Genomic DNA, 56,539 nt, shown 5'->3' on the forward strand with positions numbered 1-56,539 from the left:
CGATCAAGACGACCGAGACCAAGGCCAAGCGCCTGCGTCCGCTCGCCGAGCGCCTCATCACGTTCGCCAAGCGCGGCGACCTGCACGCTCGTCGCCGGGTGCTGTCGGTCATCGGTGACAAGGAAGTCGTGCACGTCCTGTTCACCGAGATCGCTCCGCTCGTCGCCGAGCGTGAGGGCGGCTACACCCGCATCACGAAGGTCGGCAACCGTAAGGGCGACAACGCTCCGATGGCCGTGATCGAGCTCGTCCTCGAGCCCGTCACGCCGAAGAAGAAGGCTGCGAAGCCCGCCGCGAAGGCTGAGGCCCCCAAGGCCGAGGAGAAGCCCGCGGAGGAGGCTCCCGTCGAGGAGGCTCCCGAGGCCCCGGCTGAGGAGGCGCCGGCCGAGGAGGCCGCTGCCGAGGAGAAGGCCGAGTAAGACTCGTATCCACGGAGAAGCCCGCCGCCCCGATGGGGAGGCGGGCTTCTCCGTCTGCCGGCGTCCCGTTCTGCGGGTGATGTCCCGTTCTGCGGACGTATCCGGCCGTTCTGTCCGGGATTCGGGGTGTTGTCCGGGATTCGGGCGGGGACGAGGCCCGGGCCGGGGTCGGGTCCCGGGGACGGGTCAGATCCCGGACGGTGTCCCGATCCGCGGACGTATCCGGCCGATCTGTCCGGGATCCGGGGTGTTGTCCGGGATTCGGGACGGGGACGGGACGAGGCGCGGTCTGCGGGTGGTGTCCCGTTCTGCGGGTGGTGTCCCGTTCTGCGGGTGGTGTCCCGTTCTGCGGACGTATCCGGCCGTTCTGTCCGGGATGCGGGGTGTTGTCCGGGATTCGGGACGGGGTCGGGGCGGGGACGAGGCCCGGGCCGGGGTCGGGTCCCGGGGACGGGTCAGATCCCGGACGGTGTCCCGATCCGCGGACGTATCCGGCCGATCCGTCCGGGAATCGGCACGTCGTCCGCGAATCGGGCGGGGTCGGGATGAGGCCCGATCGGCGGGCGGTGTCCCGGTCTGCGGGTGGTGTCCCGTTCCGCGGACGTATCCGGCCGTTCTGTCCGGGATCCGGGGTGTTGTCCGGGATTCGGGACGGGGTCGGGGCGGGGACGAGGCCCGGGCCGGGGTCGGGTCCCGGGGACGGGTCAGATCCCGGACGGTGTCCCGATCCGCGGACGTATCCGGCCGATCCGTCCGGGAATCGGCACGTCGTCCGCGAATCGGGACACGGATAAGGATCAGACGGGTTCAGACCCGGGCGCGGAGGTCCTTGCGCAGGATCTTGCCGGAACTCGACTTCGGGATCTGATCGATGAACTCCACGATGCGCACCTTCTCGTGCGGGGCGACCTTCGACGCCACGAAGGCCATCACGTCGTCGGCCGTGAGGTCCGCGCCGGGCTGCACCACCACGTAGGCCTTCGGCACCTCCTGGCCGTCCTCGTCGTTGGCGCCGATGACGGCGGAGTCCGCGATCTGCGGGTGCTCCAGCAGCACGGCCTCGAGCACCGCCGGGGCCACCTGGTAGCCCTTGTACTTGATGAGCTCCTTGAGCCGGTCGACGATACGGAAGATCCCCTCGGGGGTGACGGTGGCGATGTCGCCGGTGTGCAGCCAGCCGTCGGCGTCGAGCATGTCGGCGGTCGCATCCGGCCGGTTGAGGTAGCCGAGCATGACCTGGGGGCCGCGCACCCACAGCTCGCCGGGTGCGCTCGGGCCCCCCGTGGGAGCCTCGACGTCGAGGCCGGTGTCGGGATCGACGAGGCGCGCCTCGGTGTTGGGCACCAGCGGGCCGATCGACGACTTGTCGATGTCCGTCCGTTCGGCGGGGATGAGGTTGACCGCGGGACTGGTCTCCGTCATCCCGTAGCCCTGGACGACCTCGCATCCGAGGCGGGCGGCGACAGCCGAGGCGAGCGCGCCGTCGAGCGGCGCTGCCCCCGAGAACACCACGCGTACGGCCGAGAGGTCGTACTGGTCGACGATCGGATGCTTCGCCAGCGCGACCGCGATCGGCGGGGCCACGAAGACCCAGGTCGTGCGGTGCTCGGCGATGATGCGCAGGAACTCGGGTAGGTCGAAGCGGGGCATCGTGACCAGGCCCGCGCGCTGGCGGAGGGCGAAGTTCAGCAGCACCGTCATGCCGTAGATGTGGAAGAACGGGAGCACTGCCAGCACGCGGTCGTCCGGGCCGACGGTGAGCACGGGACGGCACTGTGCCACGTTCGAGACGAGGTTGTGATGCGTGATCATCACGCCCTTGGGGCGGCCGGTGGTGCCTGAGGAGTAGGGCAGCACGGCGACGTGGGTGCGGGGGTCGAAGGTCACCTCGGGAGCGGCGTGGCCCTCGGCGAGCAGGTCGCGGAGGCCGAGGTGGCCCTCGGCGCCGTCGAGCACGACGATCCGCTCGTCGGGGATCCCGCGGATCGCGGCGGCCGCCTTCGCGCCGGCGAGCAGCGGCGAGACCGTGAAGAGCCAGTCGGCGCCGGCGTCCTCGAGCTGGTTCGCGATCTCCTCGCCAGTGTAGAGCGCGTTGATCGTGGTGGCCGTCGCGCCTGCGCGCAGGATGCCGTGGAATACCGTGGCGAAGGCGGGGACGTTCGGGCAGAGCATCCCGATGGTGCTGCCGACGCCGAGGCCGCGGGCGGCGAGGGCGCCGGCGAGCAGCTGGATCTGCTGCACCAGCTGGCGATAGGTCGTCTCCGCGCCCGACATGCCGTCGACGATGGCGACGGAGTCCAGGGCCGACTCGTCGAGATCGCCGAAGAGGTAGTCGTAGATCGAGACGTCGGGGATCTCGATCTCGGGGTAGAGGCTTCGGAACATGGGATCTCCTTCGATCTGTGGCGCAGCACGGGCGTCGGGCAGCATCGCCTCGATGTTCCTCAGTGTCGCACAGTCTGAGACGGAGTCCCAGGAATATCTCCGCACCTCGCAGGTGGCATATCGTCGGGGCGTGAACGCACGACGGGAGCAGGAGCCGGAGACCGGACGAGGTCTCCGCATCGCGCGCGTCCTGTGGCTCGCCGGATACGTTCTCGCGCTGTGCGCGGTGCTCGTCGCCGCGGTGCAGATCGACCCGCCGTCGCGGAAGAACAGGTTCGCGGATGCGGAGGCGTCGATCGTCATCGGCCTCGTGGCAGGCGCCGTCGCCGTCGTGCTGCTGGTCCTCCTGCAGATGCCGCCTCGTCTCCGGCCGCGGACGCTGCCGGCCGCGGCCCTCTCCGGATGGCTGATCTGGGCCCTCGCCGCGGGGTTGACGGGATACCGGGTGCTCGTCCGGGCCGGCGATGCGCGGGGCTTCTCCGACGTGATGCTCGAACCTCTCCTCGGCCTGCAGGTCGTACAGCTGGTGCTGCTCGGCCTCCTCGCCGGGCGCCTCGAACGCCGCCGTCGCGGGGCGCTGCGCGACGGCGACATCTCTGCGAGGATCTGAGCCGCATGGACGGGTCCGGACGCGGGGCTAGGCTGGAGCGGTGAAGGACGACAAGCCGATCACCCGGACGCCCCGCGCCTACCTCGGCTTCATCGCGATCGGCCTGATCGCCGGACTCCTCTCCGGTCTCTTCGGTGTCGGAGGCGGCACCGTGATCGTCCCGCTGCTCGTGCTCCTGCTGCGTTTCGATCAGCGCCTCGCGGCGGGCACCTCCCTCGCGGCGATCGTGCCGACGGCAGCGGTCGGCGTGATCTCGTACGCGATGTCGGGGTCGGTCGCGTGGGTCCCCGCGCTCATCCTCGCCGCCGGTGCGGTGGTCGGGGCGCAGATCGGGACGCGCCTGCTGCCGAAGGTGCCCCAGCACGTGCTGCTGTGGATCTTCGTCGGCTTCATCGTCGTGGTCATCGTGACGCTGTTCGTGATCGTGCCCTCGCGCGACGCCCACCTCGAGCTCACCTGGCTCACGGGCGCGATCCTCGTGGTGATCGGCGTCTTCACGGGCGTCCTCGCCGGGCTCATCGGTGTCGGCGGGGGAGTGGTGGTCGTCCCGGCCCTCATGCTCGGGATGGGCGTGAGCGACCTCGTCGCCAAGGGCACCTCGCTGCTGATGATGATCCCCACCGCGGTGTCCGGCACCATCGGCAACCTCCGGCACCGCAACGTCGATCTCACCGCCGCGGCCATCATCGGCGTCTCCGCGTGCACGATGACCGCACTCGGCGCCTGGCTCGCGCGTCTCATCGACCCCTTCGTCGGCAACGTGCTCTTCGCCGCCTACCTCGTGTTCATCGCGGTCCAGCTCGCGGTGAAGGCGCTGCGGATGCGCCGCGCCTGAGGTTCTCCCGGCCGACGGCGGCCCCGGATGCGGCGCCGTGCTGGATAGGATCGAGGGGTGGCAGTGAACCCTGATCTGGTCGGGCGCGCGTTCGCGCCGACCGCCCCGTATCTCGTCGGCCGGGAGAAGGTGCGCGAGTTCGCGCGCGCCGTGTTCGCCGACGCCCCCCTGCACACCGACGTCGAGGCCGCTCGGGCCCTCGGATACGCCGACGTGGTCGCACCGCCGACCTTCGCCATGGTGGTCCAGGACCTCACGCTCCAGCAGCTGCTGGGTCTCCCCGACTCGGGCATCGTGTTGTCCCGCACGATCCACGCCGAGCAGAGGTTCCAGTACACGCGGCCGATCGTGGCGGGCGACGAGCTGACCGCGCAGCTGCAGGTCACCGGCGTCCGCACACTCGGCGGCAACGCGATGATCACCAGCGAGGCCGAGATCCGCGACGCCTCCGGAGAGCACGTCGTCACCGCGACCAGCGTGCTGCTGGTCGGAGAGGGGGAGTGATGACGTTCGCCGTCGGAGACGTGGTCGCCGAGCGCACCGTGCACCTGACCCGCGAGTCGCTGGTGCGCTACGCCGGGGCATCCGGAGACTTCAACCCCATCCACTACCGCGACGACGTCGCCGCGCAGGTGGGCCTCCCCGGAGTGCTCGCGCACGGGATGCTGACCATGGGCATCGCGTCGTCGGTCGTCGTCGCCGCGCTGGGTGACGTCGCGCGCATCGTCGACTACGGCGTGCGCTTCACGAAGCCGGTCGTCGTCGACCCCGTCGCGGGAGCCGACGTGACCGTGGTCGCGACCGTCGGTGCGATCGCCGACGACGTCGCCCGCATCGATCTGAAGGTGACGCACGGCGAGACGACCGTGCTCGCCAAGGCGCAGCTGCGCGTCGCGCTCTGATGGCGCAGGCAGGCATGACAGAGATCACCCCGATCCCGCTCGCGCAGCTGACGACGCTCCGCACCGGCGCCGCCCCTGCGCGCATGCTGGACGCCTCGACCCGCGACGAGCTCGTGAGCGCGCTGCGCGACGTCTGGGCGACCGGCGACGAATGGTTCGTGCTCGGCGGAGGGTCGAACCTCTTCGTCGGAGACGAGCCCTTCGAGGGAGCAGTGATCCGGGTGCTCTCGAACGGCGTCGAAGAGCTGCCCTCGCCGCATGCCGGGCGGGTTCGGCTGCGCGCCCAGGCCGGACACGACTGGGACGCCCTGGTCGCCTACGCGGTCGAGCGCGGCTACGCGGGGATCGAGGCGATGAGCGGCATCCCCGGCACGGTCGGCGCCGCCCCCGTGCAGAACGTCGGCGCGTACGGGCAGGAGATCCAGGAGACCCTCGTCGAGGTCGAGCTGATCGACGAGTCGACGGGCGACGTGCAGACCGTGCCCGCCGCCGAGCTGGGCCTCGGCTTCCGCACGTCCGTGCTCAAGCATCACTACGGCTCCGTGCCGGAGCGCCGGGCGGTGATCCTCAGCGTCACCCTCGATCTCGCCGTCGCCGGCGACGGCACGCGCGTCGTGCGCGGCGAGCAGCTGCGTCGGGCCCTGGGCCTCGAGTCGGACGCCCCGGTGCCGCTCGCGTGGGTGCGGGAGAGGATCCTCGAGACCCGCGCCGCCAAGGGGATGCTGCTGAACCCGGACGACCCGGACACCTACAGCGCCGGATCGTTCTTCCAGAACGCGATCGTCCCGGAACAGGTCGCCCGAGCGCTGCCCCCGGAGTGTCCACGGTGGCCCGTCCAGCCCGACCTGGATGCCGTCACGGTCATCCCCCTCGACGGGTACGGAGGTATCGTGCCGCCGATGGCCGAGCGCTCCGGCGACGTGAAGGTCAGTGCCGCATGGCTGATCGAGCACTCCGGCATCCGCAAGGGGTTCAAGCTCCCGCAGTCCCGGGCCGGGGTCTCGACGAAGCACGCCCTCGCCCTCACCAACCGGGGGCGGGCCACCGCGGGGGAGGTCGCCGAGCTGGCGCGCTTCATCCGCAGCCGCGTGCACGCCGAGTTCGGGCTGCTGCTCCAGCCGGAGCCGGTGCTCGTCGACGTGGAGCTCTAGCCCGGGGCGGCGTACACTCGCCGCATGTCCGGACTCGTCCCGTATCTCCTGTTCCCCGGTGTCGCCCGCGAGGCGCTGTCCCTCTATCGCGAGGTCTTCGGCGGGGAGGTGCGGATGTTCACCTACGCCCAGGCCGGCAGAACGGACGGCCCGGCGGACGCGGTCGCGCACGGGATGCTCGTGCAGGGCCCGGTCGAGCTCGCGGGGGCCGACGCCGCGGACGGCGAGGAGTCCGTGCGGATGGCGGGGATGTTTCTCTCGCTGCTCGGCACCGCGGATCCGGAGACGCTGGCCCGCTGGTTCGCCGCGCTCGCCGAGGGGGGACGTGTGATCGATCCGCTGCAGAAGCGCCCGTGGGGAGACCACGACGGCACGCTCGTCGACCGGTACGGGGTGCGCTGGCTCATCGGCCACGAGGGCTGAGCCCGGCCCCTTCCCGCTGGGTGGTCAGTTTCGGCAGGTTTTCGGCGCAAAACCTGCCGAAACTGACCACCCAGCGGGAAACGCGGGCGCGGGGCGGCCCGCCGGGGGAACTAGGCGAAGAGGCGCTGCAGGCGCTGGACGCCCTCCAGCAGGGCCTCGTCGCCGAGGGCGTACGAGAGGCGCAGGTATCCGGACGGACCGAAGGCCTCGCCCGGGACGACGGCGACCTGCGCCTGGTCGAGGATGAGGTCGGCGAGCTCGAGAGAGGTCGTCGGCGTCACACCGCCCCAGGTGCGGCCGAGGAGGCCCTGCACGTCGGGATAGACGTAGAACGCGCCGTGCGGGTTCGGCACGACGAGCCCGTCGATCCTGGACAGCTCCGCGACGATCAGGCGCCGGCGACGGTCGAAGGCCTGGCGCATCTGCTCGGCCTCGTCCTGCGGGCCGTTGAGGGCCGCGATCGCCGCGCGCTGGGCGATGTTGTTCACGTTGCTGCACAGGTGCGACTGGAGGTTCGCGGCCACCTTGATCGCGTCCGCGGGGCCGACCATCCACCCGAGGCGCCATCCGGTCATCGCATAGGTCTTCGCGACGCCGTTGACCAGGATCGTCTGCCCCGCAGCCTCCGGCGACGCCTGCACGATCGAGGTGGCGGTGACCCCGTCGTAGGTGAGGTTCTGGTAGATCTCGTCGCTGATGATCCAGATGCCGTGCTCGACGGCCCACTCGCCGATGGCCCGCGTCTCGTCGGCGGTGTACACCGAGCCGGTGGGGTTGGAGGGGGACACGAAGACGAGCGCGGTGGTGCGCGGGGTGCGCGCGGCCTCGAGCTGCTCGACGGTGACCTTGTAGTCCTGGTCGGCGCCCGCGAACACCTCGACCGGGACGCCGTCGGCGAGGCGGATCGCCTCCGGGTACGTGGTCCAGTACGGCGCGGGCAGCAGCACCTCGTCGCCCGGGTTCACCACGGCCTGGAACGCCTGGTACACGGACTGCTTCCCGCCGTTGGTGACGAGCACCTGCGAGGGGTCGACCTCGAGGCCCGAGTCGCGGAGCGTCTTCGCGGCGATGGCCTCGCGCATGGCCGGGAGACCGGCGGCGGGCGTGTAGCGGAAGTTCGCCGGGTCGGTGAGCGCCTCGGCCGCGGCGTCCACGATGAACTGCGGAGTGGCGAAATCGGGCTCGCCCGCCGCATAGGAGATCACGGGCTTGCCCTCGGCCTTGAGGGCCTTGGCCTTGGCGTCGACCTTGAGCGTGGCGGACTCGGCGATGGCGGAGAGCTTGCGGGAGAGGGGTGCGCGTTCGGTCACGCTTAGATGCTACTCGCGCCCGGGCGCGCCCACGGCTCGTCGCGCAGCGTGATCTCCTCGGTCATGTCGCGCAGGAAGCGGATGACCACGTCGCGCTCCTCACGGGTGAGGCGCGCTGCCGCGTAGAAGCGCTTGGACTGCTGGCGCCCCACGGTCTCCATCGCCGCCCGGTGGGTCTCGGGCGTGATCGTGATGGCGAGCGCCCGGCGGTCGGTGGGGTGCGCGGCGCGGACCACGTGCCCGTCGCGCTCGAGCCGGTCGAGGAGCTTGGTGGTGGAGGCGGTGGAGATGCCGAGGTGCTGGGCGATCGCGCCAGGGGTGGCGATCGCGTCGCGGTGCGCGCACACGATGAGGTAGTGCAGCGCCCGCATGTCGGTGTCGCCCAGGCGCATGTACTTGCGGGAGGCTTCGCCGAGGCGCTGCTCGGCCTCGCGGAGGCGTCCGATCGCGGTCATGAGATCGGTGATCTGCCGCAGGTCCTCCGGCGGGATCCCTGCGCGCTCGATGAGGGTGTGGCCGGGGTCGTTGGCGTCGACCTCGTAGATCGCCTCGTCGGCGATCCCGTCGCGTGCCGGAGGCCCGGCGGCGGCGTCGCCGGGTGCCTCGGGGCCGTGACTCTGCATGGGGTCATGCTACTCGCCGGCAATTATCACGCTTGGCAATTTACTAGCTTAGCTAGCATAATTAGGGAGACGTCTGGAGGAGACATGCCCCGCACCGCCCCCGCGGAGACCCGCACCCGCCCCGGACACCGCTCCGGGGTGCGGATCCTGGTCCCCGCCGTGCTCATCCTCGCCTGGCTCGTCGGCGCCTCGCTGGGCGGTCCGCTGTTCGGCAAGATCGACGAGGTGTCCTCGAACGACCGCACCGCGTATCTGCCGGAGTCCGCGGACGCCACGAAGGTGCAGAAGATGCTCGGCGAGTTCAACGACAGCGAGGACGTCCCGGCGATCGCCGTCTTCGTGTCGGAGAGCAGGCTCGGCGCCGATGACCTGAAGGCCATCGGCGACGCGGTCTCCTCGGCGACCGCGGTCGACGGCGTGGCGGACGGGGTGTCGCCGGCGCTGCCCTCCGACGACGGGAAGGCCGCTCAGGCGTTCATCCCGATCCGCAGCGGGGCCGACCTCGGCGACGCGGTGTCGGCCCTGAGCGCTCATCTGACGCAGGCCCTGCCGTCCGGCGTCTCTGTGCTCATCACCGGCCCGGCCGGGTTCAGCGCCGACCTCGTCGCCGGCTTCGCGGGCATCGACGGCCTGCTGCTGGGCGTCGCGCTGCTCGCGGTGCTCGTGATCCTCGTGCTCGTCTACCGATCGCTCCTGCTGCCCTTCGTCGTGCTCTCCACCAGCCTGTTCGCGCTGTGCGTCGCGCTGCTCGTGGTGTGGTGGATGGCGAAGGGCGGGATCCTGCTGCTCAGCGGGCAGACGCAGGGCATCCTCTTCATCCTGGTGATCGGGGCGGCGACCGACTACGCCCTGCTCCTGGTCGCGCGATTCCGCGAGGAGCTTCGCTCCACCCGCGACAAGGGCGCCGCGCTCGCGGCGGCGTGGAAGGGCGCCTTCGAGCCGATCGTCGCCTCCGGGGGTACCGTCATCGCGGGGCTCCTCTGCCTGCTGCTCAGCGACCTCAAGTCGAACAGCACGCTCGGTCCCGTGGCCGCGATCGGGATCGTCTTCGCGATGCTCGCCGCGCTCACCCTGCTCCCGGCACTGCTGCTGCTCTTCGGTCGCGCCGTCTTCTGGCCGCAGCGCCCGGTCTACGAGCCCGAGGCGGTCGCGGCGGAGGGCGGGATGCCGGCGTCCGGGCTGTGGGCGCGGCTCGCGGAGGCCGTGCGACGGCGTCCGCGCGTGATCTGGCTGGCGACCGCGGCGGTGCTGCTCGTCGCTGCCGTCGGGATCGTACGGCTCGAGGCATCCGGCGTCCCGCAGTCCGACCTCGTGCTCGGCGCGTCCGAGGCGCGGGACGGCCAGACGGCCCTCGGCGAGCACTTCCCCGGCGGTTCGGGCAGTCCCGCCTATGTCGTCGTTCCGGAGGCGGCGATGCAGGAGGTCGCCGACGTGCTGCGCGCGCATGACGGGGTGTCGGCCGTCTCGGTGACGGCCTCCGGCTCGCCGAGCGGGTCGGCGCCGGTCACCGCCGACGGGATCCAGGCGGTCGGCGCGCCGGGGACGCCGCCCCCGGACCCCACGGTCGTCGACGGCGACGTGCTGCTGCAGGCGACGCTCACCGACGCGGCCGACTCCGATGCGGCCGAGCGGACCGTGCGCGACCTCCGGGCGGGGCTCGACGGCAAGGATGCGCTCGTGGGCGGAGTCACCGCCACCGCGATCGACACCGACGACGCGTCGATCCACGACAGGAACCTCATCATCCCCGTCGTGCTCGGCGTGATCCTGCTGATCCTCATGCTGCTGCTGCGCTCGATCCTCGCGCCGATGCTCCTCATCCTCACCACCGTGCTGTCGTTCGGCGCGGCGATGGGGGTCTCGGCGCTCGTGTTCGACGGAGTCTTCCGCTTCCCGGGCGCTGACCCCGCCGTGCCGCTCTACGGCTTCGTCTTCCTGGTGGCGCTCGGCATCGACTACAACATCTTCCTCATGACGCGCGTGCGCGAGGAGTCGAAGGCGCACGGGACGAGGGAGGGCGTGCTGCGGGGGCTGGCCGTGACCGGAGGGGTCATCACCTCGGCAGGGCTCGTGCTGGCCGCCACCTTCGCGGCCCTGTCGGTGATCCCGATCCTGTTCCTGGTGCAGCTGGCCTTCATCGTGGCCTTCGGCGTGCTGCTGGACACCTTCGTGGTGCGCACCCTGCTCGTCCCGGCGCTCGCCTACGACATCGGCCCGCGGATCTGGTGGCCGTCGAAGCTCGGACGCCGGCGGGAGGAGAGCCGGCGGGGCTGAGGCCTGGCGGCGGGCGCGTGTCGGGAGCCCGCACGGATCGCATCCGCGGCGACGGATGGCATCCGGTGTGAACGTGCCGCGGGTGCGGAACATCGCCGGGGATGCCGAACGTCCGTGGGTCAGCGCTCGACGAGCACGCCGTCCTCGTCCGCGTAGAGCCGGGCCCCGGGGCGGAACACGACGCCGCCGAAGGAGAGCTCGACGTCGAGGTCTCCGGCCCCGGTCTTGGCGCTCTTGCGGGGGTTGGTGCCGAGCGCCTTCACCCCGAGCGGCATCCCGCCGAGGGCGACGCTGTCGCGCACGCAGCCGTGGATCACCACGCCGACCCAGCCGTTGTCGACGGCGCTCTGCGCGATCATGTCGCCCATGAGCGCCGTCCCGAACGATCCGTCGCCGTCGACCACGAGCACCGCCCCGTCGCCCGGTGTGGCGAGCAGATCTTTCAGCAGGAGGTTGTCCTGGAAGCATCGCACCGTGCGGATCGGGCCCTCGAACGTGGTCGTCCCGCCGAAGGAGCGGAGCTGGATCGGCAGGGACTGCAGGGCGTCGCCGTGGTCGTCGTAGAGGTCTGCGGTGCTGGTCATGCTCTCTCCTTCGGGGGATCGCGTGGTCAGTTTCGGCAGGAATCCCGGGGAAAACCTGCCGAAACTGACCACGCGGCGGGTCATGCCTCGGCGAGGTGCTTCGAGTATGCCCCGAGCGTGAGGAACGCGGGGAAGGTCTCGCGCAGGGAGACCTCGCGGAACACGTCCGCGGCCTCCTCGAAGCGATCGCCCTCGAAGCGGTCCGACTCGCCGAGCACCTCGACGATCAGCCCCTCCACGTAGTCGGCGGTGATCGGGGTGCCGTCCTCGGTCGTGCGATCCTGCTGGATCCACTGCCACACCTGGGAGCGGGAGATCTCGGCGGTCGCGGCATCCTCCATGAGGTTGTCGATCGCCACGGCGCCCTGCCCGCGCAGCCAGGCTTCGATGTAGCGGATGCCGACCGACACGTTGTCGCGCACGCCCCGGGCGGTGATCGGGCGGCCGATGTGCAGATCGATCAGCTGCGCCGCGGTGACCTCGACGTCGTCCCGGCGGCGGTCGAGCTGGTTCGGACGGTCGCCGAGCACCGCGTCGAACTCCGCCTGGGCGGCGGGGATCAGATCGGGGTGCGCCACCCAGGTGCCGTCGAAGCCGTCGCCCGCCTCGCGCTTCTTGTCGGCCGAGACCTTCTCGAGCGCCCGCTCCGTGACCTCCGGATCACGGCGGTTCGGGATGAAGGCGCTCATGCCGCCGATCGCGTAGGCGCCTCGCCGGTGGCAGGTCTGCACGAGCAGCTCGGTGTAGGCCCGCATGAACGGCACCGTCATCGTCACCTCGCTGCGGTCGGGCAGCACGAACCGGGCGCCGCGGCCGCGGTAGGTCTTGATGATCGAGAAGATGTAGTCCCAGCGCCCGGCGTTCAGACCCGCGCAGTGGTCCCGCAGCTCGTAGAGGATCTCGTCCATCTCGAACGCCGCCGGGAGCGTCTCGATCAGCACCGTCGCGCGGATGGTGCCGTGGGGGATGCCGAGGAAGTCCTCGCTGAACGTGAACACGTCGTCCCAGAGCCGCGCCTCCTCGCTCGACTCCAGCTTCGCGATGTAGAAGTACGGGCCGCGCCCGGCGTCGATCAGTGCCTGGGCGTTGTGGAAGAAGTACAGCCCGAAGTCGACCAGCGAGCCGGACGCGGCCATCTCCCGGCCGGTGCGATCGATGAACGAGATGTGCTTCTCGATCAGGTGCCAGCCGCGCGGCCGCATCACGATCGTGGGCGTGTGCTCCGCCGTGACGCGGTACTCCTTGCCCGCCTCGTTCGTGTACGTCAGCTCGCCGCGGATCGCGTCGCGGAGCGACAGCTGCCCGCCGATGACGTTGGCCCAGGTGGGGCTCGTCGCATCCTCCTGGTCGGCGAGCCACACGCGGGCGCCGGAGTTCAGCGCGTTGATCGTCATCTTCGGATCGGTCGGCCCGGTGATCTCGACGCGGCGGTCCTCCAGGCCGGGGCCGGCGCCGGCGACGCGCCAGTCGGCGTCCTCGCGGATGTGCGCGGTGTCGCCGCGGAACGACGGGTCGTGGCCGTTGCCGATCTCGAAGCGGCGTCGCATCCGGTCGGCGAGCCGGTCGTGCCGGCGTGCGGCGAAGCGGTGGTGCAGCTCGGTGAGGAAGGCGACGGCCTCGGGGGTGAGGATCTCGTCGAAGCGGTCGTGTCCGGGTCCGGTGATCTCGATCGCGGGGCCCTGGCGGGTGGAAGCGGTGATGGTCATGATCGTGGTCCTTCGTGGAATGGGCGTTTCGTCTCGCTCCGCTCGCTCGACGACCGGTGCCGGGTCGAGCGAGCGACGCGGAGGTCAGTGGAACTGCGCGGCCTCGGTGGAGCCCGCGAGGGCGAGGGTCGCGCTGTCGGGGTTGAGCGCGGTGGAGATGACGTCGAAGTAGCCGGTGCCCGCCTCGCGCTGGTGCTTGGTGGCGGTGTACCCGTCGGCTTCGGCGGCGAACTCGGCCTCCTGCAGCTCTACGTAGGCGCTCATGGCGCGCTCCGAGTAGCCGCGGGCGAGGTCGAACATCGAGTAGTTCAGGGCGTGGAAGCCGGCGAGCGTGATGAACTGGAACTTGTAGCCCAGGTCGGCCAGCTCCTGCTGGAACGTCGCGATCTCGGCGTCCGACAGGTGCCGCTTCCAGTTGAAGCTCGGCGAGCAGTTGTAGGCGAGGAGCTTGCCCGGGAACTGCGCGTGGACCGCGGCGGCGAACTCGCGGGCGAGCTCGATGTCGGGCTCCCCGGTCTCCACCCAGATCAGGTCGGCGTAGGGCGCGAAGGCCAGGCCGCGGCTGATGACCGACTCGATGCCGGCGCGGATGCGGTAGAAGCCTTCGCTGGTCCGCTCACCGGTGGTGAATCGCTGGTCGCGCTCGTCGACGTCGCTGGTGAGGAGGTCGGCGGCCAGCGCATCGGTGCGGGCGATGATCACCGTCGGGACCCCGGCGACGTCGGCCGCGAGGCGGGCCGCGTTCAGCGTGCGGATGTGCTGCTGCGTGGGGACGAGCACCTTGCCGCCGAGGTGGCCGCACTTCTTCTCGCTCGCCAGCTGGTCCTCCCAGTGGATGCCGGCGGCGCCGGCCTGGATGAGCGACTGCGCGAGCTCGTAGGCGTTGAGCGGTCCGCCGAAGCCGGCCTCGGCGTCGGCGACGATCGGGGCGAGCCAGTCCTGGGTGACCTCGCCCTCCGCGTGCTCGAGGCCGTCCTGGCGGAGCAGCGCGTTGTTGATGCGGCGCACCACCGCGGGGACCGAGTTCGCGGGGTAGAGCGACTGGTCGGGGTAGGTCTGCCCGGCGAGGTTGCCGTCGGCGGCGACCTGCCAGCCGGAGAGGTAGATGGCCTTCAGCCCGGCGCGCACCTGCTGCACGGCCTGCCCGCCGGTGTAGGCGCCGAGAGCCCGCACGTAGTCCTCGGTGTGGAGCAGGTTCCACAGGTTCTCCGCGCCGCGGCGGGCGAGCGTCGAGTCCTCGCGGACCGAACCGCGGATGCGGATGACGTCCTCGGCCGAGTAGGTGCGCTCGATGCCGTCCCAGCGCGGGTCGGTGTCCCAGATCTCCTGCAGCTCGGCGGCGGTCTGGGTCTGGTCCCCGGCGCGGAGGCCGGCGGGGCGGGGTGCGGTGTTCGTCATGGCATCTCCTTCGGTGCGGTCGCGGTGTTCCCGAGGGGGAGTCGCGGGGTCTTGTCTCCACTTTCGGTGAAGTTCAGGCGCCTGAATGACCAATCAACGTGTGAAATTCAATCGAATTTCTGCTTTTGTGAGAGAATCGGCGGCATGCCTCGCATCGACGCCGCAGAAGAGACCGACGCCCTCACGATCGGCCGTCGCGTCCGTCAGTTGCGCACCGCCGCCGGACTCACGCTCGAGGAGCTCGCCGCGACGATCGGTCGCGCCCCCAGCCAACTGTCCATGATCGAGACGGGCAAGCGCGAGCCGAAGCTCACGCTGCTGCAGGCCATCGCGCGCGCCCTGGGGACGAGCATCGACGCACTGCTCGAAGGCGAACCCCTCGACGCGCGCAGCACGATGGAGATCGCGCTGGAGCGCGCCATGAAGGGGCAGACCTTCCGCACGCTCGGGATCGACGCGTTCCGCATCGGCCGTACGGTGCCCGACGAGGCGCTCGCCGCGATGCTCGCCCTGCACGGAGAGATCGAGAGGCTGCGCGACGAACGCGCCGCGACGCCCGAGGAGGCGCGGCGCGCGAACGTGGAGCTGCGCCATCTCATGCGCACGCAGGACAACTACTTCGAGGACCTCGAGAGGGAGGCGGCCGGGCTGCTGTCCGCGGTCGGTCATCCCGGCGGCCCGCTCACGCAGCGCACCGCCTCCGAGATCGCGGCGCACCTGGGCTTCACCCTGCACTACGCGCCGGACCTGCCGCAGACCACCCGCAGCGTGGCCGACCTCGCGAACGGGCGGCTCTACCTGTCCAGCCGGGTGCCCGCCAAGGGCGACGCCCGCACCGCGGTGCTCCAGGCGCTGTCGAGCCGCATCCTCGGTCACGCGGAGCCCCGGAGCTACGCGGAGTTCCTGCGCCAGCGGGTGGAGACGAACTATCTCACGGGGGCCCTTCTCATGCCGGAGGCGCATGTCGTGCCGGTGCTGCAGGACGCGAAGGCGCGGCGGGCGATCTCGATCGAGGACCTCCGCGACGCCTACTCGGTGTCGTACGAGACCGCGGCGCACCGCTTCACCAACCTGGCCACCCGGCACCTCGGCATCCCGGTGCACTTCCTGAAGGTGCACGAGTCGGGCACCATCACCAAGGCCTATGAGAACGACGACGTCAACTTCCCGACCGACCGGCTCGGCTCGATCGAGGGGCAGATGTGCTGCCGTCGCTGGACCAGCCGCGAGGTGTTCGAGGTGGAGGACCGTTTCAACCCGTACTACCAGTACACCGACACGGGCAACGGCACCTACTGGTGCACGGCGCGCGTGGAGGCGTCGAGCGAGGGGCTGCACTCGGTCAGCGTGGGGGTGCGCTTCGACGACACCCGCTGGTTCGTGGGGCGGGACACCCCGAACCGCGGGGTGTCGAAGCACTCGGTCGAGGCGTGCTGCCGCCGCGCGCCCGCCGAACTGGAGGAGCGCTGGAGGGAGCGGTCCTGGCCGAACGTCCGCACGCCCCGCACGCTGCTCGCGACGCTGCCGACGGGGGCGTTCCCCGGTGTCGACACCACCGACGTGTACGAGTTCCTCGAGGCGCACGCCCCTCGCTGAGCCGGGCGCCGCAGGGGGGATGCGCCGAGCGGCGCCGCCCCCGCAGAGACGACGCCGCTCGGCGAGGGCGTCAGGCGCGGCGTGCGCGGTGACGCGCGAGCAGCAGACCTGCCGCGAGCAGGGCGAGCGCGAGGGCGAGCGTGCCGCCGACCGCGGCGCCGGTCGTGGCGAGGTTGCCCCCGCCTCCGCCGCCGATCCCGCCGCCCGCCGGCTCCGTGGAGCTCGGTGTGGGGGTGGGGGTGGGGTCGACGGGCGCGCCGTCGGCGACCGTGAAGGTCGCGGTGAGCGCCTTCCCGGTCTGCTCCCCGGTGAGCGAGACCCGGTAGGTCCCCGGCTCCGTCGGCGCCGTGAGTTTCAGCGCGACACCGCCGTCGATGACGTCGGTGCGCGTGATCTCGAGCCCGTCGGCCTTCGCCTTCGTGGCGTCGACCGCGCCCGCGACCTGGCGGTCGCCCGCGAGGCCGGTGACGGTGACGGGCAGGGATCCGCCGGGCGCGACCTTCGCCGGCACCTGGATCGCGGCGCCCGACGAGAGCTTCTTCAGGTCGCGGTCGAGCGTGAGCGCATTCGCGATGGTGAAGAAGTTGTCGGTCTGGTCGGTGAGGCCGATCACGTTGGCCGCGCCGGGGCCGTAGCCCGCGATCCGCACCTGCGAGCCGGTGTGCTGCTGCGAGCCGCCGGCCGCCGCCGTGCCGTACGAGACCTTCATCGTCGAGCCCTCGGGAGTGCGCAGCGCGATCGACAGGGAGGTCGGCGGGGTGTCGTCCACGATCTGCGACGTGTGCGCGTGGTCGGCGGTGACGATCACCAGGGTGTTGCCGTCCTTCTTCGCGAAGTCGAGCGCCGCCTTCACAGCCTCGTCGAGGTCGATGGTCTCGCCGATCTGCCCGCAGGCGTCCGCGGCGTGGTCCTGCTTGTCGATCGAGGCCCCCTCGACCTGGAGGAAGAAGCCCTTGTCGCCCGTGTTCAGCAGGTCGATCGACTTCTTGGTGAGCGCGGCGAGCGACAGCTGCGAGGACAGCCGGTCGGGGTTGTCGGTGCAGGTCACCGGCGCCGCATCCGCGCCGCCGACCGTCGCGGTCGTCGGAGCGAAGCGCGTCGGGAAGTTGCCCGGGGTGAAGGTGCCGAGCACGGGCTTCGACTGGTCCGCCGCGGTCACGCCGGCGAGGTCTCCGGCGCTGCGCACCACCTGGTAGCCGCGGTCGGTCGCCTGATCGAACAGCGACTCGCCGTTCCACGGACCGGCCTTGGCGGACTGCGCGAACGACGCCGATCCGCCGCCCAGGGTGAGGTCGGCGCGAGTGTCGATGATCTGCTCGCTGATCGAGCCGCGTCCGCCCTTCTCCAGCAGGTCGGCGCCGCACTGCGAGGTCGACTCCGGGCCGTAGCACTTGCGCCCGGCGACATGGGCGGCCTGCACCGCCGGCGTCGCGTCCTGGATCTCCGCGGTGGAGACGTTGCCGGTCTTCAGCCCGTTCGCCTTGGCGAGCTCGAGGAGCGTGTCGTGCAGGGCGCCCGTGATGTCGACCGAGATCGCGCCGTCGTAGGACTTGGTGCCGGTGGCCCAGGCCGTGCCGGTCGCGGCGGAGTCGGGCACGTAGTCGACGGTGCCGTCCTTGTGGAGCGAGTAGGTGGTGTACGAGCCGGTGATCGGCAGGGCGTCGATGCCGGGGAAGCGTCCGCCCGCGCCGTGCGCGTAGTTGCGGGCGACGGTGATCTCCGAGTCGCCCATGCCGTCGCCGATCAGCAGGATGACGTTCTTGGCGGGGCCGTCGACGATCGCGTCGCGGATCTCCGCGGTGCGGTCGCCGTCGTTGCGGGTGGCGCCGCCGGGGGCGGACGGATCGCCGGCCGCCTGGGCGGCCGGGGCGAGAAGCAGCGAGGCCGCGACCACGCTGCCTGCGGTGAGGGCGATCGCCGTGCGGCGGCGCCCGATGGACTGGATCATGCGCTGTCTGTTCCTCTTCGGTGAGCGGATGCCGGATGCCCGGGACGACGCGCGAACGGCGATCGCCGGACCGCTCAAGCCCAGCAGTCGCAGGGGTACGCCGGGTGTCCGCGGGGCGACGATCCGGTGAACCCGCGTCCGGGGCGGAGGGTCAGACCGCGTTCCATCGCAGGCGCGGGGGCTCGCCCTCGAGCTGCGTGCGGACGGCATCCGCATCCTCGACCGGGAACATCGTGACCAGCAGCGGAGCGGTGCCGGCGGCGGGGGAGAGCGCATAGGCGAGGGCGTGTGCGGCTCCGCGGCGCGGGCCGATCGCCACGGCGGCGACGCGTTCCTCCACGAGACCGCTCCAGGTCGCCTCCGCGTTCGCGAGCAGCCCGGTCGCCGCATCCGTCGCGCGGGCGAGCAGGGTCGAGCCTCCGTGCCAGGGGACGAAGTGGTCGTCGGGCAGTCCCAGGGCGCGGGCGAGGTCGCCGCCGAGCCAGCGCTCCCTCTTCAGGCCGTACGGCGTCGGCGCGAGCGAGAGCAGGTACCCGTAGCAGTGCAGCAGCCCGGCGTTGCCGACCGGCCACTCCGCCGGGAGGGCGGCGCGCTCGTGCAGCGCGTCGAAGAGCGCGCGGGGGAGCACGGGCTCGCGGGTGTTCTCGTCGATGATGGTGGAGGCACCCCAGTGCGCGAAGCGGCCCCGTTCGCGGTCGACGTCGATCGCCTCGCCGATGCCGTCGGCGTGGTCGAGCGCGTCCGCGGCGGCGGAGGGCGTGTCGGCGGCCGCGAGCGCGGCGGCCTCGTCGAGCGCATCGATCCCGGGCATGCCTCCACGCTAGCGGCCCGTGCTCCTCCGTCCCGGTCGCAGGGCCCGCACGGGTCCGGGTGGGCCCGGCGCTGGGTCCGGTCGGCGGGGGTCGAGCCTCGCGCCCGCGTCAGGCTCGCGCCCCGCCCCGTGCCCAGCCCGTGCCCAGCCCGTCTATTCGTCACAAAGTCCCGGAATGCGGCACGAATAACGGGACTTTGTGACGAATAGACGGCGGGGTCTGCGGGGAATAGACGGTGGGGTGGGCGGGGAATCCGGGACGCGAAGGGGCGGCGGCGGAAGTGTTCACCGGGCGTTCACGGGAAGTGGTCGACATGTCCACAATCGGAGTCCATGATGGACGAAGCGTCCACAGCATCCGAGACACGCAGAGAGCACCACGTGACACGTCCCATCCTCATCTTCGACTTCGACGGCACCATCGCCCTCGGCGACGGCCCCGTCCGCGCCTACGCCCGTGCCGTGGCATCCGAGCTCGGCGAGCCCGCCGGTTTCGATCAGGCCCTCGACCGGGCCATCGCCGACGGCGGAAGCCTCGACGGCTACGACGCCGTGCGCCGCGCCGCCGAGACGTTCGGCGCCTCGCCGGAGCTGCTCGGCCGCGCCTACGCCGCCGGACGGGTGCTGCTGGCCGGCCCCGACGCCCCGATCGAGGCGCCCGCCGGACTCGCGGCGCTGCTCGCCGAGGTCGACGCCGAACGGGTGCTCGTCACGAACGCCCCGGGGGTGCGGATCCCCGAGGCGCTCGAGGCGCTCGGGCTCACCGGGCTGTTCGACCGCATCGTCACCGCGGCGGGCAAGCCGGACGGGCTCGCGGCGATCCTCGACGAGTACGGCGCCGACGCCCGGCTGATCAGCATCGGCGACATCTGGCACAACGACCTCGCGCCCGCCGACGCCCGCGGCCACGCCACCGCCCTCGTCGGGGGAGACGCCCCCGCCGGCGTCCGGCCCACCCTGCACGCCGCCGACACCGCGGCCCTGATCCCGGCCCTGCGCGCCTGGATCTCCCCAGACCTCACCTCCGCACCCTCCCGCATCACCGAATCCGAAGGATGATCATGCGTTCCACCCTCCGCACCTCCCTCGTGGGCCTCGTCGCCGCCGGCGCCGTGCTCACCGTCGCGCTCGCCGGCTGTGCGGGCTCGCCCGACGCCGGCGGCTCGTCCGCGCCCCAGGCCGACCCGGACTCCCTCGTGCTCGCCCTGGTCCCCTCACAGGATCAGTCGGGCCTGGTCGACACCGCCAAGCCGCTCACCGACTACCTCACCAAGGAGCTCGGCATCGACGTCACCGGCGTGGTCTCGAAGGACTACCAGGCCGCCGTCGAGGCCATGGGCGCCGGCCAGGCGCAGATCGGCTTCCTGCCCTCGCTGCAGCTCTGGCAGGCCGGCGACATGTACGGCGCCAAGACCGTGCTGCAGACCGAGCGCAACGGCAACATCACCTACCCGGCCCAGTTCATGACGAACAACCCCGACAAGTACTGCGCCGACAAGCCCGTCGAGCGCGACGGCAAGCTGTTCTGCAACGGGGCCGACGCGCTGAAGGGCCCGGCGGGCCTCGACTCGATCACCAAGGTGAAGGGCGCCAAGGTCGCGGTGCTCGGCCCGGGCTCGCCCGCCGGATACATCTACCCGATCCTCGCGCTGAAGGAGGCGGGCATCGACACCGACAAGGACATCCAGCAGGTGCCCGTGACGGCGAACGACGCCTCCGTGCTCGCGGTCTACAACGGCGACGCCGAGGTCGGCTTCAGCTTCTGGGACGCCCGCGACATCGTGAAGAAGGACAAGGCGGACGTCGGGCAGAAAGTCGTCGTGTTCGCACTGACCGACGAGATCCCCAACGACGGCGTCGCCCTCAGCAAGGACCTCTCGCCCGCGCTGCAGAAGAAGATCACCACGGCTCTCGAGGACTTCTCGAACACCGAGGAGGGCTCGAAGATCCTGCAGAGCATCTACTCGATCACCAAGCTCGCGCCCGCCGACCCGAAGTCGCTCGACGTCGTCGCCCGCGCGGCCGAGAAGCTGGGTCTGAAGTAACAGTGACCTCCCACACCCCGCACGCGGACGCCGGAGCCACCACTCCGGCGTCCGCGCCGTGGCCGATCCGCCTCGACCACGTGACCGTCCGCTACCCGAACGGCACCATCGGCCTGAACGACGTGTCGCTCGACATCGGCGCCGGCGAGATGATCGCCGTCGTCGGACTCTCCGGATCGGGCAAGTCCACGCTCATCCGCACGATCAACGGCCTCGTGCCGATCACCTCCGGCGAGCTCGAGGTCGGCGGTCACCGCGTCGACGGCGCCTCCCGTCGGCAGCTGCGGCGTCTCCGCGGGGACATCGGCATGGTGTTCCAGAGCTTCAACCTCGCCGGTCGCGCGAGCGTGCTGCAGAACGTGCTCGTCGGACGCCTCGCGCACACGCCGTGGTGGCGCACGCAGCTCGGCCTGTACCCCGAGGCCGACAAGGAGCTCGCCTACGAGGCTCTCGACCGCGTCGGCATCCTCGCCAAGGTCTACTCCCGCGCATCCGATCTCTCCGGAGGGCAGCAGCAGCGCGTCGCCATCGCCCGTGCCCTCGCCCAGGAGCCCCGCGTCGTGCTCGCCGACGAGCCCGTCGCCAGCCTCGATCCGCCCACCGCGCGGAGCGTGATGGACGATCTGCGCCGGATCAACCGCGAGCTCGGGATCACCGTGCTCGTCAACCTGCACCTCCTCGACCTCGCCCGTGAATACGGCACCCGCATGATCGGGATGAGGGCCGGAGAGGTGGTCTACGACGGTCCCGCCTCGTCGGCGACCGACACCGACTTCGAGAGCATCTACGGACGCTCGCTCACCTCCTCGGACCGGCTGACATGAGCAGCGGAGAACCGGCGCGGCTCCGCCTCCCCGCCCGGCCGCGCGGGTCGTGGAAGGGGCCGGTGATCGCGCTCGTCGTCGTCGCGATCACCGTGGTCATGTGCCTGCCCGGAATCGGCATCGGCGTGGACTTCGGCGCGATCGCGCGCAACTGGCAGCACGGTGCGGACAAGATCGTCAAGCTCGTGCAGCCCGACTGGTCCTTCTTCCCGAAGACCATCCCGCCGCTCGTCGAGACCCTGCAGATGGCCGTCATCGCCACCGCCATCGGCGCGCTCGTCTCGCTGCCGCTGAGCTTCTGGGCTGCGCGGAGCACCAACCCGCAGGCGCCGTTCCGCATGGCGGTGCGCGGCGTGCTCAACGTGGTCCGCAGCGTGCCCGACCTGCTCTACGCCGCGATCCTCGTCGCGATGGTCGGCGTCGGCGCGCTGCCCGGCATCCTCGCGCTGCTCCTGTTCAACGTGGGCATCCTCGTCAAGCTCGTCTCCGAGGCGATCGACACCAACGACGTCGGGCCGCTCGAGGCCGGACGCGCCGTCGGCGCGACGCAGTCGAAGATCAACCGCACGCTCGCCCTGCCCGACGCCTGGCCGGCCTTCGCCAACCAGACGCTCTACGTGTTCGAGCTGAACGTTCGCGCCTCGACCGTGCTCGGCCTGGTCGGCGCGGGCGGCATGGGCCTGCTCATCGACGCAGTGCGCACCTTCTACCGCTACGACCAGCTCTCGCTGATCATCCTCGAGGTGCTCGTCGTGGTGATCGTCATCGACCTGGTGAGCGACGCGATCCGACGGAGGCTGGTGTGAGCGTCCTGACCGCAGACCGTCCCCACGTGCCGCTGCGCGACCGCCTCCCCGCCCGCCCGCGACGGTGGGGCCGTTCCCTGATCGCGGTCGCGGTGACCCTCGTCGTCGTCCTGGCCTTCTGGTCGATCGACGTCAACTGGGCGCGCCTCGCCGACCTCCCCGCGGAGATGGTCCGGTACGCGGTGCTGATGTTCGGTTCTCCAAACTGGGAGAAGCTGCCCGAGGCGCTGTGGCAGACCTGGCGCAGCATCGAGATGGCGTGGGTCGGCACGATCCTCGGCATCCTGCTCGCCACGCCGCTCAGCCTCTTCGCCGCGCGCGGCTTCGGCCCGGCCTGGCTGCGCCATGCGCTGCGCGTGCTGTTCTCGCTGATCCGCGCCGTGCCGGAGATCATCATCGCGATCGTCATCCTCTCGGTCACCGGCCTCACGCCGTTCACCGGAGCGCTGGCCCTCGCGATCAACGGGATCGGCACACTGGGCAAATGGGGCTACGAGGCGGTCGAGGCGGTTCCGCAGGGGCCGATCGAAGCGGCCCGCGCGGCCGGCGGCAGCACCTCGCAGGTGCTGCGGTGGGGGGTGTGGCCGCAGGCCGAGCCCGCGTTCTGGTCGTTCTGGCTGTACCGCTTCGAGATCAACGTGCGATCCTCGGCGGTGCTCGGCCTCATCGGCGTCGGCGGGATCGGCGACATGCTCACCTCCTACACCCAGTACCGTGAATGGTCGACGGTGGGCGTGCTGCTGCTCGTCGTCATCGTCGTGACGATGCTCATCGACGGCATCTCCGGCAGCATCCGCCGACGGATCATGGAGGGCGCACGTGCACAGGTCTGATGCCGGCCCCATCGCACGCATCGCGACGGTGCTGAACAGCCTGCAGCCGACCGAGCGGCGGGTCGCCGAGGCGATCCTGCAGGCGCCGGACGAGGTCGTCGAGCTCACGGCGCAGCAACTCGCCGACCGCGTCGGCGTCGGCAGGTCGAGCGTGATCCGGGCCTGCCAGTCCTTCGGCTATCGCGGGTTCCCGCAGCTGCGGGTGGCGCTCGCCGGCACGCTCGGGCAGCAGGAGCCCGCCCTCGACTACGGCCAAGGCGTCGTGGGGCGGATGCGAGCGGAGATAGACCGGGTCGCGCAGTCGCTCCCGCAGGCGGTGAGCATGCTCGACGAGGAGGCGGTGGAGCGGGTGGTCCGCGAGGTCGCCCGTGCCAGGAGGGTGCTGATCGTGGCGAACGGCCTCAGCGCCCCGATCGCCTCCGACCTGTCGATGCGCCTCACCGCGGTCGGGCGCCCCGCCGAGACCGTGCCGGATGCGATCGCGCAGCAGATCGCGGCATCCGGGCTCGCGTCCGGCGACGTGTGCCTGGTCGTCTCCGGATCGGGGGCGAACGAGTCGAGCCTGCGGGCGGCGTCGGCGGCCCGGGGATCGGCGCTCATCGTGGCGCTGACCTCGTTCGCGGCGTCGGCGCTCACCGCCCTCGCCGATCTGTCCGTGGTGATCGCTCCGGCGGGGGTGAGCTTCCGCGACGAGCTGGAGCACACCTCCCGGGTCGCGCACGCCGTGTTCGTGGAGGTGTTCGTCGGCGCCGTCGCCCACGAGCTGGGCGACGAGGGGACCCGCCGCGTGCGGGACCGGGTGCTCGGCATCCTGTCGGACAACCTCGCCGACGACGAGTAGGCCTACTCCAGCGCCTGGAGCATCGTCCACAGCTCGGCGCGCGCCGGGAACGCCGCGAGGTCGGCGCCGAGCAGGGAGGACGCCTGCGCGATGCGCGCGCGGAGGGTGTGCCGGTGGATGCCGAGGGCGTCGGCGGCCTGCTCGATACGGGCGTCGTGCTCGAGCCACACCCGCAGGGTGTCGACGAGCCCCGGGTCGGCGGCACGCAAGGGAGCGAGCCGCGTCTCCGCAGCGAGGCGCGCGTCGTCGCCGCCCAGCAGATGCCGGATTCCGGATGCCGCGTACCGCTGCACTCCGGCCCCCGGGCGCCGCTCGGCGGCGAAGGCCTGTGCGCGGGCGCGCTCGACGCCGTCGTAGGGCACGCGCTCGGAGACGCCGACGCGTACGGCCAGCGCATCGGCGTACGCGTCCAGTGCCGCGGCGGCGGACGCGGGCAGCAGCATCACCACCCGGTCGTCGGACTCGGTGACCAGCGCCGCCGGCGCCCGCGTCGCCCACCACTGCGCGCTCGCCGCCGCGGGAGCATCGGCGACGGCGATCACCACGGGGGGCGAGGGAAGGGCGCGCACGCGCGCCGCGGCCGCCGCGGCGCCCCCGCGGAGCAGGGTCAGCACCTCGGCGTCGAGCAGGCGGCGCTGCCGGGAGAGCTGCTCGCCCTGCTCGAGGGCGAGACCGGCCATCGCGATCACCGAGGTCACGACGGTGCGCGCCTCGGGGTCGAGTGCGGCGGCGGCGATCCCGATCACACCGCGGAGCCGTCCGGTGCGGCCGAGGGTGAACAGCGTGTAGGCGGTGTCCTCGTGCTCGATCGTCTCGCTCGCGGTCGCCCCGCGTGCGAGGAGGGCGGCGGCGTGCGCCGCGAGCTCCCCGCCCGTCGCGGAGGCCGGGTGGGTGTGCACGAGGGCCCCGGCGGCGTCGAACATCGTCACCCCGGTCTGCAGCCGGCGGGAGAGCTCGGTGAGCGCGGCGTCGAGCCCGCGGAGCGCGGCGATCGCCAGGGCACGCTGCGCCTCCAGCGCCCAGGTCCGACGGGCGTAGGCGGCGGCGGCGATCGCCTCGGCGTGGGCGCGGGCGACGGCGATGAAGGGCGTGCCGTAGGGGACCTCGAAGAGCGGGATGCCGTGCGCCGCGCAGGCGTTCACGAGGTCGTCGGGCGGATCCTCGCGGTGCACGCCGGCGCCGAAGCCGAGGCCGAGCACCCCGCGGGCCGCGAGACGGGCGACATAGGGCGCGGCAGGGGTCGCCGCCAGCTGCGCGCCGGTGGTGAGCAGCACGAGGTCGTCGGCGAGGAACGGCGTCGGATCCGGGAGGTCGCTGCTGTGCACCCAGCGCAGCGGCCGGTCGAGCGAGTCGGGGGGAAGCCCCTCCGACAGCAGCCGCAGCTTCAGGCCCGGGCGGGACAGCAGCGCGCGGAGGGTGGGGACGGCGGCATCCATGGGATCACTCCAGCAATATACGAACAGGCGAATGTTCGCTCAAGATTGTACGATACGGCGAATGCCGTGGGAGGGTCCCGGTCGTAGCGTTGCAGCCATGACCCTCACCGACCCCCTCGCGCTGACCGCCGGCGGCCCGTCGCTCCCGCAGGAACGCCGCGTGCTCACCGCGCTGCCCGGCCCCCGTTCCGCCGAGATCCTCGCGCGCAAGTCCGACGCGGTCGCCGCCGGGGTCGCGCACACCGTCCCGGTGGCCGCCGTCGCCGCGGGCGGCGGGGTCGTGGTCGACGCCGACGGCAACTCCCTCATCGACCTCGGCAGCGGCATCGCCGTGACCACGGTCGGCAACGCGCACCCGAAGGTCGCCGCCGCGATCGCCGCGCAGGCGGTGCAGTTCACGCACACCTGTTTCATGATCTCGCCCTACGAGTCGTACGTCGACGTGGCCGAGGCGCTCAACCGCCTCACGCCCGGCGACTTCGCGAAGAAGAGCGCGCTCTTCAACTCGGGCGCAGAGGCCGTGGAGAACGCCGTCAAGATCGCCCGCAAGCACACCGGCCGCCAGGCCGTCGTCGCCCTCGACCACGGCTACCACGGCCGCACCAACCTCACGATGGCGCTGACCGCGAAGTCGATGCCCTACAAGAGCGGCTTCGGGCCGTTCGCCCCCGAGGTGTACCGCGTGCCCGGCTCGTACCCGTTCCGCGACGGGCTCTCCGGCGCCGAGGCGGCCGCCCGGGCGATCACCCTGATCGAGAAGCAGATCGGCGCGGACAACCTGGCGGCGGTCATCATCGAGCCCATCCAGGGCGAGGGCGGCTTCATCGTCCCCGCCGACGGCTTCCTCCCCGCCGTCGTCGACTGGTGCCGCGACAACGGCGTGGTCTTCATCGCCGACGAGGTGCAGACGGGATTCGCCCGCACCGGCGCGATGTTCGCGAGCGAGATCTTCGGGATCGAGCCCGACCTCATCACCACCGCCAAGGGCATCGCGGCGGGGCTCCCGCTCGCCGGCGTCACCGGCCGCGCGGAGATCATGGACTCCGCCCACGCGGGAGGTCTCGGCGGCACCTACGGCGGCAACCCGATCGCCTGCGCCGCGGCCATCGCCGCGATCGACGTCTTCGAGAACGACGGGATGCTCGAGCGCGCCGCGCAGATCGGCGGGATCCTCACCGCCCGCCTCGAGGCGATGCGCGCATCCGACCCGCGCATCGGCGACGTCCGCGGCCACGGCGCGATGGTCGCCGCCGAGTTCGTCGACCCCGCCACCGGGGCGCCGGACGCCGCGCTGACGGGCGCTGTCGCCAAGGCGGCGATCGCCCAGGGCGTCATCGTGCTCACCTGCGGGACGTTCGGCAACGTCATCCGCTTCCTCCCGCCCCTCGCGATCGGCGACGACCTGCTGAACGAGGGACTGGACATCGTCGCCGCGGCGCTCGCCGCGGCCTGAGACCACCGGCCGCGATCCGGGTCGGGGGATTCCGGGTCGCGGCCGGCACATCACACGAGGACTAAGGAGTCTGTGCAATGACGGACATCACTCGCGACGTGCTCATCGTGGGCGCGGGCGCCGCCGGGCTGACCGCGGCGAACGAGCTGCGCAAAGCCGGCCTCTCGGTCGCCGTGCTCGAGGCGCGCGACCGCGTCGGCGGACGGCTGTGGACCGACGACGTCGACGGCGCGATGCTGGAGATCGGCGGCCAGTGGGTCTCGCCCGACCAGCAGGCCCTCATCGACACGATCGCCGAGCTCGGGTTGGAGACGTTCTCCCGCTACCGGGAGGGCGACAGCGTGTACGTGGGCGCCGACGGGGTCGCGAAGCGCTTCACCGGGGAGATGTTCCCGGTGTCCGCCGCGACCGAGTCCGCGATCGCGGAGATCACCGAGCGCCTCGACGCGATGGTCGCCGAGATCGACCCCGACCGCCCCTGGGCGCACCCGCGGGCCGAGGAGTGGGACTCCGTCTCCTGGGACGCCTGGCTGCGCGCGCAGACCGACGACGACGAGGCGGTCCGCAACCTCGCCTTCGCCACGGGGTCGGCGATGCTCACCAAGCCCACCCACGCCTTCTCCCTGCTGCAGTCGCTGCTGATGGCCGCCTCCGCCGGCTCGTACTCGAACCTCGTCGACGCCGACTTCATCCTGGACAAGCGCGTCGTCGGCGGGCTGCAGCAGGTGCCGCTCCTGCTCGCCGAGCGCATCGGCGACGACCTGTACCTGAACAGCCCGGTCCGCACGCTGGAGTGGGGGGACGACGGCGTCGTCGCCCACGCCGACGGCGGGCTCACCGTGCGCGCCCGGCAGGCGATCCTCGCCCACGCCCCGGTGCTCTACAGCCGCATCTCCTTCGTGCCCGCCTTGCCGCGGCGCCAGCACCAGCTGCACCAGCACCTCTCGATGGGCTTCGTCATCAAGGTGCACGCCGTGTACGACCGTCCGTTCTGGCGCGAGCAGGGACTCTCCGGCACCGCCTTCAGCCCCTACGAGCTCTCTCACGAGGCCTACGACAACACCAACCACGGCGACGAGCGCGGCACCCTGGTCGGGTTCGTCTCGGATCGCAACGCCGACGGCGTGTTCGAGCTGTCCGCCGAGGAACGCCGCGAGCGCATCCTCGAGTCGCTCTCGCACTACTACGGCCCGGAGGCCAAGGACCCGGTCGTCTACTACGAGAGCGACTGGGGCAGTGAGGAGTGGACCAGGGGAGCCTACGCCGCGAGCTTCGACCTCGGCGGCCTGCACCGCTACGGCGCCGACCTGCGCACGGCCGTCGGTCCGATCCGCTTCGCCTGCAGCGACATGGCCGGGGCGGGCTACCAGCACGTCGACGGCGCGATCCGGATGGGACGCCTGGTCGCCGGGCAGATCGTGGAATCGGTCGGGTCATGACGGCCCCGATCGTCGTCGGGTACACCGCGACCGATGCGGGGGCCGAGGCCGCGGCGCTGGGCGCGCGGCTCGCGCGGGCGATCGGCGCGCACCTGCACCTCGTCATGGTGCTGCCCCGCGAGGGCACGCGGAGCGCCGCCGTGGCCCCCGAGCGCGCCTATGAGAACGTCATCCGCGCGCAGGGGCGGACCTGGCTCGACGAGGCGCTGCGCGCTCTCCCGGCGGACGCCCCGCGCAGCGGGCACGTGCGCTTCGCCGAGTCGTACGCCGAGGGCCTCATCGCCGCGGGCGAGGAGTTCGGCGCCGGGATGATCGTGATCGGCGCCGCCGGGGGCGGTCTGCTCGGCGCGCACCGTCTCGGCTCGGTGGCCTCGGAACTGCTGCACTCCTCGACGATCCCCGTCGTGCTGGCGCCCTCCGGCGCGGCGGACCGCTCCACGCCGATCACCCGCGTCACCGTCGCGGTGGGGACGCGCCCCGGCGCCGACGCCCTGCTCGACGAGGCGGTCGCACTGGCCGGAGCCGCCGGAGCCGACCTGCGGCTGGTGTCGCTGATGCCCCTCGATCTGCCGCCCGGCCTCGACACCGGGGCGATCGCGATCGCCGGGCAGGAACACGGCGCCGACGTGCTCGCCGCCGTGCGGGCCGCGCTGCCCGCCGGGATCTCCGCGCAGGTGGAGCGCGCATCCGGCGACAGCGTCGAGGACGCCGTCGCCCAGCTGGACTGGCAGCCCGGCGAGGTCGTCCTCGTCGGATCGAGCCGCCTGGCGCAACCGCGCCGCCTGTTCCTCGGATCGACGGCGGCGAAGATGCTGCACGTCCTGTCCGTGCCGATGATCGTCGTGCCGCGCACCCGCGCCGACGGCTCTCCTGGAGGAGAACACGCATGACCTCTGCACCACAGGCAACGGAGCCTGACGCCGGCGTGACCGGCGGGATCTCCCGCAAGGGCCTCAGCGTCGGGACCGTCGGCGTCCTCGGCGCCCTGGTGATGGGCGTCTCGTGCATCGCCCCCGCATACACCTACACCGCCGGCATCGGCGGGGCGGTGAACGCCGTCGGTTTCCAGGTGCCCGCGATCCTGCTGCTCGGCTTCATCCCGATGCTGCTCGTGGCCTTCGGCTACCGCGAGCTCAACAAGGCCATGCCCGACTCCGGGACCTCGTTCACCTGGGCGACCCGGGCCTTCGGCCCCTACGTCGGCTGGATGGCCGGCTGGGGGCTGATCGTCGCGACGATCCTGGTGCTGTCGAACCTCGCCGGCATCGCGGTGGACTTCCTCTTCCTGCTGGTCTCGCAGATCTCGGGCAACGAGACGATCGCCGAGATCACCAAGAACCCGTTCGTGAACGTCGCGGTGTGCCTCGCCTTCGTCGCCCTCGCCGCATGGGTGTCGTACCGTGACGTGTCGACCTCGCAGAAGATGCAGTACGGCCTCGTCGCCTTCCAGGTCGTGATCCTCGTGCTCTTCGCCGTGATGGCGATCGTCGAGACCGTGCAGGGCAACGCCTTCGAACCGCATATGCCCGAACTGGCATGGTTCAACCCGTTCGCGATCCAGGGCGGCCTGTCCATGATCGTGATGGGTCTGTCGGCGTCGGTGTTCATGTTCTGGGGCTGGGACGTCACCCTCACCATGAACGAGGAGGCGAAGGACCCCGAGCGCACTCCGGGACGCGCGGCCATGCTCACCGTGGTCTCGATCATCGCGATCTACCTGCTGCTCACCGTCAGCAGCCTGATGTACTCCGGAGTCGGCGACAAGGGTCTCGGGCTCAACAACGAGAAGATCGGCGGCAACGTCTTCTTCGCGCTGTCCGGTCCGGTGATGGGCGGCCTGGCGTTCCTGCTCTCGCTGGCGGTGCTGACCTCGTCGGCGTCGTCGCTCCAGTCGACCTTCATCTCCCCGGCCCGCACGCTGCTCGCGATGGGCCACTACGGCGCCGTGCCGAAGAGGTTCGGCGGGGTCAGCCCTCGGTTCTTCACACCGGGCTTCGCGACCATCGCCTCGGCCGTCGTCGCCGGCGGCTTCTACGCCGTGATGCGCTTCCTCAGCGAGGATGCGCTGTGGGACACGATCCTCGCCCTCGGCATGATGATCTGCTTCTACTACGGCATCACCGCGCTGTCGTGCGTGTGGTACTTCCGGCACCAGTGGTTCGACTCGGGCAAGGACTTCTTCTTCAAGTTCGCCAGCCCTCTCGTCGGAGGCATCATCCTGCTGGTGCTCTTCGTGATCACCGCGGTGGACAGCCTCGCGCCCGACTACGGGTCGATCGCCATCGGCGCCGACGCGAACGGCGAGGGCGGCATCGGCATCGTGTTCTTCATCGGCGTCGGCCTGCTCGTCTTCGGCGCGGCGCTGATGCTCGTCCAGCGTTTCCTCTCTCCCGCCTTCTTCCAGGGGAAGACGCTGAGCATGGACGCTCCGCCCAGCGTTCGCCGCTGAAATCCTTCGACAGAAAAGAGAAACCATGAGCACTGCACTCGCACAGAACGAGCAGGACCTGCTTGACCGGGTCCGCACAGGTCTCTACATCGGCGGCGAATGGGTCGAGGCCGAGGAGGGACGCGCCTTCGATGTGCGCGACCCGGCCACCGGCGCCGTCATCCGCACGATCGCCGACGCCTCACCGGCGGATGGCGGGCGCGCCCTCGACGCCGCGGTCGCCGCGCAGGACGCCTGGGCCGCCACCGCCCCGCGCACCCGCAGCGACATCCTCCGCCGTGCCTTCGACCTCGTGCAGCAGCACAAGGAGGACCTCGCGCTGCTGATGACCCTCGAGATGGGCAAGCCTCTCGCCGAGGCTCGGGGAGAGGTCGTCTACGGCGGCGAGTTCCTGCGCTGGTTCAGCGAGGAGGCGGTGCGGATCTCCGGGCGCTACGGCCTCAACCCCGAGGGCACCGGGCGGATGGTCGTCTCGCAGCGCCCGGTCGGCCCGTCGTTCTTCATCACCCCGTGGAACTTCCCCTTCGCGATGGCCACCCGCAAGATCGCGCCGGCGCTCGCTGCGGGGTGCACCGTGGTGATCAAGCCCCCGGCACTGACCCCCCTGACCACGATCTTCTTCACGCAGCTGCTCGAGGAGGCGGGCGTGCCCGCCGGCGTCGTCAACGTCGTGCAGACCTCGCGCTCGGGTGCGCTGTCCGGTCCGATCATCGCCGACCCGCGGCTGCGCAAGCTGTCGTTCACCGGCTCGACCGAGGTGGGGCGGCGCCTCATCGCCCAGGCCGCCGAGGGCGTGCTGCGCGTCTCGATGGAGCTGGGCGGCAACGCGCCGTTCGTCGTGTTCGACGATGCCGACCTCGACAAGGCGGTCGACGGTGCGATGGCGGCGAAGTTCCGCAACATCGGGCAGGCGTGCACCGCGGCGAACCGCTTCATCGTGCACCAGGACGTCGCGGAGGAGTTCGCCGACCGGGTCGCCGAGCGCGTCAGGGCGATGAAGATCGGCCGCGGCACCGAGGACGGCGTCGCGATCGGCCCGCTGATCGACGACGACGCGGTCGCGAAGGCCGGGGAGCTCGTGCAGGACGCCGTCAGCCGCGGAGCCCGCGTGCTCGCCGGCGGCAACGCGATCGACGGGGAGGGCAGCTTCTACGAGCCGACCGTCATCACCGAGGTCGCGGCCGGCAGCGACATCCTGCGCGAGGAGATCTTCGGACCGGTGCTCGCGATCGCGACCTTCGCCGACGAGGCCGAGGCCGTGCGTCTCGCGAACGACACCGAGTACGGCCTGGTGTCCTACGTGTTCACCGAGGACCTCGCCCGCGGACACCGGATGATCGATGCGCTGGAGACCGGCATGATGGGCCTGAACGTCGGGGTCGTGTCCAACGCCGCGGCACCGTTCGGCGGTGTCAAGCAGTCGGGCGTCGGCCGCGAGGGCGGGTTCGAGGGCATCCACGAGTATCTGTCCACGAAGTACACCCTGATCCCCGCCGACTGAACGGAGTAGAAGATGACCGAGTACAACGTCGTGAATCCGGCGACGGGCCAGACCCTCGCCTCTTTCGAGTCGCTCACCGATGCGCAGGTCGATGAGGCGGTGGACGCCGCCGCCGCGGCGCACCGCACCTGGGGGCGTACCTCGACCGTCGCCGAGCGCGCCGAGCTGCTGCGCCGCGCGGCCGGCCTGCACCGCGAGCGGCGGGAGGAGCTCGCCGACATCTTCGTGCGCGAGATGGGCAAGCCCCGCGAGGCCGCGCTCGGCGAGGTGGACTTCGCCGCGGATATCGCGGAGTACTACGCGGACCACGCCGAGGACATCATGGCCGATCGGCCGATCGACATCCTCGGGGACGGCACCGCGATCATCCGCCGTTCGTCCCTCGGGCCGCTGCTGGGCATCATGCCCTGGAACTTCCCGGCCTACCAGATCGTCCGCTTCGCGGCGCCGAACCTCGTCGTCGGCAACACGATCCTGCTGAAGCCGGCCCCGCAGTGCCCGGAGTCGTCGACCGCGATCGCGGAGATCTACCGCGACGCGGGCTTCCCCGACGGCGCGTACCAGAACGTGCTGATCAGCAACGACCAGGCCGCGACCGTGATCGCCGATCCGCGCGTGCAGGGCGTGTCGCTCACCGGATCCGAGCGCGCGGGCGCCGCGGTCGCCGAAGTCGCCGGCCGCAACCTGAAGAAGGTCGCGCTCGAGCTGGGAGGCTCCGACCCGTTCATCGTGCTCTCGACCGACGACCTCGACGCCACCGTCCAGGCCGGTGTCGACGCCCGCCTCGACAACAACGGGCAGTCCTGCAACGGCGCGAAGCGCTTCATCGTCGCCGACGGCCTCTACGAGGAGTTCACCGCGAAGTTCGTCGCGGCGATGTCGGCGGTCGAGGCGACCGACCCGATGCAGGAGGACACCGTGCTCGGCCCGCTGTCCTCCGCCGCGGCGGCGGAACGGCTGCAGGCGCAGATCGACGGCGCGGTGGCGCAGGGAGCGACCCTCCTTACCGGCGGCACCCGCGACGGCGCGTTCTTCGCCCCGACCGTGCTCGCCGACGTGACACCGGAGATGGACGTCTACCGTGAGGAGCTCTTCGGGCCTGCCGCGGTCGTCTACCGGGTGGCCGACGAGGACGCCGCGGTGCGGCTCGCCAACGACACGTCCTTCGGCCTGGGGTCGTACCTCTTCACGACGGATGCGGCGCAGGCGGATCGTGTCGCCGACCGCATCGAGGCCGGCATGGTCTACGTCAACCTCGTGCTGGCGGACAGCCCGGAGCTGCCCTTCGGGGGCGTCAAGCGCAGCGGCACCTCGCGTGAGCTGGGCTACCTCGCCGCCGACGAGTTCGTGAACAAGAAGCTCATCCGCAAGGCCTGAGTACTCAGCCGTCCACGAGCGCGTCGGCCGCGACGCCGAGGGGTCGCGGGGCGGGTCGTCCGATCGTCCGGACGCCGCCCCCGCGGCCCCTCGTGCACGCCCGGGATGCCGAGGCGGCCCCGCATGCCGCGTCCCGGAGTAGCCTCGAAGTGTCCTGTCCCTTCACGAGAGGCCGTCATGACCACCGTCGCCGAGAACATCGTCCAGACCCTCCGTGCGAACGGGGTGAACCGCGTCTACGGGATACCGGGGGACTCCCTCAACGGCTTCACGGACGCGCTCCGCAGAGACGGGACGATCCGCTGGGTGCATGTGCGTCACGAGGAGTCGGCGGCCTTCGCCGCCGCGGCCGACGCGGCCACCACCGGTGAGCTCGCCGTCGTCGCCGGATCCTGCGGTCCGGGCAACCTCCATCTGATCAACGGTCTGTTCGACGCGCAGCGTTCCCGCGTGCCCGTGCTCGCGATCGCCGCGCACATCCCCACGAGCGAGATCGGCACCGGGTACTTCCAGGAGACGCATCCGCAGGAGCTGTTCCGGGAGTGCAGCGTGTACGTCGAGTACGTCGCCGACCCGAGCCAGATGCCGCGCACCCTCGAGATCGCGATGCGCGCCGCGATCGAGGAGCGCGGGGTCGCCGTGATCGTGATCCCCGGCGATGTCGCGCTCGCCGAGGCGCAGGACGCCCGCGCGACCGTCATCCGTCGTGCCGCCCCCGTGGTCGTCCCGAGCCCCGCGGAGCTGGAGAAGGCCGCGGAGCTGCTCAACGGCTGCGACCGGGTCACCATCCTCGCCGGAGCCGGCGTCGAGGGGGCGCACGACGAGGTGATCGACCTCGCCGACCGGCTGGGGGCGCCGATCGTGCACGCGCTGCGCGGCAAGGAGTTCATCGAGTACGACAACCCGTTCGACGTCGGGATGACCGGCCTGCTCGGCTTCGCATCCGGCTACCGGGCGATGGAGGATGCCGAGACGCTGCTCATGCTCGGCACCGACTTCCCGTACACGCAGTTCTATCCCGACGGGGTCACGACGATCCAGGTGGACATCCGCGGATCGCAGCTCGGCAAGAGGCATCCGGTCGATCTCGGGCTGGTCGGCGACGTGAAGGCGACGGTCGACGCGCTGCTCCCGAGGCTGGCGCGCAAGGAGGACCGCACCCATCTCGACGACGCCACGGCCCACTACCGCAAGACCCGCGCGAAGCTCGACGAACTGGCGGTGCCGTCGCGGGGCAAGGCGCCGATCCACCCGCAGTACCTCGCGCGGCTGCTCGACGAGGCCGCCGCAGACGATGCGATCTTCACCGCGGACGTCGGCTCGCCCACGGTGTGGGCCGCCCGCTACCTCTCGATGTCCGAGGGGAGGCGGCTGGTCGGCTCCTTCACGCACGGCTCGATGGCCAATGCGCTGCTGCACGGGATCGGCGCGCAGGTCGCGCATCCCGACCGTCAGGTGGTCGCGCTCGCCGGCGACGGCGGGCTGTCGATGATGCTGGGCGAGCTGATCACGCTCACCCAGAACAGGCTGCCGGTGAAGACGATCGTGGTGAACAACTCCTCGCTGAACTTCGTCGAGCTGGAGATGAAGGCGGCCGGTTTCGTCACCTACGGCACCGACCTCGAGAACCCCGACTTCGCGGCCGTCGCGCAGGCGCTGGGGATCTTCGCGCGGCGGGTGGAGCGTAGCGAGGATCTCCCCGACGCAGTGCGGGAGGTGCTCGCGCACGACGGCCCGGCCCTGCTCGACGTGGTCACCGAGCGCCAGGAGCTCTCGATGCCGCCGGCGATCACCGCCGAGCAGGTGAAGGGCTTCGCGCTGTACGCCATCCGCACGGTGATGTCCGGTCGCGGAGACGAGCTCCTCGACCTCGCGAAGGCCAACTGGCGTCAGCTGTTCTGAGGGCGGGGCGTTTCGTCTCGCTGCGCTCGCTCCGCGACCCAGGTCAGCCCTCCGCGATCGCTCGGGCCTCGGCGGCCTCCGCGGCGCGGCCGAGCTTCTCGAGCGCGTCGCCGAGCTCGAGGGCGGCGACCTGCCGCAGCGGCGGGATCTGCGCGGCACGCTCGATCGCGCTGCGGAACAGCGGCACGGCGTCCTCTCCGCGTCCGGCCTCGACCAGCACGCGGGCGCCGAACAGCTCCGACCCCGCCGCGGCGCCGGCATCGCCCAGCCCCCCGAAGCCGTCGGCGGCGGTGAGCACCGCGGAGACGGCCTCGTCGACCTGTCCCAGCTCGGCCAGCGCCCGGCCGCGGGAATCCGTCACGTCGGCGAGCAGCCAGGTCGCGTCGTTCTCCGTCGCGATCCGGGCGACCTCGTCGAAGAGGCCGAACGCACGCGGGTCCTTCTGCCCGCCGTAGGCCTGCGCGAGATTGTGCAGCACCTCGACGAGCGCGCCGGTGGCTTCGGTCGGACGGACCAGCTCGGCGGCGCGTTCGAGCAGACCGACGGCGTCGTCGTGCTCGCCGAAGCGCGCAAGGATCTTCGCCTGCTCCAGCATCGCCATCGCCTGATCTGCCGGCTCCTCGGCCTCGCCGTGGAGCTCGGCGGCGTATCCGAATGCGCCGACGGCCTGGCCGAACTCCCCGGCGGAGGCGAGCGAGCGGGCGAGGAGCCCCGCCGTCATCGCGCGCGATCCGGGGTGCACCTCCGCCTCCTCCTCGCGCTGGAGCACCTCGCCGAGCAGCTCCGCGGCCTCTGCGGCGTCGCCGGCCTGCAGCATCGCCCTGGCCAGGCGGAACTCCGCTCCGGCGCGATCGCCGCCCTCCTGCACGATCAGGCGCACGCCCACGCGGTACCGGGCGAGCGCCTGCTCGGGCTCGCCCGCGTCCTCCCAGAGGGCGCCGGCCAGCATCTGCGCCCCGGCGACCGACTGCAGCCCGCCGAGTCCCGTGAGCAGGCGCGCGGCCTCATCGGCGTCGGCGGCTCCCTCGGCATACTGCTCCGCGCCGCCGTGCAGGCGCGCCCGCACCTCGAACGCCTTCGCGCGGTGCCCGTCGTGGATCTCCGGATCGGCGAGCAGTCCCTCGACGAGCGCTCCCGCCCGCTCCATGTCGCCGCGGCGCAGCAGCACGACGAGCGCGGCCAGGGTCGTGGTGGTGACGAGGCGGTGGTCCCCGGCTTCGGCGAATGCGCGGGACGCCTTCTCGGCGAAGTCCAGCGCCTCATCCGGCTCCTCGGCGCGGATGCGGGCCGAGGCGAGCGTCAGCGCGACGTCGCCCCGCGACCAGGGGTGCAGTTGCGCCGCGTCGGCCCATTCGCGCTCGAGCGCCGCGATGTCCGCTTCCTCGGTGCGGCCGAACAGCGCGAGGCCGAGCCGATCCTCCAGCGCGGCCTGCCCGGTCCATCCGGTTTCCTCCAGCGCGGCGCGGCGCTCGGCGAGCAGCGCTGACGCCTCGTCGGCGCGGTCCAGTGAGATGAGGGCTCCGAGGCGGAGTCCCAGCAGTCGCGCCCGCTTCCCGGGGTCGGCGAGTCCGAGCGACACGGCGCGGTCGCCGGCGGCCAGGGCGTCGCTCTCCGAGCCGAAGCCGCCCAGGGCGATCGCCCGCTCGTACCAGCCGTCCGCGTCCTGCGGCTCCGTCGACGAGGCGGGGGCCGCGAACACGTCGGAGCGGATCGGCACGTCGTAGTGCTCGGAGGCGAGCGCGGTCAGGCGCGCGCGACGACGGGCGTGCCCCTGAGAGGCGTCGCGTGCGTCGAACTCGGCGCCGATCCCGTCGGCGGTGCGCCAGGCGGCCGCGGCGAGATCGGCCGCGCTCCACACCCCGTCGTGCGCGCCGAAGAAGCGCACCAGCGGCGCGGCGTCCGCGCCGCGCACCGGGGTGTCGCCGTGTCCGGCCGCGGTGACGCGGTCGAGGGCGAAGGCGAAGGCCGTGAGCGCCGCGTAGTGCCCGTCGACGTTCAGCTGGTCGTGGGCGAGCCAGGGCAGGTGACGCTCGACCATCGCCAGCGCACGGGCCTCGTTGCCCGTGAGGGCGGCGAAGACGATGTTGTTCGCGACGATGGTGAGGTTGTCGGGGTTGTCCTTCGCGAGGCGGTAGCTGCGCAGGTGCGCCGACTTCGCGTCGTCGAGGCGGCCGAGGTGCAGGTACGGCACCAGCGCGCGGGACAGGGCGTGCTCGGGCTCCTCGCCGCAGGAGAACCCGCCCTCGATCATCTCCTCGACCAGGCGGATCGCGTCCTCCTCGCGCTCGGTCTCGGCGAAGAATCCGGCGAACTGGCTGCGCCCGCAGGCGTCGCAGTGGCTGTAGTCGTCGCGCGGCGTCGCCTCGAGCCGCACGCGCAGCTGTTCGGCCTCGTCCATGCGCCCGGCCTCCCAGGCGTCCTCGAAGCGCGCGGTGAGCACGCCGCTCATGCCGATGCCGGCCTTGCGGTAGTGCCCCTCCATGTCGTCCAGCACGGCGGCGATCTGGTCCTGCGAGAAGGCCGGCGAGGAGCGCAGCGCCGAGGCCATCCACTTGAACTGCCACATCAGATCGGCGCTGCCGTTCTCGATGTCGAGCGGGAAGCGGGCGGGGTCGGCGTCGTGCCGGGTGAGGCACCAGGCGAAGGAGTTGAGCATGACGTCGGTCGCCCCGCCCATGTTCGCCGATGCGGTCTGCCGCATGCGTGCCTGGTACTCGAGCTTCTCGTCGCCGATCTCGAGGGCGAGGGCGACCGCCTCGCCGACCAGGGCCTGCTCTGCAGGACCCCAGGGGGTGCGGTCGATCTCCTCGATCAGCTGCTGGAAGCGCTTCTTCGGACGGGCCATGGTTGGCTCCTTGAGGGGGGAGGGGCGGCGGGGGGTCAGTGCGGATCGTCGAAAGGGAAGACGTCGGCCGGGAGGCCGGCGGACAGTGAGACGAGGTCGGCGAGCGCCCCCGTCATCAGCGACCGGTCGTCGTCGCTCAGGGGGTGGTGCCCGGCCAGCAGCGCCTGGATGTAGAGCAGCTGCACGGTGCGGGCGAAGACGGCGTCGTCGGTCACGCCGACCAGGGCGCGCACCACGCGGTTGGACCAGTTCAGGCAGAGCCGCGCGGTGAGGTCGTCGTCGCGCTCGGCGCCGACCGTGTCGTCGATCTTCGAGAGCACCCCGCCCCAGAGGGCGTTGGTGATCCCCTTGGTGCGGGTGCGGTCGATCGCGCGCAGCACCTCCGGGTCGGCGACGTACAGGCCGGTGAGGTCGGTGCGGTCGATCGTGCGGACCACCACCGCGCACGACGAGGACTCGAGAACCGCGCCGGCCCGCTCCTCCAGTGCGACCGCGGCGTCCCGGTCGTCGAGGGGCGGCGGGTCGAGCCGGTCCAGCTCGCCGGCTACGTCCACCTGCTCCACGGAGACGTGCGGGTGGAGGTCGGGGAGCATCCGCACCAGGTCGGCGTCGTACAGGTAACCGCCGTTGACGAGCACCTCCGACGGCTGGGCGATGCCCGCGACCTGGCGGAACTCGTCGACCGTGCGGGCGTAGCGGATATGCGGGAAGCGGTCGACGAGGTCGCCGAGGCGCATCGTGCCGTGCGTGGTCTCCACGGTCAGCCAGCGGGTGATGAACCGTGCCAGCTCCTCGTCGTGGCGCACGAGCGACTTCAGGCCCACCTCGTGGACCGCGACGAACTGCGCGAGACGGTGCGGCTCGCGCAGGCCGAGCTCGAGCACCCAGCGCCGGATGCCGGCACCGAGCTGCTCCCGCGCGCGCTCCAGCGCCGCGTCCTCGACCAGCGACTCGCGGCTGGCGGTGGGGGAGAGGCCGGTGGAGTCGATGACCGCCCGCACGAAGAAGGCCCAGTCGGGGAGGATGTCGGCGGCGTTCTCGGAGAGCAGCATCCGGCCGAGGTACATCCGGGTCGCCTGGCGGGCGCTGGGCGGCGGCGCGAAGGGGAGCACGTAGGCCAGGCCGCGCGTGCCCGTCGCGGCGTCCGAGACGTCGATGACGTCGAGCGGGGCCGCGCCGATGAGGTCGCGTCCGAACTCGCGGGCCTCGGCGGGGTCGGTCTCGTCGAGGAAGGGCGCGGGGCGGGTCACGTCGAGGTCCCCACCGGGGGTCTCGAGCACGACGCGCACGGGGAGGAACTCCGCGAAGGTCGTCGCGAGCTCGCGCACCGCGGGGCCGCGGAGCAGATCGTCCGAGTCGAACCGGGGCACGAGGTGCACACTGGTGCCGATCGGAAGCTGCTCGTCGAGCTCCGCCACCTGGAAGGTGCCGTCGGCGTTGCCCGTCCACTCGACGGACGCCCCGCCGCGGGCGCTCCGGGAGCGGATGACGATGCTGTCGGCCACCATGAAGCAGCTGAGCAGGCCGATGCCGAACTGTCCCAGGAAGTCGCTGCGCGGGAGGTCGAAGATGTCGCGTTTGGAGCTGCGTCCGACCGTGGCGAGGAGGTCGGCCACCTCGGACGCCGTGAGGCCGACCCCGTCGTCGCGCAGCACGAACTCCCCGGAGGCGTCGGTGAGCGGGGAGATGCGGATGAGACCGCCGCCGCCGTCGACCTCGGCGCGTGCCGTGATCGCGTCGCGGGCGTTCTGCAGCAGCTCGCGGAGGAACACACGGGGGCTCGAATAGATGTGGCGACTCAGCAGGTCGACGACACCACGCAGATCCACCTGGAACTGACGCATGTCAGCACTCACCCTGACCCTCCGTTCGTTGCCGCTCGCAGAGCCTAACAGTCCTTCCCGAGGGATGCCGGTTCGGCCCGGGCCTCGGAATGCCGTACACTGATGAGGCAGTTGTCTGCATTCTTTCGCCGTGCCTCCGGGAGCGGCGCGGATGCGGATCCCGGGGTCGTCAGACCTCTAGGGCGGTAGCTCAATTGGCAGAGCAGCGGTCTCCAAAACCGCAGGTTGCAGGTTCGATTCCTGTCCGCCCTGCGCGTCAGCGCCACGCTGGCCCACGAAAGGTACATGCAGGATGGATCAGGACGAACCGCGCGGCGAGGTCGTCGCGGCCGGGCAGGCCGCCACCCGCGAAAAGAAGCTCGGCTTCTTCGGACGAATCGCACTGTTCTTCCGGCAGGTGATCGGCGAACTCCGCAAGGTCGTCACGCCGACCCGGAAGGAGCTCGGCAAGTTCACTCTGGTCGTTCTCATCTTCGTGCTGATCGTCATGGGTCTGGTGTACGGCCTTGACTGGGTGTTCGGCACCGCCACGCACTACGTGTTCGGGGTGCCGGGCAAGTAATGCCCCCGCGGCGCGAGTCGCGGTGAATGGAAAGAGACAACGTGTCCGAACGATATTCCGACGACGCCGACTGGGCCACCGCGGCCGAGCAGTCCAGCGAGGAGGACGAGGCCCAGGAGGGCAACGTCCTCGCCGCGGAGGAGCGCTCCGTCACCTCTGCAGAGCACGTCGCCCTGCACGTGGAGGACGACGGCGAGGAATTCGACGACACCGACGACATCGACATCGAAGACCCGGAGGCGGATGCGATCGTGAACGACGCCCTCAACCTGGACGAAGCGGCCGAGTCCGAGGCCGCCGCAGAGGTCCTGAACGACGCCGTGGCCGAAGAGGTCGCCGAGGCCGAGGCCGAAGCGGAGGCGGAGATCGCCCCCTACGACGGCCCCGAGCTCGCCGGCGACGACGAGGACGCCTCGGAGGAGGACCCGTACGAGGCGTTCCGCCTCGACCTGCGGATGCTCCCCGGCAAGTGGTACGTCATCCACTCGTACGCCGGTTTCGAGCGCAAGGTGAAGGCCAACATCGAGCAGCGCAAGTCGACGCTCGAGGTCGAGGACGACATCTACCAGATCGAGGTCCCGATGGAGGACGTCGTCGAGATCAAGAACGGCCAGCGCAAGATGGTCACCCGCGTGCGCATCCCGGGCTACGTGCTCGTGCGCATGGAGCTCAACGAGGACACCTGGTCCGTCGTCCGCCACACGCCGGGCGTCACCGGCTTCGTGGGCAACGCCCACAACCCGACCCCGCTGCGCTTCGAAGAGGCCTTCAACATGCTGAAGTCGCTCGTCGAGGTCAAGGACGTCCCCACCGCGAAGTCCATCGCGGCCAAGGGCGGCACCGCGGTCGCGCGCCCCGTGCCGGCCGAGGTCGACTTCGAGATCGGCGAGACGATCACCATCAAGGAGGGCTCGTTCGCCGGCCTTCCCGGTTCGATCAGCGAGATCAAGCCGGAGAGCGGCAAGCTCACCGTGCTGGTGTCGCTCTTCGAGCGCGAGACCCCGGTCGAGCTGTCGTTCGACCAGGTCACCAAGATGGTCTGACATCGCTTCACGAGAAAAGCGGCCGCCCCTTCCGGGGCCGGCCGCTTTTCTCGTCTCGGGCAGGGGTCATTCGGCCCCGGTGAGGATCACGAGCTTGCCGCGCACGTGGCCTTCGCGCAGGCGGGAGACCGCCTCGGCCGTGCGCTCGATCGGATAATCGGCTTCGACGTCGACGCGGATCCGGCCGGCCGCGACCTCGTCGAGAAGACGTCCGAGCGCGCCCTCCGGGGCGTCGCCGCCTCCGGTCGGGAGGGTTCCGGGGAGCGGCCCTCCGGCGATGAGGGTGATCCGCCCCGGTGCGACGCCGAGGTCGAGCGCGGCCTGGGCCGCCTCGGTGCCCTGCAGGTCGGCGGCGGCCGTCAGCGGACCGGTCAGCACGCCCCGCACACGGTCGGCGAGCCCCTCGCCGTAGGTCACCGGCAGGGCGCCGAGCCCGCGCAGGAAGTCGTGGTTGGCGGGAGAGGCCGTGGCGACGACGGCCGCACCGGTTTGCACTGCGAGCTGGGTGGCGAGGATGCCGACGCCTCCCGCCGCGCCGCCGATGAGCACCGTGTCGTCGGGCCCGAGGCCCAGGCGGCCGATCGCGGCGACCGCGGTGCGTCCGGCGATCGGCAGCGTGGCGGCGACCGCGAGGGGGACGGCGTCCGGGACGACGGTGAGCGCGGCGGCCGGCAGCACCGTGTAGTCGGCGACCGCGGCGCCGCCGGCGCCGCCGACCACGCGGTCGCCGATCGCGACCTCCGACACCCCGTCGCCCACGGCGGCGACGACGCCGGCGAAGTCGTGCCCGTATCCGCCGGGGACGGGCACCCCGAAGGCCTCCGCGGCGGCCGGGTAGGCGGCGATCTTCCAGTCCACCGGGTTGAGGCCGGCGGCGTGGACGCGCACCAGGGCCTCGCCGGCCCCGGGCGAGGGGACGGCCTCGGACTCGAGGGAGATGTGCTCGGGGCCGCCGTAGGCGTTCTGACGGATGACGCGGTTCTGTTCAGTCATGTCGATGGCAACCGGGCCGCGCCCGGCGGAATTCCCGTGCGACGGCGTTAAGGGTAGACTCTTATGGTTTGTGCGCGTGCGCACGGACATCACCGCGTTCCGGAGATGCCGGGACGACGGGAGAGGGATGCGCAGGCATCCTCTCGACGAAAGGAATCACTATGGCACCGAAGAAGAAGGTGACCGGCCTGATCAAGCTCCAGATCAACGCCGGCGCCGCCAACCCGGCGCCGCCGATCGGCCCCGCGCTCGGTCAGCATGGCGTCAACATCATGGAGTTCTGCAAGGCGTACAACGCCGCGACCGAGTCGCAGCGCGGCAACGTCATCCCCGTCGAGATCACCGTCTACGAGGACCGCAGCTTCACGTTCATCCTGAAGACCCCGCCGGCCGCCGAGCTGATCAAGAAGGCCGCAGGCGTCCCCAAGGGCTCCGCGACCCCGCACACCGTCAAGGTCGCGAAGATCACCAAGGACCAGGTCCGTCAGATCGCCGAGACCAAGCAGGCTGACCTGAACGCGAACGACATCGAGGCCGCCTCGAAGATCATCGCCGGCACCGCCCGCTCCATGGGCATCACGGTCGAGGGCTGAGGGGGATAACGAACATGGCTACCAAGTCCAAGGCTTACCAGGCTGCTGCCGCCAAGATCGAGGCGGACCGCTTCTACACTCCCGCCGAGGCCGTCGCCCTCGCCAAGGAGACCGGCTCGTCGAAGTTCGACTCGACTGTCGAGGTCGCGCTGAAGCTCTCGGTCGACCCCCGCAAGGCCGACCAGATGGTGCGCGGCACCGTCATCCTCCCGCACGGCACCGGCAAGACCGCCCGCGTCATCGTGTTCGCGAACGGCCCGGCCGCTGAGGCCGCGATCGCCGCGGGTGCGGACGAGGTCGGCGGCGCCGAGCTCATCGAGAAGGTCGCCGGCGGCTGGACCGACTTCGACGCGGCCGTCTCGACCCCGGAGCTCATGGGCCAGGTCGGTCGTCTCGGCAAGGTGCTGGGCCCCCGCGGCCTGATGCCGAACCCGAAGACCGGCACCGTGACCCCCAACACGGCCAAGGCCGTCGAGGAGATCAAGGGCGGAAAGATCGAGTTCCGCGTCGACAAGCACGCCAACGTGCACTTCGTCGTCGGCAAGGCCTCCTTCACCGCAGAGCAGCTGGGCGAGAACATCGGCGCCGCGCTCGAGGAGATCGTCCGCCTCAAGCCGTCGAGCTCGAAGGGCCGTTACATCCAGAAGGGCGCCGTGTCGACCACGTTCGGCCCCGGCATCCCGCTGGACGTCAACGCCATCTGAGCCCCGTCGCTCCTTCCGAAGGCCTCCGCTCCGGCGGAGGCCTTCGTCGTCCCCGGGCATCGTGCCAGGATGGGCGCATGGGAGCGGTGGACGACTACCTCGTGGGTGTCGAGGACGAAGGCGACCGGGCGGTGCTGGCCCGGGTGTACCGGATCGCGCAGGAGCTCGCGCCCGATGCCGAGCAGGGCACCGGATACCGGATGCCGGCGCTGAAGCACCGCGGCAAGGTGCTGATCTCCGCGATCCGTGCCGCCACGCACATCGGGGTCTACCCGTTCAGCGCCGCCGCGGTCGCCGCGGTGGCCGGGACGGTGTCCGGGATCGACGGCGCCGGTGCGAGCACCGGTGCGATCCGCTTCGCCCCCGGCACGGAGATCCCCGATGGCCTCGTACGTGATCTCGTGCTGTTCCGGATGGCGGAGATCGACGGCTGAGGTCGGGGCGCTGTCGGGCGTCAGGGGAGCAGCACGGGCAGCACGAGGTTGATCCCGAGCAAGATCATCACCGCGGCGATGCCGGCGTCGAGGATGCGCCAGGCGCGAGGGGTGCGCAGCCAGCGGCCGAGGTAGCGGGCGCCGAAGCCCAGTGCGGTGAACCAGATCCCGCTCGCGAGGATCGCGCCGGCGGCGAACGGCCACCGCCCGTCGCCGTGCGTTGCAGCGACCGATCCCAGCATCAGCACGGTGTCGAGGTACACGTGCGGGTTCAGCCAGGTCAGGGCCAGCACCGTCGCGATCACCGGTGCGAGGCGGGTGCGGGTGACGGTGGTCGTGCCGGATCCCGCTGCGGTCCCCGCGGCGTCCCGGTCCTCGACCGCGAGGACGTCGCCTCCGCCGCGCCAGGCCCGACGGGCGGCCAGCAGTCCGTAGGCGATGAGGAAGACCGCCCCGGCCCAGCGGGCGACGACGACCAGCCACGGGGCTCGTTCGACGAGGAACCCGAGTCCGGCGACCCCCGCGACGATGAGCACGGCGTCGGAGGACGCGCAGATGAGGACCACGGGCAGCACGTGCTCGCGCCGGAGCCCCTGGCGGAGCACGAAGACGTTCTGCGCCCCGATCGCGATGATGAGGGACAGGCCGAGGCCGAGGCCGGAGAGCACGGTGAGCACGGGACAACGCTAAGAGCGGACCATCATGAAAACCAGCGAACATTTCTACTGGCGCATTAGCATCGCTCATGTGAAGATCGACGCCCAGCTCGCCGCCACCGTCGCGGCCGTGATCGACGAGGGCAGCTTCGACGCGGCGGCTCGCCGGCTGCACGTGACGCCCTCCGCGGTGAGCCAGCGCATCAAGACGCTCGAGCAGCAGCTGGGGCGCGTGGTCGTCGTGCGCTCGAAGCCCGCGAGGGCGACGGAGGCGGGGGAGGCGCTGGTGCGGCTCGCCCGGCAGATCGCGCTCCTCGAGCACGACACTGTCACCGCCTTCGGCCTCGCCGGAGAGGGGGAGCGCGGGCCGCGGTTACGGATCCCGCTCGCCGTGAACGCCGACTCGATGGCGACCTGGTTCCTCGCGCCGCTGGCCCGTGTCGCCGCGGCACACGACATCGACGTCGACCTGCACCGCGACGATCAGAACTACACCGCGCGACTGCTCGAGTCGGGCGACGTCATGGCCGCCGTGACCTCGGAGTCCGCAGCGGTCGGAGGATGCCGCGTGAGCGGGCTGGGCGTGCTGGAGTACCGGCCGATGGCGACCGAGGCCTTCGTCGCGCGGTGGTTCCCCGGCGGCGTCACCGCGGAGGCGCTGGAGCGGGCGCCGTTCGTGGACTTCGACCGCCGCGACGCGCTGCAGCACGACTGGCTGCGTGCGCACGGGGTGGACTCCTGGGCGGTGCCCCGGCACTACGTCCCCGCCTCGCACGACTTCGCCCAGGCCGTGCGGATCGGCCTGGGTTGGGGCCTCATCCCGGTGCCCCAGGGCGTGTCGGGGCTGGTCGACCTGGGCGGCCCGTCGACCAGGGTGCCGCTGCACTGGCAGCAGTGGAGCCTGCGCTCGCCGCTGCTGGATGCCCTCGCGGCGGAGGTGGCGGACGAGGCGTCGCGCGTGCTCGCGCCGCTCTGAGCCCCGCGGCGCCACGTCGGGTCGGCGCCGCGGTCGGTCTCAGGGGGTCTCGCCGCTGGAGAGGGCGTGCAGGAGGCGGGTGAGGTTGTCGATGTCGTCGATCTGCCACGAGCTGAGCGAGTGACGCAGCCGTCGCTCGTCCGCCGCACGCACCTCGGCGAGCCGGCGCTTCCCCTCGTCGGTGGCGGTGAGGAGGCTCGAGCGGCCGTCCTCGGGGTCGGGCATGCGCTCGATCAGGCCGTGGGCCTCGAGCTCGCGCAGCATCCTGCTCACCTGCGACTTGTCCGCGGTCATGCGCTCGGAGAGCTCCGACGGGCGCACCCTCTCGCACGAGACGACCATGCTGAACAGCTTGTACGCGCCGGGGGAGAGGCCGGGCGCCAGGCGCGCCGCGTACTCGAGGTACATGCGGCGCACCTGGGCGAACAGCGTGGCGAACTCGTTCTCGAGAGCGTGCATCGCCTGCTCCCGATCGTCCGGCCGCGGCGGAACCCTGTCAGCCATCTCGGCGGCTGCGCCTGCTCTGCGGAGCCTGCGTGGGGACCGGGCCGGTGGCCGGCACCGCCTCCATGCCGCCTTCGGCGGAGTAGGTGGCGAGATCGGCCTCGGAGGCCTGCAGGCGCTCACGGGTGGTCATGCGGGTGAGCGACACGTTCGGCAGGAACAGCACGGCGATGAAGCTCAGCACCGCGAACGGCACGGCGATCAGGAACGAGGCCGCGATGCCCTGAGCGTAGATGTCCTCGACGATCACGCGCACCACGTCGGGCAGCTTCGAGACCTCGGGGAGCGTGCCCGTCTGGAACTGCGCCCCGATCTCGGCGCCCTTCTTGCCGAGCGAGGCGAGGGCCTTGCCGATGTCGGCCTGACGGTCGACGAACAGGGTGCTCACCTGCGAGGCGAGGGCGGCGCCCATCACGGAGACGCCGATCGTGCCGCCGAGGCTGCGGAAGAACGTGACCCCAGAGCTCGCGGCGCCCAGGTCCTCCGGGCGGGCGGTGTTCTGCACGATGAGCACGAGGTTCTGCATCGTCATGCCGACGCCGGCGCCCATGAGCAGCATGTAGACCGAGACGAGGAAGAAGTTCGTGTCGTAGTGCAGGGTCGACAGGAGCGCGGCGCCGACGCCGGTGAGCACGGTGCCGGTGACCACGAAGCCCTTCCATCGGCCGTAGCGGCTGATCAGGTTTCCGACGACCACCGAGGCGATCAGCAGGCCGCCGATCATCGGCAGCGTCATCAGCCCGGCCTGGGTCGGGGTCGCGCCGCGCGCCATCTGCATGTACTGGCTGAGGAACACGGAGGTGCCGAACATCGCGATGCCGATCGCGATCGAGGCGAGCACGGAGAGGGTGAAGGTGCGGTTGCGGAACATCGTGAGCGGGACGAGCGGCTCGGCCGAGCGCAGTTCGACGACCACGAACAGGATGCCGGCGAGCACGGCGCCGCCGAGCATCACCGCGGTCTGCCAGCTCCACCAGCCGAACCACGAGCTCGCGCTGTCGCCGGCGCTGGTGACCCAGATGAGCAGCAGCGAGACGGAGGTGGCGAGCAGCACGATGCCGAAGTAGTCGATCCGCACGCGGTCGCGCGTCGGAGGAGCGGGCTTGAGGGTGATCTGCAGGATGATGAGCGCGGCGATCGCGAACGGGATCGCGACGTAGAAGTTCCAGCGCCAGTTGGCGACGTCGGTGAGGAAGCCGCCGAGCAGTGGGCCGCCGACGGTGGCCAGCGCCATCACGGCGCCGAAGAGGCCCATGTAGCGCCCGCGCTCGCGGGGGCTGATGATGTCGGCCATGATCACCTGGCTGAGCGCGGCGAGGCCGCCGGCGCCGATACCCTGCACCGCGCGGAACGCGATCAGCATGCCCGCGTCCTGCGAGAAGCCCGCCGCGGCGGTGGCTCCGACGAAGATCACCAGGGCGAGCTGGATGAGCACCTTGCGGTTGAAGAGGTCGGAGAGCTTGCCCCAGATCGGGGTGGCGATCGCGGTCGTGAGGAGGGTCGAGGTGACCACCCAGGTGAAGGCGGCCTGATCGCCGCCGAGGTCGTGCACGATGACCGGCAGCGAGGTCGAGACGACCGTGCCGGAGAGCATCGAGACGAACATGCCCAGCAGCAGGCCGGAAAGGGCTTCGAGCACCTGGCGGTGCGACATCGTGGCGTTGTTCATGATCTCCCGTAGTGATTGACAATCGTCCACCATAGAGGAATTGGTTGATATTCGTCAACTAACTCCGCCTTTCGGGATGAGGCGGCGTGGGAGGGAGGGCGGGTCGGAGGCCGGGCGTAGGGTCGAAGGGTGACTCCCGAACTGCAGGCCCGCATCGTCGCGGACTCCCGCGACCGGGTCGCCTGGCTGCGCGCGCGGGCCCGCGGGATCACCGCGACCGATGTCGCCGGCCTCTCGGGGGAGGGGTCCATCACGCGTGCCGCGGACGCCAAGCTCGGCGCCGGGCCGCGGTTCGGGGGCAATGCCTACACCGACCACGGCCGACGCCGTGAGCCGGAGATCGCCGCGTGGGTCGCCGCGACCCACGGCATCCTGCCATCCTCCGCGCTGTTCTGCGCCGAGGTGGAGAAGAGGCATCTGGCCACGCCCGACGGCATCGCCCAGGACACCGGCGGGCGGGTGACGCTCGCCGAGATCAAGACCACCAACAAGTCGTGGCGCAGTATCCCGCGCACCTATCTGCGGCAGGTCTGGTGGCAGCAGCACGTGCTCGGCGCCGAGCGCACCCTGTTCGTCTGGGAGGAGCACGACGACTTCCAGCCCGTGCACGACGAGCCGAAGTCGGTGTGGATCGAGCGGGACGATCGTGAGATCGAGCGGCTGGTCTCCCTCGCCACGAGGCTGATCGACGAGCTCTATCACCGCACGACGGGCAACGTCCCGCCCGCGCTCGCCCCCGCAGCGCCCAGTCGCCGCGACGCCCTCCGCGAGCGCGACATGTATCGGGCCCTGGCGCTGTCCGACTGAGCCTCTGGAGTTGCCGGGGCGCTCTGCCGCCGGGCCGGTGTGTTCGCGTCGACCCGGTGTGTTCGCGTCGCCCCGGTATGTTCGCGTCGCCCCGGTATGTTCGCGTCGACCCGGTCGGAAATCTGCGCACGCAACATGCAGGGTCGGCGGGATCGCACAGGACGGATGGGGCTGGACTTGACGTGCCCAGGGCATCGGATTCGGGCGGTCTGCACCGTTCGGGGATGACGGCGTCGCGGGACATCCGATCGGGCGCCAGGATGAGCGGATGCGACGCGCGATCGAGCTGGACGAAGCCCGGAGGATGCTGCTCTCGCGGAGCGGCCTGCTCGACCGGGGTGTGGCCGAGCGGGAGATCCGTCTCCGCGTGGAGCGCGGTGAGCTCGTGCGCGTGCGTCGCGGCTGGTATGCGGCGGCGACCGACTGGCAGGTGCTCTGGCCGGAGGGCCGGCACCTCTTGCGCGTGCTCGCCGTGCAACACGACGCGACCGGCTCCGCGCCCGTGTTCTGCGGCACTTCCGCGGGCGTGCTCTGGGGCCTTCCCCTCTATCGCACCGCGCCCCGGCGGGTGCACGTCGCCGAGACGCGGGGTCGTTCGCGCAGCACCAGGGATGTCCTCCGGCACGAGACGGAGCTGGCCGACGACGACGTCGCCGAGATCGACGGGATGCGCTGCACCTCTCTGCACCGCACCGTGTTCGACCTCGCCAGGAAGCTCAGCGCGGAGGCGGCGGTGGCCGGCGCCGATGCGGCTCTTCGCGCGGTCGCGGTGACGGGGCAGCGCCAGGACGAAGCGCTCGCCGAGGAGTGGCGGGAGGAGCTCGGTCGTCGGGCGCACGGATCCCGGGCCCGCGGGGTGCGTCAGGCGCGCCGCATCATCGCCTTCGCCGACGGACGCGCTCAGCTGCCAGGGGAGAGCGTGAGCAGGCTTCAACTGCATCGGCTGGGCTTTCGTCGCATCGGGCTCCAGGTGCCGGTCGTCCTGTCGCGGGGGCAGAGCTACTGGATCGACTTCGATCTGGAGGAGGCGGGCGCCTTCGGCGAGTTCGACGGCGAGGGGAAGTATCTCCACGCCGCGCTCCGCTCCGGACGCACGGTCGAGCAGGTCGTCCTGGACGAGAAGCGCCGTGAGGACACGGTGCGTGGTGTGACGGGGCGGCGTTTCGTCCGCTGGGAGGCCGCCCACATCCGCACCCCGGAGGCGCTCGCCGAGCGGCTGGCCGAGTTCGGCGTGCGTCCCCCGCGAGGGTGACGCTCTCGCGGGGCTTGTCGGCCTCGGGCCGGTTCTGGGTCTGCGTTGCCCCCGCCCCGGTACGTTCCCGCCGGGACGGCTGGATGTTCGCGCGGGCAACGTATCGGGTGGGTGGGATCGCACCTGGTTGGGTGGGATCGCACCTGGTGGGTGGGATCGCACCGGGTTGGGAAGGTCCTCCGCCCCGGTATGTTCCCGCCGAGGCGTCCGGAAGTTTGCGCGGGCAACGTACCGGTTGGGTGGGATCGCACCGGGTTGGGAAGGTCCTCCGCCCCCGGGCGCCGATTTGGGGGATGGGGAGGCGTCGCGTAGAGTGGAGGCAACCGAAGACCGCTGGTCATCGTCATGCGCGCGAGCGTGAGGCGATCGAAGCTCTGCGACAAGCAGGGGCCCGCGCAGGTGACCTGAATGAGATCCGGATCCCGGATTCCGCTCCGTCGCTTGCGCCGGAGCTTTTTTCTTGCCCGGATGCCGAGAGCGACCGGGCCGGTCCAGGCCGATGCCCCACCGCCGTGGGGCGTCTCGTACACATCAAGGAGTGACCATGGCGCAGAAGGATGCATCGGTCGCCGAGCTCACGAAGTCATTCGAGGACTCGAACGCCGTTCTGCTGACCGAGTACCGCGGTCTGACGGTTGCCCAGCTCAAGGAGCTGCGCAACAGCATCCGTCAGGACGCTGAGTACGCCGTGGTGAAGAACACGCTGACCAAGATCGCCGCGAACAACGCGGGGATCAGCGCGCTGGACGACGACCTCAAGGGGCCGTCCGCCGTCGCGTTCGTGCACGGTGACTTCGTCGCCACCGCCAAGGCTCTGCGTGACTTCGCCAAGGCCAACCCGCTTCTCGTGATCAAGGCCGGCATCTTCGAGGGCAACGCCCTCACCGCGGACGAGGTCAACAAGTACGCCGCGCTCGAGAGCCGCGAGGTTCTGCTGGCGAAGGCTGCGGGCATGATGAAGGCGACGATGGGCAAGGCTGCCGCCACCATCGACGCTCTTCGCGAAAAGCTGGAGACCGCAGAGGCCGCGTAAGCGACCTGCGATCTCGTCTACAAACCCCATCTATCTAGGAGATACATCATGGCTAAGCTCACCACTGAGGAGCTGCTCGAGCAGTTCGCCGGCCTGACCCTCGTCGAGCTCAACGACTTCGTCAAGGCGTTCGAGGAGAAGTTCGAGGTCACCGCCGCTGCTCCGGTCGCCGTCGCGGGTGCCGCTGGCGGCGCCGCCGGTGCCGAGGCCGAGGAGGAGAAGGACTCGTTCGACGTCATCCTCGAGGCTGCCGGCGACAAGAAGATCCAGGTCATCAAGACGGTCCGCGAGCTCACCTCGCTGGGCCTCGGCGAGGCGAAGGCTCTCGTCGATGGTGCCCCGAAGCCCGTTCTCGAGGGTGCCAACAAGGAGGCCGCCGAGGCCGCCAAGGCTGCCCTGGAGGAGGCCGGCGCTTCGGTCACCCTCAAGTGAGCCGGGCCGCGTCGGCGCGCATCGCACGCTGACACGGCATCCTGCAGCTTTCAGAAAGGCCCCGGGTCCGCCCGGGGCCTTTCCGTGTCCCCGGGCCTCTTCCTAGCGGGCGTTCGCGGTCGAGGAGCGCACGACGAGCTCCGACGGCAACACGATCTGCTCGGGCGGGGCGGCGGGATCGTCCATCCTCGCCCGCAGCAGCCGCACCGCCTCCGAGCCCTGCAGCCGGGGCTGCTGGCGCATCGTCGTCAGCGAGAACATCTCCGCGTGCTGGTGATCGTCGATGCCCACGACGCTCAGCTCGGCCGCGACCGCGATGCCGAGGCGCCGTGCCGCCACCACGCCCCCGATCGCCGCCTCGTCGCACACGCCCACGAACGCGCTGGGGCGCTGCCGCCGATCGCCGAGCGCGCGCACCGCGGCCTCGTAGCCGCCGGGCATGGTGGGGGCTCCCGCCGCATGCTGGGCCCGGTCGTCCAGCCCCGCGGCGGCCATCGCCGCGAGGTAGCCGTCGAGCCGCCGCCGGTCGCCGACCGCATGGGTCGCCGCATCCGGCTGTCCGCCGAGGAACACGATGTCGCGATGCCCGAGGTCGATGAGGTGCTCGGTCGCGATCCGCGCGGCGGCGAAGTCGTCGATCGAGACCGCGCTGGTCCCCTCGCTGTATGCGCCGATGCTGACCACGGGCGACTCCACCCGCAGCAGCCGCTCGAGCTCGTGCGCGCTGGGCTGGATCCCCACCGCGATGATCCCGTCGAAGCGGCGGCGGGGGAGGATCCGCTCGAACAGCCGCGCCCGCTCCGCCGAGCCCTCCCTGATGCCGTAGAGCACGAGGTCGTACCCCTCGGCGAACAGCCCCTCCTGCACGCCGGCGAGGAGCTCGGCGAAGAACCAGCGGTCCAGCGACGGCATGATCACCCCGACGGACAGGCTGCGCCCCGTCGCGAGGCTCATCGCCGAGGAGTGCGCGACGTACGACAGCTCCTCGGCCGCGCTCCGCACCCGGTCCCGGGTCTCCTCCGACACGTATCCGTGCCCGGAGAGAGCGCGGCTCGCGGTCGCCTTGGAGACCCCTGCGCGGGCGGCGACGTCGGCGATCGTGCTCATGGGGTCCTCCGGTCGGACACGTTCCCGCGTCACAGTACCGCGAAACCGGGCTTGAAGGGAACCGGTTCCATGCCTCAGGCTATGGGAGCGCTCCCACGCACGGGTGAACCCAAACCTCAATGGTTGCTCAGTTGTGACCGTGGCCCATTGTGTCGGGAGCTCTCAGCCCAGTAGGTTGGGCCTGGAATCGGTTCCTGAGTGAATGCCGCAAGGTTGCAGCACAGGGCCAGCACTCGAAGAGGAGAATCCACATGGCATTGTCACAGCGACACCGTCTGCTCGCTCCCCTGGCCCTGGTCGGCGCCGCAACGCTGATCCTGGCCGGGTGCGCGGAGTCGTCGCCCGGAGGCGGCGGCTCGACCGACGGAAAGGGTGCCACGGTGAAGATCGCCGGCGGCATCACGGGCACCGAGGCCGACGCTCTGAACAAGACGTTCGATCAGTTCACCAAGGACACCGGCATCAAGGTCGTCTACACGGGCGACAAGGCGTTCGAGGGCAACATCGTCACGAAGGTGCAGGGCGGCTCGGCCCCCGACATCGCGATCGTCCCCCAGCCGGGCCTGCTGAAGTCGCTCATCGAGACGGGCGAGGTCAAGAAGGGCACCGACACCGTCTCGTCCAACGTGGACAAGTACTGGGGCAAGGACTGGAAGACCTACGGGTCCGACGGCGGCGACTTCTACGCGGCCCCGATGCTCGGCAACGTGAAGGGCTACGTCTGGTACCAGCCCGCGAAGTTCAAGGAGTGGGGCGTCGAGGTCCCGAAGACCTGGGACGAGCTGCTCACCCTCACCAAGACCATCCAGGAGAAGAGCGGACAGGCGCCCTGGTGCGCCGGCTTCGCGTCCGACGCGGCGTCGGGCTGGCCCGGCACCGACTGGATCGAGGACATGGTGCTGCGCACCGCCGGCCCGGACGTCTACGACAAGTGGGTGGCCGGCGACGTGAAGTTCACCGACCCGCAGATCAAGACCGCGTTCGACGAGACGGGCAAGATCCTGCTCGACCCGAAGTACGTCAACGCCGGGTTCGGCGACGTGAAGAGCATCAACTCGACCGCGTTCGGCGATGTCGCCGCGAAGGTCGCGGACGGCTCCTGCGCGCTGACCCACCAGGCCTCGTTCCTGAGCGCGAACTTCCTCACCGTGAAGACGAAGTCGGGTGAGACCCCGAAGATCGCCCCGGACGGCGACGTCTACGCGTTCCTGCTCCCGGGCATGAAGGAGGGCGAGCAGATGGTCGAGGGCGCGGGCGAGTTCGTCACGCGGTTCTCGGACGACGAGGCGACGAAGAAGGTCGTCGAGTACATGTCCACCCCTGAGTTCGCGGACGCTCGCGTCAAGCTCGGCGGCGTGATCTCGGCCAACCGCGGCGCCGACCCGAGCCTCGCCTCGAGCGAGTTCCTCACCGATGCGATGAAGGTGCTGCAGGACAAGAACACCGTGATGCGCTTCGACGCCTCCGACCTGATGCCGGCCACCGTCGGCTCCGGTTCCTTCTGGAAGGGCATGGTGAGCTGGATCGACGGCACGCCGACCGACAAGGTGCTGGAAGCCATCCAGGCCGGCTACCAGAACTGATCCGCCCATTCGCGGTGGGTGCGCCTGAGGGTGCACCCACCGCGAGTCGACTCCTCGGGGAGGGACATCGATGTCGACTTCTTCCGATCTGGAACCGCCGCTGACCCGCGCGGCCGCGCAGGCGCCCGGCGCCGGTGCGCCGCCGTCGCGGTCCGCCACCCGGTGGGTGCTGCTCGCCGGGGCGGTGGTGCTCATCGCCCTGGTGCTCGCGCTGCTCTTCGTGAGCACGCCGAATCCGGATGCCGCGCCCACCACGCTCGGCTTCTCGCTGAACAGCTTCTTCGTCTGGCTGGGCGGGCTCCATCCGCTGCTGCAGATCCCGATCGTGCTGGTCGTGTTCGCGGTCGTGGTGGCGGTGCTGCTGCTGCTCATCGAGTACGCGCCGCGGCACGGCAAGCCGTACATGTGGATCCGGCTGGTCGCCAGCTTCGTGATCCCCGTGCTCGCGTTCATGCTGCTCCGGCCGTATCAGAACGCGGTGCTGTACGTCGTCGCGATCGCGCTGATCGCCGGTGGACTGCTGTTCTACGCCGACTACCGCGCCCGGGAGGGCGCCGGCTACTTCTTCCAGCTGGTGCTGTTCATGGCCCCTGCCGTGATCATGCTGATGATCGGCCTGATCGTCCCGGCGATCTCGACGTTCGCGAAGTCGTTCTTCGACAAGACGGGGAAGAACTTCGTCGGCCTGGACAACTACGTCTGGACCTTCACCAACCCCGACGGCTTCTGGTCGGTGATCAACACCCTGATCTGGGCGCTGATCGCCCCGACCGTCTCCACGATCATCGGTCTCGCCTATGCGGTGTTCATCGACAGGGCGCGCGGTGAGAAGCTGCTGAAGGTGCTGGTGTTCATGCCCGTCGCGATCTCGTTCGTCGGCGCCGGCATCATCTGGAAGTTCGTCTACGACTACCGGCAGGGCGACCAGATCGGACTGCTGAACGCGATCATCACGTGGCTCGGCGGGAAGCCCGTCGGATGGCTCGACGCGCAGCCGCTGATCAACACCATCTGCCTGCTGCTCGTCTTCATCTGGACGCAGACCGGCTTCGCGATGGTGATCCTCTCGGCGGCGATCAAGGGACTGCCGCCCGAGCAGATGGAGGCCGCCTCGCTCGACGGGGCGAACGCCTGGCAGCGGTTCACGAACGTCACCGTCCCGGGCATCCGGACGTCGCTGGTCGTCGTGCTGACGACCATCACGATCGCGTCCTTGAAGGTGTACGACATCGTGGCGGTGATGACCGGTGGTCGTTCGAACACGACCGTGCTGGGCTTCGAGATGGTCAACCAGCAGCAGAGGTTCCAGAGCTACGGGCACTCCTCGGCGCTCGCCGTGGTGCTGTTCATCTTCGTGCTGCCGCTGATCGTCTACAACGCCCGGCAGATGCGCAAGCAGAGGGAGATCCGCTGATGTCCGCCACCCAAGCCGTCGTGACGGACAACCGCACCGCGCGTCAGGTCGAGCGCGACACCCGTCGCCACGAGAAGACCGCGCAGAAGCGCCTCACCTCGCGCGGGGCCACCCTGGCCGCCGCGATCATCGCGATCGTCTGGACCATCCCGACGTTCGGCCTCTTCGTCACCTCCTTCCGGCCGGGCGCCGACGTGCAGTCGACCG

The 56,539-nt window shown here is 71.0% G+C and carries 51 protein-coding genes and 1 tRNA gene (1 of these 52 cut by a window edge); 36 read left to right on the top strand and 16 right to left on the bottom strand.

Annotated features, from left to right (window positions below):
• The first annotated feature begins 2 nt into the window (after positions 1-2).
• Positions 3-419 carry a 50S ribosomal protein L17 gene (rplQ, locus tag ABWO84_RS06845; protein WP_353113773.1) on the top strand — a complete coding sequence of 139 codons (417 nt, stop codon included), beginning with the start codon at positions 3-5 and terminating at the stop codon, positions 417-419.
• Between the two features lie 807 nt (positions 420-1,226).
• On the opposite strand, the gene ABWO84_RS06850 is transcribed toward rplQ, so the two are convergent.
• Positions 1,227-2,804: an AMP-binding protein gene (locus ABWO84_RS06850; RefSeq protein WP_353113774.1), complete on the bottom strand. Its 1,578-nt coding sequence runs from the start codon at positions 2,802-2,804 to the stop codon at positions 1,227-1,229.
• Positions 2,805-2,934: 130 nt separating this feature from the next.
• On the opposite strand from ABWO84_RS06850, the gene ABWO84_RS06855 reads away from it, so the two are divergent.
• The 6 genes from ABWO84_RS06855 to ABWO84_RS06880 are packed head-to-tail and all read left to right on the top strand — an operon-like array spanning position 2,935 to position 6,725.
• Entirely contained in the window at positions 2,935-3,414 is a 480-nt protein-coding gene (locus ABWO84_RS06855; RefSeq protein ID WP_353113775.1) for a hypothetical protein, read from the top strand.
• 40 nt (positions 3,415-3,454) lie between these two features.
• Positions 3,455-4,249, top strand: coding sequence for a sulfite exporter TauE/SafE family protein (locus tag ABWO84_RS06860; RefSeq protein ID WP_353113776.1), 795 nt, complete (start codon positions 3,455-3,457; stop codon positions 4,247-4,249).
• Positions 4,250-4,306: 57 nt separating this feature from the next.
• Positions 4,307-4,753, top strand: a complete 447-nt coding sequence (locus tag ABWO84_RS06865) for an FAS1-like dehydratase domain-containing protein (RefSeq protein ID WP_353113777.1) — start codon at positions 4,307-4,309, stop codon at positions 4,751-4,753.
• Positions 4,753-5,151 (top strand): MaoC/PaaZ C-terminal domain-containing protein, encoded by a 399-nt coding sequence (locus ABWO84_RS06870; RefSeq protein ID WP_353113778.1) that lies wholly within the window; start codon positions 4,753-4,755, stop codon positions 5,149-5,151. The genes ABWO84_RS06865 and ABWO84_RS06870 overlap by 1 nt, the downstream gene beginning before the upstream one ends.
• On the top strand, positions 5,151-6,302 hold the full coding sequence (locus ABWO84_RS06875) for a UDP-N-acetylmuramate dehydrogenase (RefSeq protein ID WP_353113779.1): 1,152 nt from the start codon (positions 5,151-5,153) through the stop codon (positions 6,300-6,302). Before ABWO84_RS06870 ends, ABWO84_RS06875 begins: the two co-directional genes overlap by 1 nt.
• Before the next feature lie 24 nt (positions 6,303-6,326).
• Positions 6,327-6,725, top strand: a complete 399-nt coding sequence (locus tag ABWO84_RS06880) for a VOC family protein (protein ID WP_353113780.1) — start codon at positions 6,327-6,329, stop codon at positions 6,723-6,725.
• A gap of 110 nt (positions 6,726-6,835) precedes the next feature.
• On the opposite strand, the gene ABWO84_RS06885 is transcribed toward ABWO84_RS06880, so the two are convergent.
• Together ABWO84_RS06885 and ABWO84_RS06890 are read right to left on the bottom strand one after the other, a co-directional pair.
• Entirely contained in the window at positions 6,836-8,035 is a 1,200-nt protein-coding gene (locus ABWO84_RS06885; protein ID WP_353113781.1) for a pyridoxal phosphate-dependent aminotransferase, read from the bottom strand.
• Between the two features lie 2 nt (positions 8,036-8,037).
• Complete coding sequence (locus tag ABWO84_RS06890; protein WP_353113782.1) at positions 8,038-8,658, bottom strand: MarR family winged helix-turn-helix transcriptional regulator; 621 nt, start codon at positions 8,656-8,658, stop codon at positions 8,038-8,040.
• A gap of 84 nt (positions 8,659-8,742) precedes the next feature.
• Here ABWO84_RS06890 and ABWO84_RS06895 point away from each other — a divergent pair, with 84 nt between their 5' ends.
• The gene (locus tag ABWO84_RS06895) at positions 8,743-10,932 is read left to right on the top strand and encodes an MMPL family transporter (protein WP_353113783.1); all 2,190 of its coding nucleotides are present in this window, start codon (positions 8,743-8,745) and stop codon (positions 10,930-10,932) included.
• A 119-nt stretch (positions 10,933-11,051) separates the two neighbouring features.
• On the opposite strand, the gene rraA is transcribed toward ABWO84_RS06895, so the two are convergent.
• The 3 genes from rraA to aceA form a co-directional block, all read right to left on the bottom strand.
• Complete coding sequence (gene rraA, locus ABWO84_RS06900; protein WP_353113784.1) at positions 11,052-11,516, bottom strand: ribonuclease E activity regulator RraA; 465 nt, start codon at positions 11,514-11,516, stop codon at positions 11,052-11,054.
• A gap of 80 nt (positions 11,517-11,596) precedes the next feature.
• Entirely contained in the window at positions 11,597-13,222 is a 1,626-nt protein-coding gene (gene aceB, locus ABWO84_RS06905) for a malate synthase A (RefSeq protein ID WP_353113785.1), read from the bottom strand.
• Between the two features lie 84 nt (positions 13,223-13,306).
• Positions 13,307-14,620 carry an isocitrate lyase gene (gene aceA, locus ABWO84_RS06910; protein WP_353113786.1) on the bottom strand — a complete coding sequence of 438 codons (1,314 nt, stop codon included), beginning with the start codon at positions 14,618-14,620 and terminating at the stop codon, positions 13,307-13,309.
• 144 nt (positions 14,621-14,764) lie between these two features.
• On the opposite strand from aceA, the gene ABWO84_RS06915 reads away from it, so the two are divergent.
• Positions 14,765-16,216 (top strand): helix-turn-helix domain-containing protein, encoded by a 1,452-nt coding sequence (locus ABWO84_RS06915; RefSeq protein ID WP_353113787.1) that lies wholly within the window; start codon positions 14,765-14,767, stop codon positions 16,214-16,216.
• Between the two features lie 70 nt (positions 16,217-16,286).
• On the opposite strand, the gene phoA is transcribed toward ABWO84_RS06915, so the two are convergent.
• Both phoA and ABWO84_RS06925 read right to left on the bottom strand, forming a co-directional pair.
• Positions 16,287-18,164 (bottom strand): alkaline phosphatase, encoded by a 1,878-nt coding sequence (gene phoA / locus ABWO84_RS06920; RefSeq protein WP_353113788.1) that lies wholly within the window; start codon positions 18,162-18,164, stop codon positions 16,287-16,289.
• Positions 18,165-18,315: 151 nt separating this feature from the next.
• Entirely contained in the window at positions 18,316-18,975 is a 660-nt protein-coding gene (locus ABWO84_RS06925; protein ID WP_353113789.1) for an amino acid deaminase, read from the bottom strand.
• 381 nt (positions 18,976-19,356) lie between these two features.
• On the opposite strand from ABWO84_RS06925, the gene ABWO84_RS06930 reads away from it, so the two are divergent.
• From ABWO84_RS06930 to ABWO84_RS06955, 6 genes are read left to right on the top strand one after another with little or no spacing between them, the layout of a single operon-like run.
• Entirely contained in the window at positions 19,357-20,034 is a 678-nt protein-coding gene (locus tag ABWO84_RS06930; protein WP_353113790.1) for an HAD family hydrolase, read from the top strand.
• 2 nt (positions 20,035-20,036) lie between these two features.
• A complete protein-coding gene (phnD, locus tag ABWO84_RS06935; RefSeq protein ID WP_353113791.1) occupies positions 20,037-21,020 on the top strand; it encodes a phosphate/phosphite/phosphonate ABC transporter substrate-binding protein in 984 nt (327 codons plus the stop codon).
• A gap of 2 nt (positions 21,021-21,022) precedes the next feature.
• Positions 21,023-21,844: a phosphonate ABC transporter ATP-binding protein gene (gene phnC / locus ABWO84_RS06940; protein ID WP_353113792.1), complete on the top strand. Its 822-nt coding sequence runs from the start codon at positions 21,023-21,025 to the stop codon at positions 21,842-21,844.
• Entirely contained in the window at positions 21,841-22,650 is an 810-nt protein-coding gene (gene phnE / locus ABWO84_RS06945; RefSeq protein WP_353113793.1) for a phosphonate ABC transporter, permease protein PhnE, read from the top strand. The genes phnC and phnE (ABWO84_RS06945) overlap by 4 nt, the downstream gene beginning before the upstream one ends.
• Positions 22,651-22,655: 5 nt before the next feature.
• Complete coding sequence (gene phnE, locus ABWO84_RS06950; protein WP_502915401.1) at positions 22,656-23,483, top strand: phosphonate ABC transporter, permease protein PhnE; 828 nt, start codon at positions 22,656-22,658, stop codon at positions 23,481-23,483.
• Entirely contained in the window at positions 23,470-24,324 is an 855-nt protein-coding gene (locus ABWO84_RS06955) for a MurR/RpiR family transcriptional regulator (protein ID WP_353113795.1), read from the top strand. The genes phnE (ABWO84_RS06950) and ABWO84_RS06955 overlap by 14 nt, the downstream gene beginning before the upstream one ends.
• A gap of 2 nt (positions 24,325-24,326) precedes the next feature.
• Here the strand turns inward: ABWO84_RS06955 and ABWO84_RS06960 are convergent, their stop codons facing one another.
• The gene (locus ABWO84_RS06960; protein ID WP_353113796.1) at positions 24,327-25,760 is read right to left on the bottom strand and encodes a PucR family transcriptional regulator; all 1,434 of its coding nucleotides are present in this window, start codon (positions 25,758-25,760) and stop codon (positions 24,327-24,329) included.
• Positions 25,761-25,857: 97 nt separating this feature from the next.
• On the opposite strand from ABWO84_RS06960, the gene gabT reads away from it, so the two are divergent.
• The 7 genes from gabT to poxB all read left to right on the top strand — a co-directional run bounded on the left by gabT (position 25,858) and on the right by poxB (position 35,881).
• Positions 25,858-27,213, top strand: coding sequence for a 4-aminobutyrate--2-oxoglutarate transaminase (gene gabT / locus ABWO84_RS06965; RefSeq protein WP_353113797.1), 1,356 nt, complete (start codon positions 25,858-25,860; stop codon positions 27,211-27,213).
• A 77-nt stretch (positions 27,214-27,290) separates the two neighbouring features.
• Positions 27,291-28,652, top strand: coding sequence for a flavin monoamine oxidase family protein (locus ABWO84_RS06970; RefSeq protein WP_353113798.1), 1,362 nt, complete (start codon positions 27,291-27,293; stop codon positions 28,650-28,652).
• Positions 28,649-29,542 carry a universal stress protein gene (locus tag ABWO84_RS06975; protein WP_353113799.1) on the top strand — a complete coding sequence of 298 codons (894 nt, stop codon included), beginning with the start codon at positions 28,649-28,651 and terminating at the stop codon, positions 29,540-29,542. Before ABWO84_RS06970 ends, ABWO84_RS06975 begins: the two co-directional genes overlap by 4 nt.
• Entirely contained in the window at positions 29,539-31,101 is a 1,563-nt protein-coding gene (locus tag ABWO84_RS06980; RefSeq protein WP_353113800.1) for an APC family permease, read from the top strand. Before ABWO84_RS06975 ends, ABWO84_RS06980 begins: the two co-directional genes overlap by 4 nt.
• Positions 31,102-31,126: 25 nt before the next feature.
• Positions 31,127-32,602, top strand: coding sequence for an NAD-dependent succinate-semialdehyde dehydrogenase (locus ABWO84_RS06985; protein WP_353113801.1), 1,476 nt, complete (start codon positions 31,127-31,129; stop codon positions 32,600-32,602).
• Between the two features lie 12 nt (positions 32,603-32,614).
• Positions 32,615-33,979, top strand: coding sequence for an NAD-dependent succinate-semialdehyde dehydrogenase (locus ABWO84_RS06990; protein WP_353113802.1), 1,365 nt, complete (start codon positions 32,615-32,617; stop codon positions 33,977-33,979).
• 177 nt (positions 33,980-34,156) lie between these two features.
• Positions 34,157-35,881 carry a ubiquinone-dependent pyruvate dehydrogenase gene (gene poxB, locus ABWO84_RS06995; RefSeq protein WP_353113803.1) on the top strand — a complete coding sequence of 575 codons (1,725 nt, stop codon included), beginning with the start codon at positions 34,157-34,159 and terminating at the stop codon, positions 35,879-35,881.
• Between the two features lie 43 nt (positions 35,882-35,924).
• On the opposite strand, the gene ABWO84_RS07000 is transcribed toward poxB, so the two are convergent.
• On the bottom strand, positions 35,925-38,726 hold the full coding sequence (locus tag ABWO84_RS07000) for a hypothetical protein (RefSeq protein WP_353113804.1): 2,802 nt from the start codon (positions 38,724-38,726) through the stop codon (positions 35,925-35,927).
• A gap of 35 nt (positions 38,727-38,761) precedes the next feature.
• A complete protein-coding gene (locus ABWO84_RS07005) occupies positions 38,762-40,570 on the bottom strand; it encodes an HSP90 family protein (RefSeq protein WP_353113997.1) in 1,809 nt (602 codons plus the stop codon).
• 179 nt (positions 40,571-40,749) lie between these two features.
• On the opposite strand from ABWO84_RS07005, the gene ABWO84_RS07010 reads away from it, so the two are divergent.
• The 3 genes from ABWO84_RS07010 (at position 40,750) to nusG (ending at position 42,175) form a co-directional block, all read left to right on the top strand.
• Positions 40,750-40,822 (top strand) — tRNA-Trp (locus ABWO84_RS07010).
• Positions 40,823-40,862: 40 nt separating this feature from the next.
• Complete coding sequence (secE, locus tag ABWO84_RS07015) at positions 40,863-41,132, top strand: preprotein translocase subunit SecE (RefSeq protein WP_353113805.1); 270 nt, start codon at positions 40,863-40,865, stop codon at positions 41,130-41,132.
• Between the two features lie 41 nt (positions 41,133-41,173).
• On the top strand, positions 41,174-42,175 hold the full coding sequence (gene nusG / locus ABWO84_RS07020) for a transcription termination/antitermination protein NusG (RefSeq protein WP_353113806.1): 1,002 nt from the start codon (positions 41,174-41,176) through the stop codon (positions 42,173-42,175).
• A gap of 66 nt (positions 42,176-42,241) precedes the next feature.
• Here nusG and ABWO84_RS07025 read toward each other — a convergent pair whose 3' ends face one another.
• The gene (locus tag ABWO84_RS07025; protein WP_353113807.1) at positions 42,242-43,168 is read right to left on the bottom strand and encodes an NADP-dependent oxidoreductase; all 927 of its coding nucleotides are present in this window, start codon (positions 43,166-43,168) and stop codon (positions 42,242-42,244) included.
• A gap of 161 nt (positions 43,169-43,329) precedes the next feature.
• Here ABWO84_RS07025 and rplK point away from each other — a divergent pair, with 161 nt between their 5' ends.
• From rplK to ABWO84_RS07040, 3 genes are all read left to right on the top strand, one after another.
• Entirely contained in the window at positions 43,330-43,761 is a 432-nt protein-coding gene (rplK, locus tag ABWO84_RS07030) for a 50S ribosomal protein L11 (RefSeq protein WP_056312763.1), read from the top strand.
• A 14-nt stretch (positions 43,762-43,775) separates the two neighbouring features.
• Positions 43,776-44,465, top strand: a complete 690-nt coding sequence (rplA, locus tag ABWO84_RS07035; RefSeq protein WP_353113808.1) for a 50S ribosomal protein L1 — start codon at positions 43,776-43,778, stop codon at positions 44,463-44,465.
• 77 nt (positions 44,466-44,542) lie between these two features.
• Positions 44,543-44,899, top strand: a complete 357-nt coding sequence (locus ABWO84_RS07040) for an iron chaperone (RefSeq protein ID WP_353113809.1) — start codon at positions 44,543-44,545, stop codon at positions 44,897-44,899.
• A gap of 20 nt (positions 44,900-44,919) precedes the next feature.
• On the opposite strand, the gene ABWO84_RS07045 is transcribed toward ABWO84_RS07040, so the two are convergent.
• Positions 44,920-45,576, bottom strand: a complete 657-nt coding sequence (locus ABWO84_RS07045) for a LysE/ArgO family amino acid transporter (RefSeq protein ID WP_353113810.1) — start codon at positions 45,574-45,576, stop codon at positions 44,920-44,922.
• A gap of 70 nt (positions 45,577-45,646) precedes the next feature.
• Here ABWO84_RS07045 and ABWO84_RS07050 point away from each other — a divergent pair, with 70 nt between their 5' ends.
• Entirely contained in the window at positions 45,647-46,531 is an 885-nt protein-coding gene (locus ABWO84_RS07050; protein WP_353113811.1) for a LysR family transcriptional regulator ArgP, read from the top strand.
• Positions 46,532-46,570: 39 nt separating this feature from the next.
• On the opposite strand, the gene ABWO84_RS07055 is transcribed toward ABWO84_RS07050, so the two are convergent.
• On the bottom strand, positions 46,571-46,990 hold the full coding sequence (locus ABWO84_RS07055) for a MarR family winged helix-turn-helix transcriptional regulator (protein WP_353113812.1): 420 nt from the start codon (positions 46,988-46,990) through the stop codon (positions 46,571-46,573).
• A gap of 37 nt (positions 46,991-47,027) precedes the next feature.
• A complete protein-coding gene (locus ABWO84_RS07060) occupies positions 47,028-48,704 on the bottom strand; it encodes an MDR family MFS transporter (RefSeq protein WP_353113813.1) in 1,677 nt (558 codons plus the stop codon).
• A 129-nt stretch (positions 48,705-48,833) separates the two neighbouring features.
• Here ABWO84_RS07060 and ABWO84_RS07065 point away from each other — a divergent pair, with 129 nt between their 5' ends.
• The 4 genes from ABWO84_RS07065 (at position 48,834) to rplL (ending at position 52,228) form a co-directional block, all read left to right on the top strand.
• The gene (locus tag ABWO84_RS07065; RefSeq protein ID WP_353113814.1) at positions 48,834-49,511 is read left to right on the top strand and encodes a YqaJ viral recombinase family protein; all 678 of its coding nucleotides are present in this window, start codon (positions 48,834-48,836) and stop codon (positions 49,509-49,511) included.
• A 268-nt stretch (positions 49,512-49,779) separates the two neighbouring features.
• On the top strand, positions 49,780-50,763 hold the full coding sequence (locus ABWO84_RS07070) for a hypothetical protein (RefSeq protein ID WP_353113815.1): 984 nt from the start codon (positions 49,780-49,782) through the stop codon (positions 50,761-50,763).
• Between the two features lie 544 nt (positions 50,764-51,307).
• The gene (rplJ, locus tag ABWO84_RS07075; protein WP_353113816.1) at positions 51,308-51,796 is read left to right on the top strand and encodes a 50S ribosomal protein L10; all 489 of its coding nucleotides are present in this window, start codon (positions 51,308-51,310) and stop codon (positions 51,794-51,796) included.
• Between the two features lie 48 nt (positions 51,797-51,844).
• Positions 51,845-52,228 (top strand): 50S ribosomal protein L7/L12, encoded by a 384-nt coding sequence (gene rplL / locus ABWO84_RS07080; RefSeq protein ID WP_353113817.1) that lies wholly within the window; start codon positions 51,845-51,847, stop codon positions 52,226-52,228.
• A gap of 102 nt (positions 52,229-52,330) precedes the next feature.
• Here the strand turns inward: rplL and ABWO84_RS07085 are convergent, their stop codons facing one another.
• Positions 52,331-53,335 carry a LacI family DNA-binding transcriptional regulator gene (locus ABWO84_RS07085; RefSeq protein WP_353113818.1) on the bottom strand — a complete coding sequence of 335 codons (1,005 nt, stop codon included), beginning with the start codon at positions 53,333-53,335 and terminating at the stop codon, positions 52,331-52,333.
• Positions 53,336-53,586: 251 nt separating this feature from the next.
• Between ABWO84_RS07085 and ABWO84_RS07090 the strand changes: the two genes are divergently transcribed.
• From ABWO84_RS07090 to ABWO84_RS07100, 3 genes are all read left to right on the top strand, one after another.
• Positions 53,587-54,918 (top strand): ABC transporter substrate-binding protein, encoded by a 1,332-nt coding sequence (locus ABWO84_RS07090; protein ID WP_353113819.1) that lies wholly within the window; start codon positions 53,587-53,589, stop codon positions 54,916-54,918.
• A 70-nt stretch (positions 54,919-54,988) separates the two neighbouring features.
• Complete coding sequence (locus ABWO84_RS07095; protein ID WP_353113820.1) at positions 54,989-56,332, top strand: carbohydrate ABC transporter permease; 1,344 nt, start codon at positions 54,989-54,991, stop codon at positions 56,330-56,332.
• On the top strand, positions 56,332-56,539 hold the 5' end (the start) of the coding sequence (locus ABWO84_RS07100; RefSeq protein WP_353113821.1) for a carbohydrate ABC transporter permease. 761 nt of this gene lie beyond the right edge of the window; 208 of the gene's 969 nt are visible here — the first part of the coding sequence; its start codon is at positions 56,332-56,334; the stop codon falls past the right edge of the window. The genes ABWO84_RS07095 and ABWO84_RS07100 overlap by 1 nt, the downstream gene beginning before the upstream one ends.

Origin of the sequence: Microbacterium sp. (assembly GCF_040394595.1) — a bacterium.
GTDB lineage: Bacteria > Actinomycetota > Actinomycetes > Actinomycetales > Microbacteriaceae > Microbacterium.

Coding starts and splice junctions, on each gene's coding strand:
- ABWO84_RS06850 (WP_353113774.1), bottom strand. CDS start 2,804: ATGTTCCGAAGCCTCTACCCCGAGATCGAGATCCCCGACGTCTCGATC.
- ABWO84_RS06870 (WP_353113778.1), top strand. CDS start 4,753: ATGACGTTCGCCGTCGGAGACGTGGTCGCCGAGCGCACCGTGCACCTG.
- ABWO84_RS06875 (WP_353113779.1), top strand. CDS start 5,151: ATGGCGCAGGCAGGCATGACAGAGATCACCCCGATCCCGCTCGCGCAG.
- ABWO84_RS06880 (WP_353113780.1), top strand. CDS start 6,327: ATGTCCGGACTCGTCCCGTATCTCCTGTTCCCCGGTGTCGCCCGCGAG.
- ABWO84_RS06890 (WP_353113782.1), bottom strand. CDS start 8,658: ATGCAGAGTCACGGCCCCGAGGCACCCGGCGACGCCGCCGCCGGGCCT.
- ABWO84_RS06895 (WP_353113783.1), top strand. CDS start 8,743: ATGCCCCGCACCGCCCCCGCGGAGACCCGCACCCGCCCCGGACACCGC.
- rraA (WP_353113784.1), bottom strand. CDS start 11,516: ATGACCAGCACCGCAGACCTCTACGACGACCACGGCGACGCCCTGCAG.
- aceB (WP_353113785.1), bottom strand. CDS start 13,222: ATGACCATCACCGCTTCCACCCGCCAGGGCCCCGCGATCGAGATCACC.
- aceA (WP_353113786.1), bottom strand. CDS start 14,620: ATGACGAACACCGCACCCCGCCCCGCCGGCCTCCGCGCCGGGGACCAG.
- ABWO84_RS06915 (WP_353113787.1), top strand. CDS start 14,765: ATGCCTCGCATCGACGCCGCAGAAGAGACCGACGCCCTCACGATCGGC.
- phoA (WP_353113788.1), bottom strand. CDS start 18,164: ATGATCCAGTCCATCGGGCGCCGCCGCACGGCGATCGCCCTCACCGCA.
- ABWO84_RS06925 (WP_353113789.1), bottom strand. CDS start 18,975: ATGCCCGGGATCGATGCGCTCGACGAGGCCGCCGCGCTCGCGGCCGCC.
- phnD (WP_353113791.1), top strand. CDS start 20,037: ATGCGTTCCACCCTCCGCACCTCCCTCGTGGGCCTCGTCGCCGCCGGC.
- phnE (WP_353113793.1), top strand. CDS start 21,841: ATGAGCAGCGGAGAACCGGCGCGGCTCCGCCTCCCCGCCCGGCCGCGC.
- ABWO84_RS06960 (WP_353113796.1), bottom strand. CDS start 25,760: ATGGATGCCGCCGTCCCCACCCTCCGCGCGCTGCTGTCCCGCCCGGGC.
- gabT (WP_353113797.1), top strand. CDS start 25,858: ATGACCCTCACCGACCCCCTCGCGCTGACCGCCGGCGGCCCGTCGCTC.
- ABWO84_RS06970 (WP_353113798.1), top strand. CDS start 27,291: ATGACGGACATCACTCGCGACGTGCTCATCGTGGGCGCGGGCGCCGCC.
- ABWO84_RS06975 (WP_353113799.1), top strand. CDS start 28,649: ATGACGGCCCCGATCGTCGTCGGGTACACCGCGACCGATGCGGGGGCC.
- ABWO84_RS06980 (WP_353113800.1), top strand. CDS start 29,539: ATGACCTCTGCACCACAGGCAACGGAGCCTGACGCCGGCGTGACCGGC.
- ABWO84_RS06985 (WP_353113801.1), top strand. CDS start 31,127: ATGAGCACTGCACTCGCACAGAACGAGCAGGACCTGCTTGACCGGGTC.
- ABWO84_RS06990 (WP_353113802.1), top strand. CDS start 32,615: ATGACCGAGTACAACGTCGTGAATCCGGCGACGGGCCAGACCCTCGCC.
- poxB (WP_353113803.1), top strand. CDS start 34,157: ATGACCACCGTCGCCGAGAACATCGTCCAGACCCTCCGTGCGAACGGG.
- ABWO84_RS07000 (WP_353113804.1), bottom strand. CDS start 38,726: ATGGCCCGTCCGAAGAAGCGCTTCCAGCAGCTGATCGAGGAGATCGAC.
- ABWO84_RS07005 (WP_353113997.1), bottom strand. CDS start 40,570: ATGCGTCAGTTCCAGGTGGATCTGCGTGGTGTCGTCGACCTGCTGAGT.
- secE (WP_353113805.1), top strand. CDS start 40,863: ATGGATCAGGACGAACCGCGCGGCGAGGTCGTCGCGGCCGGGCAGGCC.
- ABWO84_RS07025 (WP_353113807.1), bottom strand. CDS start 43,168: ATGACTGAACAGAACCGCGTCATCCGTCAGAACGCCTACGGCGGCCCC.
- rplK (WP_056312763.1), top strand. CDS start 43,330: ATGGCACCGAAGAAGAAGGTGACCGGCCTGATCAAGCTCCAGATCAAC.
- rplA (WP_353113808.1), top strand. CDS start 43,776: ATGGCTACCAAGTCCAAGGCTTACCAGGCTGCTGCCGCCAAGATCGAG.
- ABWO84_RS07040 (WP_353113809.1), top strand. CDS start 44,543: ATGGGAGCGGTGGACGACTACCTCGTGGGTGTCGAGGACGAAGGCGAC.
- ABWO84_RS07055 (WP_353113812.1), bottom strand. CDS start 46,990: ATGCACGCTCTCGAGAACGAGTTCGCCACGCTGTTCGCCCAGGTGCGC.
- ABWO84_RS07060 (WP_353113813.1), bottom strand. CDS start 48,704: ATGAACAACGCCACGATGTCGCACCGCCAGGTGCTCGAAGCCCTTTCC.
- ABWO84_RS07070 (WP_353113815.1), top strand. CDS start 49,780: ATGCGACGCGCGATCGAGCTGGACGAAGCCCGGAGGATGCTGCTCTCG.
- rplJ (WP_353113816.1), top strand. CDS start 51,308: ATGGCGCAGAAGGATGCATCGGTCGCCGAGCTCACGAAGTCATTCGAG.
- rplL (WP_353113817.1), top strand. CDS start 51,845: ATGGCTAAGCTCACCACTGAGGAGCTGCTCGAGCAGTTCGCCGGCCTG.
- ABWO84_RS07085 (WP_353113818.1), bottom strand. CDS start 53,335: ATGAGCACGATCGCCGACGTCGCCGCCCGCGCAGGGGTCTCCAAGGCG.
- ABWO84_RS07090 (WP_353113819.1), top strand. CDS start 53,587: ATGGCATTGTCACAGCGACACCGTCTGCTCGCTCCCCTGGCCCTGGTC.
- ABWO84_RS07095 (WP_353113820.1), top strand. CDS start 54,989: ATGTCGACTTCTTCCGATCTGGAACCGCCGCTGACCCGCGCGGCCGCG.